Annotated in this window: 45 protein-coding genes and 1 tRNA gene (2 of these 46 cut by a window edge); 27 read left to right on the forward strand and 19 right to left on the reverse strand. The window is 38.4% G+C overall.

The features are described 5' to 3' along the window. Together mtaB and V7O61_RS07240 are read left to right on the forward strand one after the other, a co-directional pair. Window positions 1–1,314, forward strand: the 3' portion of a protein-coding gene (mtaB, locus tag V7O61_RS07235; protein WP_023846491.1) for a methanol--corrinoid protein co-methyltransferase MtaB. It extends 66 nt beyond the left edge of the window; only the last 1,314 of its 1,380 coding nucleotides appear in the window; the start codon falls outside the window, past its left edge; its stop codon occupies window positions 1,312–1,314. Between the two features lie 375 nt (window positions 1,315–1,689). After that, window positions 1,690–2,754 carry a PKD domain-containing protein gene (locus V7O61_RS07240; RefSeq protein ID WP_288067720.1) on the forward strand — a complete coding sequence of 355 codons (1,065 nt, stop codon included), beginning with the start codon at window positions 1,690–1,692 and terminating at the stop codon, window positions 2,752–2,754. A gap of 74 nt (window positions 2,755–2,828) precedes the next feature. Here V7O61_RS07240 and V7O61_RS07245 read toward each other — a convergent pair whose 3' ends face one another. Next, complete coding sequence (locus V7O61_RS07245; RefSeq protein ID WP_288067718.1) at window positions 2,829–3,872, reverse strand: hypothetical protein; 1,044 nt, start codon at window positions 3,870–3,872, stop codon at window positions 2,829–2,831. A gap of 447 nt (window positions 3,873–4,319) precedes the next feature. After that, window positions 4,320–4,643 (reverse strand): Rieske (2Fe-2S) protein, encoded by a 324-nt coding sequence (locus tag V7O61_RS07250; RefSeq protein ID WP_023846494.1) that lies wholly within the window; start codon window positions 4,641–4,643, stop codon window positions 4,320–4,322. A gap of 454 nt (window positions 4,644–5,097) precedes the next feature. Between V7O61_RS07250 and V7O61_RS07255 the strand changes: the two genes are divergently transcribed. The 3 genes from V7O61_RS07255 (at window position 5,098) to eif1A (ending at window position 8,392) form a co-directional block, all read left to right on the forward strand. Beyond that, window positions 5,098–6,213 (forward strand): hypothetical protein, encoded by a 1,116-nt coding sequence (locus V7O61_RS07255; RefSeq protein WP_407282284.1) that lies wholly within the window; start codon window positions 5,098–5,100, stop codon window positions 6,211–6,213. 245 nt (window positions 6,214–6,458) lie between these two features. Further along, window positions 6,459–7,751: a DEAD/DEAH box helicase gene (locus tag V7O61_RS07260; protein ID WP_023846496.1), complete on the forward strand. Its 1,293-nt coding sequence runs from the start codon at window positions 6,459–6,461 to the stop codon at window positions 7,749–7,751. A gap of 305 nt (window positions 7,752–8,056) precedes the next feature. Beyond that, window positions 8,057–8,392 carry a translation initiation factor eIF-1A gene (gene eif1A, locus V7O61_RS07265; RefSeq protein WP_084324031.1) on the forward strand — a complete coding sequence of 112 codons (336 nt, stop codon included), beginning with the start codon at window positions 8,057–8,059 and terminating at the stop codon, window positions 8,390–8,392. A gap of 298 nt (window positions 8,393–8,690) precedes the next feature. Here eif1A and V7O61_RS07270 read toward each other — a convergent pair whose 3' ends face one another. The 8 genes from V7O61_RS07270 to pncB all read right to left on the reverse strand — a co-directional run bounded on the left by V7O61_RS07270 (window position 8,691) and on the right by pncB (window position 16,500). Continuing rightward, window positions 8,691–8,900 (reverse strand): TRAM domain-containing protein, encoded by a 210-nt coding sequence (locus V7O61_RS07270; RefSeq protein ID WP_023846498.1) that lies wholly within the window; start codon window positions 8,898–8,900, stop codon window positions 8,691–8,693. Window positions 8,901–9,269: 369 nt separating this feature from the next. Continuing rightward, window positions 9,270–9,728, reverse strand: a complete 459-nt coding sequence (locus V7O61_RS07275) for a hypothetical protein (RefSeq protein WP_407282283.1) — start codon at window positions 9,726–9,728, stop codon at window positions 9,270–9,272. Continuing rightward, window positions 9,722–10,930, reverse strand: a complete 1,209-nt coding sequence (locus V7O61_RS07280) for an ISL3 family transposase (RefSeq protein WP_023843742.1) — start codon at window positions 10,928–10,930, stop codon at window positions 9,722–9,724. The genes V7O61_RS07275 and V7O61_RS07280 overlap by 7 nt, the downstream gene beginning before the upstream one ends. A gap of 26 nt (window positions 10,931–10,956) precedes the next feature. Next, window positions 10,957–11,424, reverse strand: coding sequence for a hypothetical protein (locus V7O61_RS07285; protein ID WP_407347470.1), 468 nt, complete (start codon window positions 11,422–11,424; stop codon window positions 10,957–10,959). A gap of 141 nt (window positions 11,425–11,565) precedes the next feature. Then, on the reverse strand, window positions 11,566–12,579 hold the full coding sequence (locus V7O61_RS07290) for an ATP-binding cassette domain-containing protein (protein WP_407282282.1): 1,014 nt from the start codon (window positions 12,577–12,579) through the stop codon (window positions 11,566–11,568). 1 nt (window position 12,580) lies between these two features. After that, complete coding sequence (locus tag V7O61_RS07295; RefSeq protein WP_407282281.1) at window positions 12,581–13,276, reverse strand: GTP-binding protein; 696 nt, start codon at window positions 13,274–13,276, stop codon at window positions 12,581–12,583. Continuing rightward, window positions 13,273–14,508 carry an ABC transporter substrate-binding protein gene (locus tag V7O61_RS07300; protein WP_407282280.1) on the reverse strand — a complete coding sequence of 412 codons (1,236 nt, stop codon included), beginning with the start codon at window positions 14,506–14,508 and terminating at the stop codon, window positions 13,273–13,275. The genes V7O61_RS07295 and V7O61_RS07300 overlap by 4 nt, the downstream gene beginning before the upstream one ends. A 783-nt stretch (window positions 14,509–15,291) precedes the next feature. Then, the gene (gene pncB, locus V7O61_RS07305; protein ID WP_407282279.1) at window positions 15,292–16,500 is read right to left on the reverse strand and encodes a nicotinate phosphoribosyltransferase; all 1,209 of its coding nucleotides are present in this window, start codon (window positions 16,498–16,500) and stop codon (window positions 15,292–15,294) included. Between the two features lie 207 nt (window positions 16,501–16,707). On the opposite strand from pncB, the gene V7O61_RS07310 reads away from it, so the two are divergent. Beyond that, window positions 16,708–17,505, forward strand: coding sequence for a winged helix-turn-helix domain-containing protein (locus V7O61_RS07310; RefSeq protein ID WP_407282278.1), 798 nt, complete (start codon window positions 16,708–16,710; stop codon window positions 17,503–17,505). Window positions 17,506–17,527: 22 nt separating this feature from the next. Here the strand turns inward: V7O61_RS07310 and V7O61_RS07315 are convergent, their stop codons facing one another. The 4 genes from V7O61_RS07315 to V7O61_RS07330 all read right to left on the reverse strand — a co-directional run bounded on the left by V7O61_RS07315 (window position 17,528) and on the right by V7O61_RS07330 (window position 26,071). Next, window positions 17,528–21,400: a methyl-accepting chemotaxis protein gene (locus V7O61_RS07315; RefSeq protein ID WP_407282277.1), complete on the reverse strand. Its 3,873-nt coding sequence runs from the start codon at window positions 21,398–21,400 to the stop codon at window positions 17,528–17,530. Window positions 21,401–21,616: 216 nt separating this feature from the next. Further along, a complete protein-coding gene (locus V7O61_RS07320) occupies window positions 21,617–21,958 on the reverse strand; it encodes a hypothetical protein (protein ID WP_288067693.1) in 342 nt (113 codons plus the stop codon). A 112-nt stretch (window positions 21,959–22,070) separates the two neighbouring features. Next, window positions 22,071–24,536 carry a DUF3656 domain-containing protein gene (locus tag V7O61_RS07325; RefSeq protein WP_407282276.1) on the reverse strand — a complete coding sequence of 822 codons (2,466 nt, stop codon included), beginning with the start codon at window positions 24,534–24,536 and terminating at the stop codon, window positions 22,071–22,073. A gap of 5 nt (window positions 24,537–24,541) precedes the next feature. Beyond that, on the reverse strand, window positions 24,542–26,071 hold the full coding sequence (locus tag V7O61_RS07330) for a small ribosomal subunit Rsm22 family protein (protein WP_407282275.1): 1,530 nt from the start codon (window positions 26,069–26,071) through the stop codon (window positions 24,542–24,544). A 289-nt stretch (window positions 26,072–26,360) separates the two neighbouring features. Here V7O61_RS07330 and V7O61_RS07335 point away from each other — a divergent pair, with 289 nt between their 5' ends. The 4 genes from V7O61_RS07335 (at window position 26,361) to V7O61_RS07350 (ending at window position 29,019) form a co-directional block, all read left to right on the forward strand. After that, window positions 26,361–26,678 carry a B12-binding domain-containing protein gene (locus V7O61_RS07335; protein WP_023846513.1) on the forward strand — a complete coding sequence of 106 codons (318 nt, stop codon included), beginning with the start codon at window positions 26,361–26,363 and terminating at the stop codon, window positions 26,676–26,678. 75 nt (window positions 26,679–26,753) lie between these two features. Further along, a complete protein-coding gene (locus V7O61_RS07340) occupies window positions 26,754–27,155 on the forward strand; it encodes a tetratricopeptide repeat protein (protein ID WP_407282274.1) in 402 nt (133 codons plus the stop codon). A 47-nt stretch (window positions 27,156–27,202) separates the two neighbouring features. Continuing rightward, on the forward strand, window positions 27,203–28,297 hold the full coding sequence (locus V7O61_RS07345) for a hypothetical protein (RefSeq protein ID WP_407282273.1): 1,095 nt from the start codon (window positions 27,203–27,205) through the stop codon (window positions 28,295–28,297). Window positions 28,298–28,407: 110 nt separating this feature from the next. Further along, the gene (locus V7O61_RS07350; RefSeq protein ID WP_407282272.1) at window positions 28,408–29,019 is read left to right on the forward strand and encodes a Maf family nucleotide pyrophosphatase; all 612 of its coding nucleotides are present in this window, start codon (window positions 28,408–28,410) and stop codon (window positions 29,017–29,019) included. A 60-nt stretch (window positions 29,020–29,079) separates the two neighbouring features. Here V7O61_RS07350 and V7O61_RS07355 read toward each other — a convergent pair whose 3' ends face one another. Both V7O61_RS07355 and V7O61_RS07360 read right to left on the reverse strand, forming a co-directional pair. After that, window positions 29,080–29,955 carry a hypothetical protein gene (locus tag V7O61_RS07355; protein WP_156916294.1) on the reverse strand — a complete coding sequence of 292 codons (876 nt, stop codon included), beginning with the start codon at window positions 29,953–29,955 and terminating at the stop codon, window positions 29,080–29,082. Window positions 29,956–30,038: 83 nt separating this feature from the next. Then, on the reverse strand, window positions 30,039–30,848 hold the full coding sequence (locus tag V7O61_RS07360) for a hypothetical protein (RefSeq protein ID WP_407282271.1): 810 nt from the start codon (window positions 30,846–30,848) through the stop codon (window positions 30,039–30,041). A 187-nt stretch (window positions 30,849–31,035) separates the two neighbouring features. Between V7O61_RS07360 and mtaA the strand changes: the two genes are divergently transcribed. From mtaA to V7O61_RS07385, 5 genes are all read left to right on the forward strand, one after another. Beyond that, window positions 31,036–32,067, forward strand: a complete 1,032-nt coding sequence (gene mtaA, locus V7O61_RS07365) for a methylcobamide:CoM methyltransferase MtaA (protein ID WP_407282270.1) — start codon at window positions 31,036–31,038, stop codon at window positions 32,065–32,067. A gap of 154 nt (window positions 32,068–32,221) precedes the next feature. Continuing rightward, window positions 32,222–33,133: a RimK family alpha-L-glutamate ligase gene (locus V7O61_RS07370; RefSeq protein WP_023846520.1), complete on the forward strand. Its 912-nt coding sequence runs from the start codon at window positions 32,222–32,224 to the stop codon at window positions 33,131–33,133. Between the two features lie 300 nt (window positions 33,134–33,433). Continuing rightward, window positions 33,434–35,485, forward strand: coding sequence for a methyl-accepting chemotaxis protein (locus V7O61_RS07375; RefSeq protein ID WP_407282269.1), 2,052 nt, complete (start codon window positions 33,434–33,436; stop codon window positions 35,483–35,485). A 340-nt stretch (window positions 35,486–35,825) separates the two neighbouring features. After that, window positions 35,826–37,895: a methyl-accepting chemotaxis protein gene (locus V7O61_RS07380; RefSeq protein WP_023846522.1), complete on the forward strand. Its 2,070-nt coding sequence runs from the start codon at window positions 35,826–35,828 to the stop codon at window positions 37,893–37,895. Between the two features lie 337 nt (window positions 37,896–38,232). Continuing rightward, window positions 38,233–38,775: a DJ-1/PfpI family protein gene (locus V7O61_RS07385; protein WP_288067676.1), complete on the forward strand. Its 543-nt coding sequence runs from the start codon at window positions 38,233–38,235 to the stop codon at window positions 38,773–38,775. Between the two features lie 139 nt (window positions 38,776–38,914). On the opposite strand, the gene V7O61_RS07390 is transcribed toward V7O61_RS07385, so the two are convergent. Then, complete coding sequence (locus V7O61_RS07390; RefSeq protein WP_288067674.1) at window positions 38,915–39,691, reverse strand: MBL fold metallo-hydrolase; 777 nt, start codon at window positions 39,689–39,691, stop codon at window positions 38,915–38,917. Window positions 39,692–39,902: 211 nt separating this feature from the next. Between V7O61_RS07390 and V7O61_RS07395 the strand changes: the two genes are divergently transcribed. After that, a tRNA-Leu gene (locus tag V7O61_RS07395) sits at window positions 39,903–39,984 on the forward strand. Between the two features lie 1,359 nt (window positions 39,985–41,343). Here V7O61_RS07395 and V7O61_RS07400 read toward each other — a convergent pair. After that, the gene (locus V7O61_RS07400; protein WP_288067672.1) at window positions 41,344–42,477 is read right to left on the reverse strand and encodes a HEAT repeat domain-containing protein; all 1,134 of its coding nucleotides are present in this window, start codon (window positions 42,475–42,477) and stop codon (window positions 41,344–41,346) included. A 121-nt stretch (window positions 42,478–42,598) separates the two neighbouring features. Here V7O61_RS07400 and V7O61_RS07405 point away from each other — a divergent pair, with 121 nt between their 5' ends. The 10 genes from V7O61_RS07405 (at window position 42,599) to V7O61_RS07450 (ending at window position 56,094) form a co-directional block, all read left to right on the forward strand. Continuing rightward, a complete protein-coding gene (locus tag V7O61_RS07405; RefSeq protein WP_288067670.1) occupies window positions 42,599–42,886 on the forward strand; it encodes a hypothetical protein in 288 nt (95 codons plus the stop codon). Between the two features lies 1 nt (window position 42,887). Continuing rightward, window positions 42,888–43,565 carry a metallophosphoesterase gene (locus V7O61_RS07410; protein WP_288067668.1) on the forward strand — a complete coding sequence of 226 codons (678 nt, stop codon included), beginning with the start codon at window positions 42,888–42,890 and terminating at the stop codon, window positions 43,563–43,565. An 87-nt stretch (window positions 43,566–43,652) separates the two neighbouring features. Beyond that, window positions 43,653–44,768 carry a DNA repair exonuclease gene (locus V7O61_RS07415; protein WP_288067666.1) on the forward strand — a complete coding sequence of 372 codons (1,116 nt, stop codon included), beginning with the start codon at window positions 43,653–43,655 and terminating at the stop codon, window positions 44,766–44,768. Beyond that, the gene (locus V7O61_RS07420; protein WP_288067664.1) at window positions 44,765–47,203 is read left to right on the forward strand and encodes an ATP-binding protein; all 2,439 of its coding nucleotides are present in this window, start codon (window positions 44,765–44,767) and stop codon (window positions 47,201–47,203) included. Before V7O61_RS07415 ends, V7O61_RS07420 begins: the two co-directional genes overlap by 4 nt. Window positions 47,204–47,218: 15 nt before the next feature. Continuing rightward, on the forward strand, window positions 47,219–47,752 hold the full coding sequence (locus tag V7O61_RS07425; protein WP_288067663.1) for a hypothetical protein: 534 nt from the start codon (window positions 47,219–47,221) through the stop codon (window positions 47,750–47,752). Continuing rightward, a complete protein-coding gene (locus tag V7O61_RS07430; RefSeq protein WP_288067661.1) occupies window positions 47,742–48,782 on the forward strand; it encodes a PIN domain-containing protein in 1,041 nt (346 codons plus the stop codon). The genes V7O61_RS07425 and V7O61_RS07430 overlap by 11 nt, the downstream gene beginning before the upstream one ends. Continuing rightward, entirely contained in the window at window positions 48,746–49,441 is a 696-nt protein-coding gene (locus tag V7O61_RS07435; RefSeq protein WP_288067659.1) for an HAD family hydrolase, read from the forward strand. Before V7O61_RS07430 ends, V7O61_RS07435 begins: the two co-directional genes overlap by 37 nt. An 18-nt stretch (window positions 49,442–49,459) precedes the next feature. Further along, the gene (locus V7O61_RS07440) at window positions 49,460–50,887 is read left to right on the forward strand and encodes an MBL fold metallo-hydrolase (RefSeq protein ID WP_288067658.1); all 1,428 of its coding nucleotides are present in this window, start codon (window positions 49,460–49,462) and stop codon (window positions 50,885–50,887) included. 70 nt (window positions 50,888–50,957) lie between these two features. Beyond that, the gene (locus V7O61_RS07445) at window positions 50,958–52,268 is read left to right on the forward strand and encodes a DNA repair exonuclease (RefSeq protein ID WP_288067656.1); all 1,311 of its coding nucleotides are present in this window, start codon (window positions 50,958–50,960) and stop codon (window positions 52,266–52,268) included. Beyond that, window positions 52,255–56,094, forward strand: a complete 3,840-nt coding sequence (locus V7O61_RS07450; RefSeq protein WP_288067655.1) for an AAA family ATPase — start codon at window positions 52,255–52,257, stop codon at window positions 56,092–56,094. The genes V7O61_RS07445 and V7O61_RS07450 overlap by 14 nt, the downstream gene beginning before the upstream one ends. A gap of 76 nt (window positions 56,095–56,170) precedes the next feature. Here the strand turns inward: V7O61_RS07450 and V7O61_RS07455 are convergent, their stop codons facing one another. Then, window positions 56,171–56,878, reverse strand: coding sequence for a DUF6293 family protein (locus V7O61_RS07455; RefSeq protein WP_288067654.1), 708 nt, complete (start codon window positions 56,876–56,878; stop codon window positions 56,171–56,173). A gap of 131 nt (window positions 56,879–57,009) precedes the next feature. Here V7O61_RS07455 and V7O61_RS07460 point away from each other — a divergent pair, with 131 nt between their 5' ends. Then, window positions 57,010–57,671, forward strand: the start of a protein-coding gene (locus V7O61_RS07460) for a metallophosphoesterase (RefSeq protein WP_288067653.1). The gene runs 1,735 nt beyond the window's last position; 662 of the gene's 2,397 nt are visible here — the first part of the coding sequence; the start codon lies at window positions 57,010–57,012; its stop codon lies off the right edge, out of view.

Here is a 57,671-nt window from a genome sequence, read left to right on the forward strand (position 1 = left end):
AAGAAACCTGTGAAAGCAGGTCTTGACCTCGAGATCGGAGCAGGATACACAACCGCAGAAGTAAACTACGCACCAAGGCCAGAAGCTGGTGAGTCCATGGAGAAACTCGTAAACGAGTACCAGAGGATCACAAAAGATATCATGGCTAGAATGGTTCAGGTAGGTTTCCCATCCGTAGTACTTGAGACAGAGCACGTACAGCAGATGACCAACAACCCATCATGGGGAGCAGCTGTAGCACACGCACAGAAGACCATCATGGAAGAGTACCATGAAGAATATGGAATCAAATGTGCACTGAGACACACCCCTGGTGACATCAGAGAGCACAAAGAGTTCATGGAGCTCAGAGGCGACAAGATGTCAGTCGTTATGGAGTCATTCGAACAGATCGCAGAAAGCGGCGCAGACCTTCTCTCCATCGAATCAATGGGTGGAAAGGAAATCTTCGACTACGCAGTACTCAGGAACGATGTTCCAGGTATGCTCTACGCAATCGGCTGCCTTGGTACCATGGACATGGACTACCTCTGGCAGGAGATCTCAAGCGTAGCACAGAAGAAGGGCGTTGTCTCCGCTGGTGACACAGACTGTGCACAGGCAAACACCGCAATGTTCATTGCAGGTGGACTTCTTGACAAGAACCTTGCACACACCCTTGCAATCCTCGCAAGAGCAATCTCCGCTCCAAGATCACTCGCAGCATACGAAGCTGGCGCAGTAGGTCCAGGAAAGGACTGTGGATACGAGAACATCATCGTAAAGGCAATTTCCGGTATGCCAATGTCCTTTGAAGGTAAGACATCAACCTGTGCACACTCAGATGTAATGGGTAACCTTATCATGCAGTGCTGTGACCTCTGGTCAAACGAGTCCGTTGAATACCACGGTGAATTCGGTGGTACAACAGTACAGTGCTGGTCCGAGTCCCTTAACTACGACTGTGCTCTTATGAACACAGCTCTTAAGTCAGGAAACGAGAAGATCCTCAGAGACCTCCTCATGGCTTCTGACAGATTCAGAGACCCACAGTCCTATGTCCTTGCATACGACAACGCATACGCTGTCGGTGAAGCAATCGTAAAGGACGGAGACGACATCTTCCTCCGTGCAAAGAACGCTGCAGTAGCATGCTGTGACACACTCAACAACGCAGAGGGTCTTGAGATGACAAAGTTCGAGCTCGGTGCACTCGAGAAGGCAACCGCAGAACTCAACGCAATCACCTCAGAATCCGAAACATTCCTCAGCGAGTGCATGGACAGATTCAAGAAGGAAGTTCCAGTATTCAAGCCAGAGAACTACGCTCTCTAAACGTAGTGTTAGAAGTTTTCTTTACGAAAACTTCTTTCTTTCATATTTCAAAAACGAATACATTCACACTCATCATTTCAATTAATAATTCGCAATTATCAATTCAAACTTAACTCCACAATTAAAAATCATAGGCTTTACAGAAAAAGGGTCACTAAGCCATCAATTCTACCTCCAACTCCACAACCTTCAATTTATGGCATGTACCTAACACTTCCCTCTGTAAAGCCTTTGATATCTTCTTAATTCTGTTTTTATTATCCTGATATCCTTCTTCTTAACTTACCGTATGAATATTTTTGTGTGCATAAATTGCGATTTTATGTACATCATACTAATAAGCACAAACAAAGGTTCCTTCATATAGGTGCCTTTATGAATTCTTCAAAACGATTTCATTTACTTACGATATTTACCTTAATGGTTGTGCTTATTTTACCTGTGATGACAGAAGAGGGAAGTTCAGCCGATCTTGTTATCAGTGAAATAAGCGTTAACCCTTCCAGTTACCAGGTGGAACCGGGGAACACATTTTCGATAGATATAGATATTAACCCGGTAACTCCAGTATCTGGCGTACAGTTTGATCTGTCACTTCCATCTTCGGGTTTTTCATTAATTGATGTTAATGAAGGGGATTTATTTTCCAAATCCGGAGCAACTGTGGCATTTGAATTAAAAAACACTCCTTCATCAACAGGTTCAGGAACAGTATATTCAGCAGTTCTTGGAAACCTGTCAGCAAACGAAGCTGGCACAGTTGCGGAAATGACTGTTGTCGCAGGGGAAGAGACTGGTTACTTTGATTTTGGTCTTAGCAATGTAATAATGAGTGATACTTCTTCAAATCCTATTGGATTCATTTCTAATCCTGCAACTGTTCTGGTTGATTCAAAACCTGTATTAACAAATCCCGGACTGGTACAGGTTACTGAGAATAATCTGCTTGATCTGAAATTACAGGCAGCAGATGCAGATAATGACATATTGACATTTTCAGCAAGTTCAGTTCCTGATGGAGCATCTTTTGACAACATTACAGGCAACATACTGTGGACACCTGACCCAGGTCAGGTAGGTGAACATTCTGTAGAAGTAACGGCAAGTGATGGTTATCTGGAAGATACAATTATTTTGATAATTGAAGTTCTTCCTTCTGACTTAGCACCTGTTGCAGATGCAAGTGGTCCATATACTACAAGAGTCGGTAAAAAGATAAAATTAGCAGGTACAAATTCCTATGATCCGGATGGAACTATAATGTCATACACCTGGGATTTAGGGGATGGCAGCACAGCAGTTGGTGAAACAGTCTTCCACACATATTCAAGGACGGGAGTATACACATTAACATTAACAGTAATGGATAATGCAGGAAATACAGATACAGCCGTTACAACAGTAACTGTTGAGAGTTTCTTCAAGTTCTATTTTAAATGAACCTGAAAATAAAAATAGCAAAAATAAAAAATAATTATCAATCAATAAATTAAAAATCGGATTGTCAGGAGTTTTCAGTTCTCCTGCCATCCCAGTTCAGAAAGTGTTTCAACAGCGCTTTCTTTAATTTTTATTGTATACTGACATTTTTCATTGCCTGTAATTTCGGAACTCATTTCTAAAACTTCAATATTATATTCAGTCCCAAAGTAAGCAATCATAAGTTCTTCTTCTGTTGGTTCCGTGAAGAAATTGATATTGCCTTCAGCATACCAGATCTGCCATGGTGTCTCATTACAGTTCATCTCTTCTGATGCCATAGTGACAGTTTTTTCCAGCATTTCCTGGTTAATTTCATCCCAAACACCATCAATTGTTGCTGATATCACATTCCTGTTGTAAAGCATTACCTCAATACTATGTTCTGTGATTACCTGAGTTACTATCTGTTCAGATCTGTTTCCATAGCCTCCATGAGTACTTGTGAATGTATAATTCAAAGTAGATTGAGCAGGATTTTCAGGGCTTACATTGTAATCTACAAATTCAAGATCAGAACCATCATAACTGTAAGTTGGTGCTTCCATTATCCACTCGCTGGCAATTTCTTTCAGTTCATCCTCAGTTGGTGCCAGTACGTATTGTGTCAATCTGATAAGTTCATCATTGATTTCATTCAGATTCTCCGGCATGTATTGCGATGCATAAGGATCCACCTTGACAATCTTTGTTGTATCACTCTGCATAACCTGGATCTCAAGAACGCCTGTATCTGCAACGATGGGAACTCCGTCTTCAGGTTCGTAGAGTTCGTCCAGTTCCATGAAATCATTGTTATTGAAAAGAGCAATCAAATCTTCTCTGGTCTTTTTATCTATTGATTTCACATACCTGGCTGTCAGTTCATCCTGATAATTGTAATAGCTGAAATTGATTGCTGTGGAATTTATGACCATTTTCTGAACTGCCATTTCAGGCAATGTGAATGCACCGTATGAAAGACGCACTATCACAGAATCATCAGATACCGCATTTTTATTAGTGTCATCCTGTGTTTCAGTACAGCCGGCACCTATAAGAAAAAGTGCTAATAATAAAATAGTTAATAGTTTCTTCAAAATAACCCTCCCGTTATTATAATGGCTCTCTTTTTCTATATTATTGTTCTTGTTGTTCGAACTGATTTTGCAACTTTCTTCCAAAAAATATTTAATTTAATTTAATTAAATTTCTCCTTCAATCCTATGGACGAATCTGTAATTTTTAAGATCCGGGATGATTATTATGTTCATCTAAAAAAAGACTGGACAATATAATGATCAATTTAAAGGTAATACAGCTGTAGAGATGATAATTACTTTTCCATAAAAGAAACGGAAATATTCAGAAAGCACCCAGATGAATATTGTTATGAGTTCTTCGTTTTCCAGAATGAAAAAGAGAGCATCAAAGGGTATTTTATTCAAAAAAAGCTAACGCTCTTCAAGAATGACTTCAATTTATGTTGAAATATCCTGCAGGTTCAGCAAGTGAAATTATGGTTACTTGTTGCTTGTTACTTATGTTTATACCAGGATTTCGATTATCCCATTTTCAATTTTGGTTTCATAGGTTTCAACTTTCGGGTCATCCATGTCTATATATTCTCCCGTATCGACATTTTCCCCGGTCCTTATATCAAAACCCCAGTTATGGCATGCACACTTGAGTGTGTACTCCTCAAGGGAACCACTTTTAAGTGGGCATCCTTCATGCGGACATTCATTGTCAATTGCAAATATTTCATTGCTCTTTTTAATAAGAGCAATTTGCCTGTTACCTGCGTTTACAACTTTTATTTTCTCTTCCTTGAGATCTTCTTCTTTAACAGCAGCTACCCATTCTGGCATTATATTACCCCGTTTATGGCTTTGAATTTAACTTATAAACTTTACAAATCGGTCTTTCAACAACAGTTTGTCCTCTGCAGACCTGTTTACTCTCCACTAATTATCTTTGGTTTTTGTTTATAAATAAATATCTGCTATTCAAATTTACAAATAATCATGATTTATTGTAGCAGCCAAAAATTACATAAGTCCTCAGAACAGAATAAAAATAGATACAAATTAAAATTGCAGTTCTTAGTTTAAGCTTTGATATTTAACATAAATACTGGCTACTGCAAAAGGAATGAATATCATCAACATAATCAAGTCATTTAAATTATCAATAAACGAAAAGATTTCTACATATGTTCTGCATTTGTGGTTACAGCGCATATTATTCTATATTCTTCTGTTTCTATTCAGCTCGGGAATTTCTCATTATCTTATCAATGAATTTGGAACTTCAGATTACAATATGGCAAGTGCACGATATATGATTAGTGCCCTGATTCAGAGTGAAGCGGCCATAATGGCAATAATTGTGACTTTAAGTCTTGTTGCTGTGGAACTGGCTTCAGGCTCTTATTCCGTGAGAATGATAGACCTTCTAAAGTCATATAATCCTGATTTCTGGATATTGATGATAACATACATTACATCAATGAGCTACGGCCTTTTCATTTTAAAAACAATTCCGGATGAAAGTAATGCAGCGATAAATATGCACATTTCATTTGTATATTACACAGGCATCTTTTCATTTGCAATATTATTCCCGTATCTTTTCAGGACTCTAAATACACTCAAACCTTCAACTTTGTTGAATATGCAGGCAACAAAACTGACTGCAATCAACATTACATCTGCTATTAGCTCAGATGCTGCGGATCCTCTGGAAAAGGACCCGATACAGCCCATAATTGATATTGTAAGCAGTTCAATGTTAAACCATGATTTTGAGACAACAAGAAATGGGCTGAATATTATTGGACTAAGGTCTAAAGATATTTTCTCCAATAATGATCTTGACCATACCGAGCGCAAAATAATTGCAAATTATATTTTTTCCAGGCTGGCAAGATTTGGAAAATTTACATTGAATCATTATGATGAAGATGCTGCTTTTATAGTCATCATGAATCTCGAGTTCCTGTGGAATGAGCTTGAAAAAAGTGACAGCATGGAAGCAATATTGCAGGCGTCATCTTCACTGGAGCAGATAGGTATCGTTGCTGCAGAAGTTAATCAGAAGGACGTCCTTTCAACCGTAACTAATCATCTTTATAATATTGGCCAAAAAGGGCTTGATGGAAATAGTGATGGTGAATTAGCAAAAATAATTGATTCAATTGGTTCAGTTGGAGTTGCATGCGCCGGAAATAGAATTGAACCGCGGATGATTGAAGATATAATTCTTAGTATCAGTAAACTTGAAAGAAAAGCAGCTGAAAAGGATTACGATTCTTCAGTAGAAACAGCACTTGATGAGCTGGGATCTATTAAAACAGCCATGGAATTTGAAAATAATCCTGCATATCATCAATTGTGTCTGAAAGTTGACAATATTCTTATGTCAATCACACAGGAATAATCCTGCATTTAAATACTACATTTTCTTTATCTGTCCTTTTGTCCTTCAAGATTGGCATTTTTACCGACAGGCTTAATTCCATTGTTGCACTTTAAGGGTGCACTGATCTTTTTTGTTTTGCATTACCAAAACAATTTGGAACGTTTATAGACTCGATTTTAAATCTGGCCAAATTGGAAACCGCTGTGATGAATTAACTCATCCTTTGTTTTGCATAAGGCCGTATCATCACAGGAATTATTAATATGGAATCATCAACTTTCAAAGACCTTCACTTATCAAGAAATCTTGAAAAAGCAATTGAAGAACTGGGTTTTGAGGAACCAACTCCTATTCAGACCCAGGCAATACCTTTTATTATGGAAGGCAGGGATGTCATAGGACAGGCCCAGACAGGTACAGGAAAAACAGCAGCATTTGGAATTCCTGCCCTTGAAATGGTAAACCCTAACAGCAAGAAGACACAGGCACTTGTCCTTTGTCCAACAAGAGAACTTGCAAACCAGGTTGCAGAAGAGCTGGGTAAACTTGCCAAGTATCTTAATGTGAAGATACTTCCGGTTTACGGCGGACAAAATATTGACAGACAGATAAAGGCTCTCAGAAGAGGCGTTCATATCGTTATTGGAACTCCTGGAAGAGTAATGGATCATATTGAGAGAAAGACTCTGAAGCTTAACGGCGTGGATATGATAGTGCTCGACGAAGCAGATGAAATGCTGGATATGGGTTTCAGGGAAGATATTGAAACAATTCTCAGCAGTGTTCCTGATACAAGACAGACTATATTTTTCTCTGCGACAATGCCAAAGCCAATAATGAGGCTGACAAAACAGTATCAACAGAACCCTACTCATGTAAAGACAATACACAAAGTAGTTACTGCGCCAAACATGGAACAGTCCTATTTTGAGGTCAAGCATCACATGAAACCTGATGTTCTTTGCAGAATGATAGACATTTATGATGTAAAGTCATCTCTTGTGTTCTGTAATACTAAAAGGATGGTAGATGACCTTGTTACCACTCTGAAAGCCAGAGGTTATCTCGCAGATGGTTTGCATGGTGATATGAAGCAGAACCAGAGAGAGAAAGTAATGGCAAGCTTCAGGAATGGTGAAATTGAAACACTTGTTGCTACTGATGTGGCTGCACGTGGTATTGATGTGGAGAATATTGAGGTTGTATTCAATTTTGATATGCCACAGGATGAAGAATCATATGTTCACAGGATTGGTAGAACCGGCCGTGCAGGAAGGCAGGGAATTGCACTTACTTTTGTAACTGCAAGGGAGATCTACAAAATCAAGAGCATCCAGAAGTATACTAAGACCAAGATAAAGTGCAAGAAGGTTCCGACAAGAAGCGATGCCGAGGAAATCAAGGCAGGTATGCTTGCAAACAGAGTAAAGGAAACCATAGATGAAGGACATCTTGGCAAATATGTCCACTGGGTGGAAAAAATGCTTGATGAGGATTGCACTACCATGGATATAGCAGCTGGCCTTGTTAAGATCATGCTGGCTGAAAACAGGTAATTATTCCGAAATGCGGTTTATTGTATAATATGGGCGAAGTATGCTGATTAAATAATTGGGATTTTCCCAATTTCATTTATATCCTACGGTTCATATTATATACTATGACCCTGTTTATTGACTACCGATAATCAAGTACCTGTTAAAAACTGTTAATATCCTATTATTTTTCAGTAACAGGTAATGCATGTTTGTTTTATTTGACTGGGATATTCTTGATGTTGTGTTATCCAGACATCATTTGTCATTAATGTCTTGTATTTGAATAAAGCAGAAACAAAAACAGTTCACAATGAGGTATTAATCTGGCTAATTATAGAAGTAAAAAGAGGAAAAGTAACGCAAGTGGAGGAAACACTGACGGTGAAGTTGTCAGAGTAAGAACACCACGTAAAGACAATGGTGAGGTTCTTGCAACTGTTTCAAGTTTACTCGGAGCTAACAGGGTAAGGTTGCAGTGTATGGACGGTGTTGTCCGTATGGGCAGGATACCTGGCTCAAAGAAGAAGAGAATGTGGGTTCGTGAAGGCGATATTGTTATTGCTACTCCATGGGAAATCCAGGACGAGAAAGCCGATGTTATCTGGAAATACACCAGACCACAGGTTAACTGGCTGGAGAAAAAAGGATTCCTTAAATAGATGAATTTTTATTCATCTTTTAATTGATTTTAATCTTTAAGTCATGAGATTTTTGCTTTCCTATTTTAGTGATTATTGTCTTCACTATTATCTTCCATTCTTTTTGTGATAAGTACGAAGCTTATTTATGATTTTTCAAATAGTTGATATAGGTAGTTGTTTTAGGTATTTGAAAAATAATTTCATAATTCAGATGTTTGCAACTCTGTGATACAAGAGTACAAGCAGATTAAAGAAATTAGTAAAAACAGTAGAGAAAACTTAAGTGTTGAATAATTCAATAAAAAAGTTAAGTTGCTTATTCAGCAACTTCTCCGAAAGCGAACTTTCTGAGTACTTTTGTGATCTTGATGCTTACTTCATCGCCTACGGATGTGCCTGGTACGAAGATTACAAAACCGCTTACTCTTGCAATTCCGTCACCCTCTCTTGCGATATCTTCAATTGTTACGTCGTATGTCTCTCCGGCATCTACTGGAGCAGTTGATTCTTCTCTGTTATTGAACATTTTAAATTCACGTCCTTTTTTATAAAGCCTAAAATACCTGAAGTAGCTGAAAACATAATGCAAAATAGAAATCTACAGTAAAAGTAAATGCCATTTAATGTCAATACGTTTAGCGAATAACAGTCTTATTTTAAAGCACTTTATCATGGGTTTATTTGTATAAAAGGGTTGTGCATGGCGGTGTTTTTACTTTTATTTACATTCTCTTTGATAATAGCAAATTCGGACAGAGGTAGGAACAGAAGTTTATTTTTCAGTTGAAATTCGCTGGCTTTCATTTTGTTTATGAATAAAATATGAATGTTAAAAATATGATATTTAGATTGGTATAATTGCACCTCTATCACTTATTTACCAATATATTATCTTTTAAAACTGCTTTTTTGCTGGAGTGCTACTATCAGCAATTAATACAAATTCAGAACTGTTTAAACTGAACAGAAATTGTTTATATTCTGTTTTCCGAACTTTTATTTCGTTTTCTTGAGAATAAGCCAACTTTACAATTATCTGAAAAATTAATTCATCAGTGGCATAATATACGATATTCTTCTCATCGGTTTTAATTCCTTTTAAGGGCAATAATGACAATAGTTCATCATTATAATCCACGATTATCTCACTATCAGGTTCTATAATCTCACATATCCATGTAGAAAAGAAGTTTTGCTTTTTCTTATATAAAGAAAGATCAATTTTTCTTTTAATCCATGTATAAATTACTTGAATTTGATTATTGGGGAGAGGATATAGTAATTCTATATCTATAGAAACATAAGAAGCTGAGAAATTACTTGTATTTTTAATTTTTAAGGCTCTCTTTAACATCGTGTGGGTAAACGAAGTTTACCCGCCATCAAGAATATCATTGTATTCCTACACTTCTCAGTCTTCAATCCATATGATCTCTTAAAAGCAGTTTTAATTTTGTTGTTCAATCCTTCAACAACACCGTTGCTGATACCTTGTTTGATTGATTCCAATATCCCATGAGAATTTCTTTTAATCATCTTGGCCAATGTGATAATTTCCTTGATGTTGCTATGTGTTCCCCAATAATGCCATTTGTCAAGATATTCCCTCGCTACCTCTATATTTTTTATATCCCACAGACGTTGAAGTCCAAGCTTAAATCTGTAAGCTTTTGCTGTTTTAGTATCCAAATCTTTGATTGATCGAATCTTAGCTATTTCCCTATCCGATAGATTTTCAGGATTTTTCAACCACATGAATCTCGTTTTACCCAGATCTTTATTTGTTTGATACTCCTTTCTTCGAACCTTATCAATTGCATCATTCATCATTTTGACAATATGGAACTTATCGTAAACGATCTTAGCATTTGGGAAATATTCCCTTGCTCCACCCCTAAAAGCAGGATACATGTCCATTGAAATATACTTGATATTATCAGGGTCTATTTTTCTGGAAAGAACTTCCCTGAAGTTCTTGAAAACACTTCTTTTCTTTCCATTTTCAATATGAATTACTCTTGATTGATTTAGATCATAGAACAAGGTCACATAGCTGTGACCTTTTTTGACAGATATTTCATCTACTCCAATAGTATCTAACTCAGAGAGATCCATCTTTGCTCTGGCTTCTTCAACATAATGAGCTAGAATTATCCATACAGAATTTTCATGAATATTGATCAATTCAGCAATTGAAGAAACACTCATTTCTTTGGACATTGCAACGATTAGTGCTTCGAAAAATAATGTAAATCCAGTATTTTGTCTTGTCCATGGAACTTCTACAAGTTTTACATCATCTCCATCACACTTTGTTCGGGGAACTCGTGCATGAATGTATGTTTCATGATGGAAGAAATCAAGGTGTCTCCATACTTTTTCTTTGGTATCATGGAGATCACACAGTTTGTTGCAAACTGGGCAAGGGAACTTCGTTCCCTTGGTAAAATCTAGATAAATATCCATTCTTTTCTTAGAAACATTAAGATCAATGTCTTTCACATACCATGGAGGGGTTATTCCCAGAGCCATTTGAATCAAGAGTTTATCGTCCATCCAATATGGATTGGATGAACAGAATATTAAATTACCCACTCAATCTTGAGGAGATCCATTTTTAAGTAATTTGGCTTATCACTAGAATTTATCCTAAGATAAGGAGATTTTTGAAATACAAAAATTTCGCTATTACCTCGAATCATCTTATATGTTAAATAAACGTACAAAAAAGTTGTTAGAACCAACATTCTATTGTCATTAATCTCAAATTGAATATCTATTATTTGATATCCCCAAACCCAATCAACAAATAAAAAAATAAATATTACAAATAAACAGACTTCTAATATGTTTATTATTTTAGTTCTTGAAGATTTATCGTTGTTATTAGAATATGCAAAAAGAACTGTCAAAATATAGAGCATAAGAGCTACTGTTGGTACTTGATTATTGTTTATTAGTATTACTAAAAAAAAGAATAATGTTGAAATAATATACATTAAAAATGATTCTAATGCGTTTTCATTTTTTTTCAAAAAATAGTAATCCATATAAAAATGATTTGTTTTAAAGTTAATAAAGATATCTCACCCACCTAAGAGTTTTTAGAAGTTATGTGCTTAAGCTAATACTATGGAACATAAATACTTATCAAATTTCTTATATGATTATGGGGAATTGGCCAATTCAACCTAAATCAACAAATCACTCAAATCAATCTCTTCCCCTGTCCTCAACTGATCTCGCATAAGTGTGATCTTCCGGTCAATTTTCTCAAGACTGGCAAGGTGCTTTTTTTCATCGTCTGTGGTTTTCAGGAGTTTTGAGATTCCACCGTTTTTGATGACAATACGCTGGTCTGCCGACAGGGCCAGAAGTGGGTCGTGAGTGCTGATAAGGACTATTTTGTTATTGCTTACCAGAAGTTCAAGGGATTTTACCTTATCAACTCCGGCATTTTCTATTTCGTCTATCAGGACAACTGATGCAGGACTCAGAAGTGCTGTGTCTGCTATCATTAATGCTCTGGATTGTCCTCCTGATAGTTGTGTAACCGGCGTTTCACGGCTGAAACTCTCACCTGCAAGGACGTTTGCAGTATCGTATATCTTCCGGACAATGTGGTGAATCTCATCAACCATACGGCTTTCAGCGTGTAGTGTGAGGAAATCCTCAACACTTAGATCCATAACAAAGTTCATGTTCTGGGAGAGTTGAGCTATAAAGCGGCCTTCAGTTGAGAAACGTTCTTCATCGGTTGGAGAGCGTCCGTCCACCAGTATGCTTCGTCCAGTGGGTGTGTCTTTCTGTGCAAGGGATTCAATATCAGCAAGTAAACGGGATTTGCCTGAACCCGTAGGGCCGACAATTGCTGTCACTTTTCCTTTTTTCAGCTCAACTGAAAAAGCCTCTTTTTCATCATTTTTATTTCTTCCAGGGAGTACAGTCAGTGAATTGATGGAAAATCCGCTATCCTGTTGGAGAGCTTTGACCTGCTCGATAAACATGAAGAAACCGTCAATAAAGTCATGATAACTGGTTCCTTTTTCTGTAAAATAATCCTCTCCAGGCGTTGAACCTAACTCTTCCAGTTTAAGGTTTGCAATCTCAGCAGGGTTGATTTCATATGAAGAGAAATAATCCTCTATCCAGGGCATCATTTCCATGATCTCATCTATTGTCATGTTAAGAAGAGTAGTCCGCATTTTAGTCATCTCCTCTGAAATTGACCAGTTTTGAAACACCTATCTGCCTGTCATCACCTATTTTTCTCTCACCAAGACAATATGAACACAAAGCACCAGGCATGGTAAACCTGAGCGTTGCTCCCTGTAGTGTATCAACTGAACTGGTTTTTTCAACCTGCTTTGCAAGGTAGAAACTACCCTGTCCCGTGACACCATTGATGTGGATAATCATTGCCCCTGGATTTACCTGTCTAACTCTATAGGCAAAGACCTCACGCTCTGCCTGTGATACAATATCACCTTTGGTGATGACAACTATGTCTGCAAGTTTTAGCATTGGTCCAATCTTTTTAGGTGTATTGACACCGCTGAGATTGTCAATTACACAGATTGCCATAACATCCTTTATGTGAGGAGAACAACGGTTGCAAAGACCTGCACTTTCTGTAATCAGGAAGTCAAACTTCCTGTCTTCAGCCCATTTCAGAGCTTCTTCAATATTGCTCACAAAAAAGTGATCAGGACATAGCCCTCCAGAAAGACCGGTTCTGACAGGGATGCTGTAAGACGAATAGAGCTCTTCGTCCTGTGAAGACAGGCAATCGAATTTTACAACACAAACTGTGAAACCTTTATTCCTGAGATCTTCAATTGTCCTGACAATTATGCTGGTTTTTCCTGAAGATGGAGGACCTGCTACAGTAACAAGTCTCAAATCACACCTCCGGTTGTCATGAACTGTTTGTTGAATACCTCCGCAATCTCTTTTTTGAGTGCACCGATATCATTGTTCAGCAGGAAATCCCATCCAAGCCAGTAGAGTGAACCTACATCGTCCATTTTATTTTTGACTTCCGGGTTTGTAGTCGGGAAGAAAGCCCTGGCAGAAATCTCACCGAATTTTTTTCCACACAGGAAATCAGTAATTTCCTTTACCCTTTCAGTTGCTTCCTTTTTGACCAGCATCTGCACCGGACTTACTATCGCACCTTCTTTTGGTACGGTGATTGAGACCCTGGACTTGTCCTTTATTTTCATGGCAAAGAAATGAGGCATGATATACATTGGAGGAACATCATCCTTCTTGCTGTCTATCATCTTCACCATCTGGGATGGGTGCAGTCCCAGATAAATTGATGATGCCAGTTTTTTAATTCCTTCTGTACCATACATCTGGTAGAACGGAAGCAATACACCGTTACAGAAGAATCCATTCTGGCCACGCATGGCAACCTTGTTCCTGAATTCCTCTTTCAAGATATCTTCCCATGATTCTGGTTTTGGGTTATCTCCCATGAGTTCATCTATTGTAACAAGAACAAGCAGATTTCCCGAAACCATAGTAAATTGTCCACGAGGGTCAGCAAAATCAATTGCTTCAAAATCACTGTTCATTGGAGATGGACCAAGGTCTGTAAAATATTCATGACTCAGGAAGTTTTCCTGGAATGGTTTATGGTAGAAACTGTTAATGTCAGAACTGATGATTATGTCCGGTAATTCTTCAACCGAGGTGACCGAGTCCATATACGCATAATAGGAAAGTTCATGATTAACATTTCCTTCTACTAGTGAATGGAGTACATTGCCTGTTTGTTTGCTGTACTCGGCTGAGAATTCATTAAGAGCACGGTTAAAGGGCATTTTCATGCCACATGGCAAAAGTGCAAGCATTGTGAGCTCTTTCTGTCTCTGCGGAGCATCTGCAAGAGTAAAATCCCCTTTTGCTTCATTGTCTGCCACAGCCTGATTAAGTAATTCAATAAATGAATCCTTGTTTACTGATACCATTGAAAGAGCAGTTTTTAGTTTCAGTAATGGTCCGAGTTGCTCGAGAACATCCTTTGTCTCGAATTTTCCCAGACCATGCTGCTTGAATATTTTCAGTAAAAAGGGATATTCGCTTAATATCTGGTATACGCTCATTGTTTCATTAATTTTTTCCATATTATTTCCCCTTGATACTATTTCGTGTTTTGTAGTTCTTAATTCTTACAGCCTGAGTTTGTGGTCTGTTTTGATTATCAGGTACTCTAATAGTTATACAAACATATAAGTATTATCATATAAGAAACACATTTCCGGTTAAACGATCACTTTTTGATAGTTAGTCGCTATTCTGTGATTATCAGATAAAATATCTCAAAGATTACTGCTCTATATCATCATTATGATATATCAATTCATGGATATATTTATTAAGTATTAATATGTACCAGAATTAGTCAACAAACACATAAAAACGGAAAAACGATGATAGTGAAAGATAAAGTTATCCCGGTTTCTTAAATCTCCCCTCAGACCATGTCCATAATCGGACGCTATAAACTTGTATCTTTCATTTAACACCAGAAGTGGAGTATGAGCGGATGGGGGTTGTGTTTGTTGATGGGGTTATTGTCTCACAGCTTTTTTGCTTATTTTCAATTTTTCAGGTATCGGATATGATATCAACTACATATACAGCATTTATATTCCATAAACTATCCTCAAAGTGTGTGTACACTACAAAAATAATATCTTATTAAGTATCATTATTTCAGAATGTTTATATAGTACGGAAACTAATATTAAAATGGTGAGTGCTTTATGAAAACCAGTACATATGTCGAAATTAAGAAAGGTTTTTTGATATTAATGGTATATGTTTTTCTAATGGTATCACTGGGAATTATGTCACAGGTTACTGGATTTATTTAACCCTGGCATATTTTATTAATCGGTCTTTTTCTAGTCATCAAGTCCTTTGCGGCCAAATATGTAATTGGCAACACGCAGTGCGTCTTTATCTCCTGTCTCTTTGCCTTCATCATCGCTCAGTTTTACAACCGGTATATCATTGATACTGTGTAATTTGATGACCATATTCAGAGGAGGACTTGAACGGAAAAAATCATAGTTGTTTGTAAGACTTGTACCTATTCCGAAACTGCAGTTTATGCGTCCCTCGCATTTCTTCTTAATCTCAATGGCAACTGAAGCCGAAAGTGAATCACTGAAGACCACAACTTTTGTCAGGGGATCAATTCCCATTTTCCTGTAGTGTTCAATCACCCTGTCTGCAAAGACAAGTGGGTCACCACTATCATGTCTTACACCATCGTAAAGTTTGGACAATTTCAGGTTGAAATTCCTGAAAAAAGGTTCCGAACCAAAAGTGTCCGAAAGAGCAATACCAAGATTTCCCTTGTAAACATTTACCCAGTTCTCCAGTGCAAAAAGATTGGCATTTCGCATTCCCATAAGGGCTGAAGTACCCATTATCCATTCATGGCCTATTGTACCGATAGGTCTGACACCATATTTCTTCGCAAGAAAAACGTTACTTGTTCCTGAGAATGCCCTGCATTGATGCAATACCCCAACAGCTATATCATGTATTTTGAAGCTGCGTCTCCTGCGTGTTCCAAACTCTGAAAAACTACATTTGTTCTCCTCAAGCTCCCTGCCGATATTCTCCATGAGTTTGGCGTAATCCTGCAATTGTTCGTCATAAGTCCTGCCTGTTTCAGGATCTGTGTTTTTCCATTCGTTTTCAACCATATCAAAATAAAGTTCGGAAATTGTTGACATAAGAACAATTTCCCAGAGAATGCTGCTGTGCCAGGGCCCTTTTACCACAAGGTCAAGATTATTGTCTTCAGTCAGGGACACAGAAACTTCAGAAGGATCAAAACGGTAGTTTCTGAGATATTCAACATAACTGGGTTTAAAGAAAGGACATTCTGCTTTCAGCCAAGTATATTCATTATCTGTCAGGCGGAATAAAGGAATCTCTTCCTTGATAAGTCTTTTAAGCTCTTCCACAAATTCCGGTGTGAAGCGCTGTCCTCCCCGGTTGGTGAATCTGTATTCTGCGGTTGCCTGCGGGAACAGCTCAAGGACTGCCATCTGCATGGTCAATTTGTATAGGTCATTATCCAGTACTGAGCAAATCAAGTTGATTCATCCCCATAAGTCAGTAATAAATACTTGCTGTAAAGCTTCTTACATGCCTACACTCTTCATCTATATATCATGTTTGATTGTGTTCACTATTTTTTCTGCGAATCCAATCATGCTGAATCTTTCTGGAAATCAGGTTAGTATAGATTAATATAGTTTAATAACATGTTTATATACCAGGCTGAAAACGGAAGGATATTTTTGAGTAGTAATGCAAGCAGTGATGATAAAGCCGCGGCTAATATTGCGGAAAACGTCTATCTGGAAGAGTTCAGGAGTCTTAGATCAGAGATAAAATCCCTGAAAAAAGATGTCAACAGGGCACTTGAAATATCAGGTCACAGATATTCGGATGCTCTTTTCATGGAAATGAAAGGCGGACTTTCCAGGCCGGTCATCCAGTACATGATGGCTGATGCGAACGAAAATCTTTCAATCGGACTTGATTCCAGCTGTAAGAATGGGGAATCATGTAAATCTGCTTTTTCAGGTCTTCTTCAGGAAATGGCCTTGCTTTTGCTTGAGGATAGGGTAAATGAGGTCTCTCTGGCAGAGTTCAGAGAAAGATTTGAAAACCTTAAAGAAATGGCAGTTTTTGAGAACTGTGACAACTGTCTGGAAATTACAACACGGATATTTGAAAAACAGGTGGACCTCATAAGATCCTTTAGCATATCTCCGGTTGAGGAACAATCTTCTGTGGTTTCCATGGACATTGAAAATATCTCTGATGAGATAGTAAGCCAGATCTGTGAACCGCTTGCCAACAGGCAAAGACTCTGCATTCTTCGACTGCTGAACTCATCTGCCCGGAGCTTTTCCGATATATCAAAATCCACAGGCCTCAGAGGCGGAAACCTCCTGTTCCACATACAGAAACTTCTTGATACTGGGATGATAGTCCAGCGAAGTGAACGCGGAGATTATATGATCACAAGAAAAGGTCATATGACCTTAAAAGGAATGGCTGAGCTTTTTGAGAAGCTCAGCAAAATATGACACCTGATTTTCTGACTTGAAATCAAACAAGCATGGTATTAACACTTTCATTGCCTTCTGCCTGTTTTTCCCTGGAAGATTTTTTAGTGGTTTTGCTGACCTTGAATTTGGAAACCAGAACCTGCATATCAGCAGAAATACTTGATAATACCTGTGCGGAAGCAGAAAGCTCCTGCATTGATGCTGTCTGTTGCTGTATGGCTGCAGCTGTCTGCTGAGTTCCAGCTGCCGATTCTTCAGAGATTGTAGCAACCTCTTCAATTGACGTTACAACCTGGTCAATAGATGAAGCCTGCTGCTCTGCCAGTGCTGCCATCATCTGGACCATGGTCATAATTTCTTCTCCGGAACTAACAACCTTGCCTATTGACTCGACTGCTTCCTCAAGAGATTCATATCCTACAGCAACTTCAGTGTTCACCTGTTCCATTGAGGTTACTGCACCATTGGTTCCATCCTGCATCTCATGAATAAGGGTTGCAATTTGTTTTGCAGCGTTACCGGAATCTTCTGCAAGTTTCCTTACTTCATCTGCAACAACAGCAAATCCACGTCCGTGCTCTCCAGCCCTTGCAGCTTCAATGGCAGCATTAAGTGCCAGCAGGTTTGTCTGGTCTGCAATATTGGTAATGAGATTAACAATCTCATCTATACGACTTGATTTTTCAGCCAGGGCATTTATCTGGTTTGCAGAATCACCAGAGGCATCTCTTATGCTATTCATTTTGAGTTTAAGGTTATTGGCGATATTTCCAAGATTCTGTATAAGCTGGTTTGAGGTAACAGACGTTTTTGCAGTTTTATTAGAATTCTCGGCAACTTCCTGAACTGCATTTGTCATTTCATCCATGGATTTTGTAACCTGTTCAGTCTTCATGGATTGTACCTGTGCACCCCTTGCCATTCCTTCTACAGTTGATGATATTTCTGTAGCTGCAGAAGTAAGTTCTCCTGATGATGCTGATATCTGCTCTGCTGTAGCAGCAACATTTTGTGCTGACTTCAGCATGTTACCCACGATATCATTAAGAGCCAGTCTGCAGTTCTCAACTCCTTCTGAGAGTTTCCTGAATTCTCCGACAGCTTCCACTTCCACTTCTCTTGTAAGGTCATTGGATGCAATAGCCTCCAGAACTTCATTTGAATCTTCTATAATAGCCTGCAATTGATCGCCGAACATATTCAGTGTATCGGAAAGTTTCTTAAAGTCACCACGGGCTTCTATGGCAGTTCTGCTGTCAAGTTTACCATCGGCGTAATCATGGATTATTCTGGAAGTTTCTTCAATCGGAGTCACAATTGCGTCCAGGCAATTATTTACACCCTCAACAATCTTCCTGAAATCTCCTCCATGTTTTGACGCGTCAGCTCTTGTTTCAAGTCTGCCTTCAACACCTGCATCCGCAAGCATAATTGCATCTTCAACGAGCATGTTCACAGCATCGATACAGAGATTGATGTTATTCTTAATCTCGTTGAAATCTCCCTGATACTCATCTGTTATCTTATCAGGAATGTTACCTTTTGAAATTCTGTCAATGTATTCTGCTGCAACATTGAGTGGTCCGATAACTGCATCCAGTGTTGAATTCACACCTTCAATTATAGTCCTGTAATTTCCTTCAAACATTGTCGGGTCTGCACGCTCATCCAGTCTTCCTCCGATGGCAGCATTAACAAGATCTTCAACTCCTTTTGTTATTTCCATTTCTTTACTGATGTCAAGAACATATTCCAGGGCTCCTACCACTTCACCATCTTCATTGCGTAATGCAGTACCGGTATACCTGATTGGAATTGTGCCAGCCGGAAGATTTGCTTTCGTATCTCCTGTACATATCTCCCCGGTTTTCATGGCACGGTTAACTCTGCATTCTTCCGTGTTACAATGTGGAGTGTTAAAAAGATCAAAACATTTCTGGCCACGACATTCCCCGGTTGTTAATCCAACCGCAGCAGCAGCAGTATTATTCATGAACTGTACATTGAAATCATTGTCAACTATCATAACAGGTGTTGGTATTTTTTCGAGGTAATCAATCTTAACCTTAGCATCTTCAATAGCATTTCTGACTTCAGTTTTGTCAACTACAATTTCAAGTGCACCAACAACTTCCCCTCTCTGATTTCTTATTGGAACGCCGTTATACTCAATGCATAACTCCTGTTCCCCGGGATGTGCAAATGTCTCGCTGCTTTCACTCTGATTTGATTCCATAGCTCTGGCACAGGCACATTTTTCAGTCAGACAATCTCCTGTCTTGAAGTGGTCATAGCACTTTTCACCAACCAGCTCCTTTTTAGAAATTCCAAGTACTTCAGCTCCTGCATTATTTATGTAAGAAATATTGAAGTCCCTGTCAATCAGCATTACCGGAGCTGGTATCTGGTTTATGTGACCAACTAATGTGTCAATAACCCGGTTGATGTTATCAACCAGTTCAGCATATTTCCCATCAAAAGCCTCAGCATTACCTCTTGTGTCTATCTTTCCTATAATAGCAGCGTTTATAAGGGAACCTGTTTCTTCAAGAAGCATACTAAGGGAAGCAATACACAGGTTCAGGTTGTTTTTTATTTCGTTGAAATCACCTTTGTAATCATCGGTAATGATTTCAGGTATATCTCCTTTTGCTATTCTGTCAACATATTCAGCAGTAACATTCAGTGGTCCAATAACAGCATCCAGGCAGTTGTTTACACCCTCGACTACTCTTCTGAAGTCTCCTGCATGCCTATCTGCATCTGCTCTTGTATCCAGTTGTCCTTCAATTCCTGCATTTGCCAGTATCATTGCATCTGCAACAAGTAAATTGACAGCATCGATACACTGGTTCAGGTTATTCTTTATTTCGTTGAAGTCACCCTTGTACTCATCTGTGATTTTATCAGGAATATCTCCTTTTGCTATTCTGTCAACATATTCAGCAGTAACATTTAATGGTCCTATTACAGCGTCCAGACAGTTATTTACACCTTCAACAACTCTTCTGAAGTCTCCTGCATGCCTGTCTGCATCTGCTCTTGTATCCAGTTGTCCTTCAACGCCTGCATTTGCCAGCATCATTGCATCATCCACAAGTAAATTTACTGCATCGATACACTGGTTCAGGTTGTTCTTTATTTCGTTAAAGTCACCTTTGTACTCATCTGTGATTTTGTCAGGAATATCTCCTTTTGCTATTCTGTCCACATATTCCGCTGTAACATTCAGTGGTCCTATCACAGCGTCCAGGCAGTTGTTTACACCTTCAACAACTCTCCTGAAATCTCCCGAATGCCGGCTTGCGTCAACCCTTGTGTCAAGCTGACCTGCTATTCCTGCATTAGCCAGTATAAGGGAGTCTTCAACAAGGAAATTCACGGAATCTATACACTTGTTGATGTTGTTTTTTATCTCGTTAAAATCTCCCCGGTATTCATCAGTAATTTTATCAGGAATATCTCCTTTTGAAATGCGGTCAATATATTCTGCTGAAACATTAAGCGGACCTATCACAGCATCAAGGAGCTCGTTAACACTGCCAAGTATTTCTTTTGAAGAACCTTCAAAATCATCAGTTCTTCCCCTTGCATCAAGCTTTCCATCAACAGCGTTTTCCACCAGACTGGAAATCTCATCCAGAAGAGCAGAACTATCACAGATTCTTGCGGCTTCTTCGAGTTCTTCAACTTTTGTGTTAATGTCTGAAAAACTGTCAAGTAAAAAATTTATCTGTTCAGCAGCGTCCTGGTTTTCAGAACGTGACTGTGTTTGTATTCTGGCATTTAAATTGCCGTTCATGAATTGAACAAGAACTTCTGTTATTTCGGATTGAAATCCTGTATCTTTTTTAAACATCCCTATCCTTTCCTCAACTGTTAAATTGTTACCCATGAAAATATCCATATACATCTAGCTGGTAGATATTTATAGAATTTTTATATAATTAAGATTTAAAATTGTACTACACCTTATATATATTTATTTATTCATTGTACTTTATTTATTCATATTGTTGATTTTGTGCACAAAAGTGTATAAAATGAATAACAAATAAGAAAAACTGCATACAATTAAAATGAAGAATAGATGGGATAGTAAAAAGAAAAGTAATTATGCTGAGTTTAATCAGCACTCGTTCCACATTGCATAAACAGACATAACTTCCTGAGCTCTTTCTTTTCCCAGCTTTTCAGTTATCATCTCGATAAATATTGTCATATAATGAGGTTGTACGCATCCAAGACTCTCTTCTCCTGTTTTTATTAGTGAGAGGAGGTACTCAAGATCATCTTTGTTCAGGGCTGATATCCTATTCCTGAAATCCTCTTCATTTTTTGCATAATGGTTTGAAAGAGGGGGTAGTATTGATTTATAGGGTGCTTTTGAGCCTGCACATTCAAGCCCTTCGCACTCAGGAGCTACTTTCTTCAATACTGCTATATCTCTGGGGGAAAGTTCTCTTGCCATGGTAATTACCTGTCGTTTTTAATCAGTACTGTTTGTACTTTTAAGATAGAACCTGTATTACAAGTTACATGAACTATATTGCACTCATGGTTTTTATGTTAAACTATGTATTTTAAAGAACACCTTTGAAATAATGACCTTCATCATATTCTTCTTCTCTTGTGTTTTTCAGTTTGATAGGCTTCCCATCAAGTGCTTTCCTGAAATTGCGTGTTATGTCCTTGACGTCATCCCTGTCATAAAGTGAGAGGTCAAGCCTTAAAACATCAGCTCCTGTGCCTGATAGTTCCTCTAGTTTATCCAGCATATTCAGGACAGTGGAATTATAGATAAGTGTACGTTCATTCTTTCTCATGACAGGGAATGAACCCTTGGTGTTGTCTATCAACAATACCTCAGTATCCTCATTAATTGTTCCATCCTGAATAAGAGGTTTAAGCAAGTCGTTTTTTGTAACTAGTAAAAGTTCACGTCCGTAAGCCAGAACTTCTACCTGAACATCTGGATTTGTATTCCTGCAAACTGCTTTAGTTTCTTCAAGATTAAGCTCGGTTGAAAGCGTAACACGATAAGCTCCTGAACTTCCAAATGCATTGGCTGTCCAGGCATTAAATGGATTAAACTCTTTTTGTGCTGCAAATCCTGCACCAAGTTCCTTTGCAAGCTGTACTGTTCCATAGTTGGAACACGCAAGTTTAAATCCGGCATCAATAACCTGCTGCATGTGTTTTTTGAGTTCCGGCATATCCTCTTCAAATGAAATGGCAGGTGTTACCAGAACAAGTTCAATGTCCTTTTCTTTCAGTCCCGTTGTCCTGAGGATATTCTCCTCGTTCATCATTTCGCTGAAAAGGGAAATAGGGGCATATATGATATCTGCTCCTGACTTTGATGCAACTATTACAGAGTCAATATCTGAAACCTCAACACTCAGGAGTGCTTGAGTCTTCTTTTTACCTTTCTTCTTCCTGTCAAATCCTGTGGAAACGTCAGGACAAGGACGATTGCGTCCCTGCATATCAAAACGTGACTCAAACAGTTTATCTACTGCGTCTCTTCTTGTTCCGGAAAGTGCTCCAAGAGGAATGAATATGTTTTCATCTATATCCAGAATTATATCTTCTGCATGGAAAGTGGTATCGCCCAGCTTTCCAAGTGCAGTTATTATCTGTTCCCTGCTTGTGGGAGCTTTTTTAGCTTCCTCTACAACATAATCCCCGATAGCTTCAGTTTCAAGACTTCGGCTTTTGACTTTGATCTTCAGTTTCTCCCCTTTACGTGCATGAATAGTTATTGTCAGGGGTGTTGTCATAAGCTCCATATCCTGCAGCCTTTCAAGCATCTGTGGATCCATGGAAACATATACTTCATCCGATTTCCTGACAGACTTACTCGTCCTGGGACTTATCAGCAGGGTTGCAGTTTCTCCTTTATGTGCAATATCAACCGGTTTATCATCAACCAAAATTCCATCAATACGGCATCCTATTATCCTTATTTTAGTGTTGATGCTGATACCATCATTGACCTTGATATCCTGTTCAGGTACAAGTGTCAGTCTTCCCTCTTCTTCGGATTTGACAATGTTTGCAACTTTTCCAAGATAGGCACCGTAGTTTGCACTATATTTGCGCTGGGTTACATCTTCCTCACCAAGCACAAATCCCCTTGTAAAACCCCGGTAGAATAACTTTGCAAGTTCGGTTTCCATTTCCTCAAGTTCTTCGTCTGTGAAGTTCTCTTCGGTTTTGCAAACCTTCTCTGCAACAGCCTTATAGGTTCCTGCGCTGGCAGTCACGTATTCAGGTTTCTTCATCCTGCCTTCGATTTTAAGACTTTTAACACCAGTCTTTATTATATCTTCAAGACCCGGGAATGTACAGAGCTCGGCACAGCTTATTGGATAATCACCTACAATATTGCTGTCAATTAGCTTTCCATCAGCAGACATCCTGAATTGCCGTCTGCATGGCTGGAAACATGCTCCGCGATTTGCACTCCTGTCAGTAATTGCAGTGCTGAACAGACATCTTCCTGAAAATGAATAACAAAGGGCACCGTGGACAAAAAGTTCAATTTCAATATTTGTTCTGTCAATTATGCTTTTGACCTGCCCGGTTGTCAGTTCCCTTGAAAGGATAACTCGTGAGGCTCCTGCATTGCCAATAAAATCAACACCCTGTGGATTGTGAATTGTCATCTGGGTGCTTGCGTGCAATGGCAGGTCTGGGAAGTGTTCCTTCAGCAGGAAAAAAAGACCAAGATCCTCTAAAATTATGGCATCAATCTTGTAAGAATATGCCTTATGCACAACATTGATAGCTTCCTGCATCTCATGTTGTTTAAGCGGGATATTAAGGGCCAGGAAAACTTTTACTCCATAGGAATGTGCAAGTTCGATATTCTCTCTGAGTTCCTCTATTTTGAAGTTCTTTGCACCCTGACGTGCATTGAATTCTCCCACTCCAAGATAAACGGCATCTGCTCCTCCTTTGATAGCAGCTCTTAAAGCTTCAGGGTCACCGGCTGGTGCCAGTACCTCAGGAGGCGTGCAGACTGAAATGTTATTAGTATGCATGCAAATCAGTCAGATAAGTTGTAATCTTCAGTTTCGTTCTCATCAACATATTGTGATTCTATAGTAGTACCTTTTCCTACAAGCAGGTTATATGAATCATTTGCTTCATTGTATTTGACAAGTACATTGAATATTTTCACAATACTGCCATATGGTACTTTTGTGAGAATGTCGTTATCTTCAGAAAGGTTATGGGACGGGATAACAGCATAGACAGCTTTTTTCGAACTGCCATCACACACACGGAAAAGTTTGTATTTCTCATCCCCAAGGTCTGCTGACATTACAGAACAAACTACATTGATACGTTTTTTGCTGTGCTTTTCAATTTGTGACAGGCGGGCAAACTTTGATTTTGAAGATAAATTGATGAAGTGTTTTGCAAGTTTGTCCTTTCTGAGTATTGCATAGGAATATTTGATGTCAGTATTGATATAGCGATAAGGTTCATCACACTGAGCCAGCTTTTCCATAAGTCTTGTGGGTTTAATATCCTTTTTCTGCTCAAAACTCCAGCAATTTTCAAGAGTGCATTCTCCTGACCATAAAAATGTGCAGGGGCTGTATATCCTGACACCCATTTTCTTCAGCATAATAGTAAGCCTGCGAAGTTCGGTTGAATTTGTTTTGTCCGCAGGTTCAATGATTATGATATTGCCATCCTGTGAAAGTTTTTCAGCCATGCTCTTAACAAGACCTGCTTTCTCTTCCAGGCTTAAATCTTTCATTTCATTAAGAACATTGGAAAATACAATAAGGTCAACATTGTCCGGAAGTTTTTCGACATCAAGTTTTGATACATCTGTCCTGATGGGCTCTTTTACCGTGACATTTGATTTAACGGCTGCATATTGTGGCACCAGGAAATTATAAGCTTCTATATTCTCATCGAACAGTTCAACAGAGTGGATCTCAGCTTTGTGGTCATCCAGACGGTTGTACATATCGATAAGTGCTAAAGGAATTGTGCCTGGCCCGCTTCCAACGTCAATTATCTTCATACGGGTCTTTAAGAGTCCGTCCTTTGCCATTTCATATAGCAGGTACTGGAATTGTGTGAAATAAACCGGAAACTGGTATGCCAGATAGCCAAGTACACTGTAGCCTTTTTCATAGCTTATATTTCTGGAACTGCTTTCGTTCCAGTAGCTGGCTTTCTGCATGCGTATGGCTTTTCTTATTTTCTCCATTGTCTGTATATCGTCCCAGTTCTTGCCAGTCTTCTTCTCTATATACTGTTCGATAAGACGCTCAAGTTTTCGGGAAACTGCAGCAGATTTAAAGAACTGCTCGTTCTTTTTAATTTCATCCTCACTAAGTATCATCTGCTTAACGGGAGATGCGCGTACAATACGAAAATCATCATCTTCAGGAATGATATCAACACCCAGATCGAAAAGAACCGGTATAAGTGTCTGGTGTATTTGCTTAAGAGAAGCCTCTTCTTTCAGATAATCCCTTAATTCGGATAGCATGAATTCCTGTTTCATACGTGAAACATATTTAAATGTGGATAAAATCTCCCTGTCTGACATTATGGAATCATAGCCAGTTACCCATGATAAATATGGTGATGGAAAAGGTGACAAAAATGACTGATGCAAAACCAAGCTGAAATTATGAATTTGAATATATGTTAGCTTGCATGCTATTATCCATTAGGCTTAACCGTGATATTTATATATGATATAGTTGTAGTCAGATTTAGTTGTCTTAAAACAAGTAAATTGGATATAATCCAAAGATCATGGCAACAGATGTCAATTAAATGCACAACAATTTCCTTTGGACGAGGGATTAAATCATTTAAAAAGGACTGTTTATATGGAATCAGAAAAACCATTGTTCCAGAAAATATTGCAAAAAGCACGGGAATCCATTCTTAATTTCGACACCATTGAAGCCGAATCAGCTGTGAGGGAAGCTGTTGATGCCGGCATGGATCCTGTTGATCTTATAGAACTTGGATTTATTGAGGGAATGAAAGAAATTGGAGATCAATATGAGAAGGGAGATGTTCCTCTTTTACATATATTCGCTGCCTCCAGAATTATGGAAAAAGGTGTTTCTCTTCTCAAATGCTGTGCAAATGAAAACAAACTCGAACTAAAAATGTTCGGAAGCATTGCCATGAACACATAAGGCAGAATCCGATCCTGCCTTATGTTCCTTTTTTGAATGTAACATTTATTACTGATAAGTTTCCATCTTTTTATTATGGGAAGTTCTTCTATAGATGAAAACGTCCTGATGCGACAATCAGATATACTGATAGCAGATGGAAATTATGAGGATGCCATATCCTGCCTGGATGTCATTCTTGAAGAAAAACCGGATGATGAAGAAGCCCTTTCCATGAAAGGACTGGCTTTATGCCTGAAGGGTGAAACTAACAGGGGAATTGATATTCTGGAAGAAGCTCTTTCAATAGATCCGTTTTCAAAAAAAGTCCTTATTATTTTTGCAGATGCATGTCTTCATTCATCAATGCCGGAAAAGTCTCTGGAGATTTTAGATAGGGCCATAAGCTATTATCCGGATGATGACGGTTTCATTATGCTTAAAGCCACAATACTGGGTGCTTTGAAAAAAAATCAAATAAATTCATATTTTAACTGAAACCGGAAATCAGTAGTTATATATGTAAACACTTTCTATTTATTTACATGAGCTGGTATGTAGTAGATGTAATTGACAGGGCCGTGGAAAGGACGAGAAGTTTCCTTTTTGAGCCTTTCGACATTACAAAATGGTTAAAGCTTGCAATAATAGTTTTCTTTATTGGAGGCTCCGGAGGGTTTAATGGAGGGGGAAACGGTGGTTCATATGACACATCCGCAGGTGAACCTGATGTCTCCTGGATTCCCGACAGTCTGACTGATTTTTTAAGTAACTTATCCCATCACATTTCATCATTTTCTGACACGACAATGCTGATGACACTTGTTCTGATTTTGCTGCTGATTTTCTTAATAGCAATTATCCTTGGATATATAGGCAGCACAATGGAATTCGTGCTGGTGGAATCTCTTGTAAGCAATGAAGTCAGGATACGTGAATATTTCAAAAAATTTATGGGTAAAGGACTTTCACTTTATGTCCTGCGTCTGATAATTGTGTTTGCGGTTATTTTAATGATAGTCATTGTTACTGCACCTTTCATATTCCTTATAGCAGAAGGTGATTCAGGTGCATCCGGTGCATTGGGAATAATAGGTTTTATCTTTGCGATTATTGCTGCAGTTATTTTATTCATTATTGTTTTAGGAATAATTGGTTCGTTCATAAATATGGCAATCCCGGTTTCCATGTATCAGGATTCAGGTCTGCTTTCTGCAATTGGAAGAGTATTCAGCCAATTCAAAGCAGACTGGAAGCAAATGGTCATTTACTGGATAGGACGCGGCATTTTAGGTTTTGCCGTTGCCATTATGGCAGGAATCATTGGTCTGATAATACTCGTAATTCTAGTGTTGCTATTAGGAGCAATAGATCTGGCATTGTACTATATTCTCAATATGGTATTATCCGGTACTGTATTGTGGTCACTGTTAATAGCGGTTGTAATCGTGGAGCTATTACTTTTGAGTTTCACATCAGCTATAATCAGGATGCCATTTGCTGTATTCATGAAATATCACATGTTAAGTTTCCTGGAATTATGGTATCAACTTAAAATGCCAATCTTTGACGAACTCCACAGTACTTCAGGCAACGGCCCAGATCAGTGGATTGAAGAAGCTGAGATTATTGATGAATAAGTTTTGATGGTAACGTTGTTACCGTCTTTTTTCCACTTTTATATTTTTACATTTTCTCCTTTTTTCTTTTTACCGGATAACTGATATTATGTGCCAGCCATTCTGATATCATGAAAAAAGTGATACTTGCTTCAGCATCCCCAAGAAGAAGTGAACTGCTTTCCACTCTTATTGGTCCGAATTTTGAAATTATAGTTAGTTCCTATGACGAGAAAGAAGTTGAAGATCTGGCTCCTGCTGAACTGGTAATGTATCACTCAAGGGAAAAAGCAATCGATGTTGCAGGAAAACTGAATGAAGGTATCATTATTTCTGCCGACACTGTTGTTGTATATGATGGAACTATTCTGGGCAAACCAGATGACACAGACGATGCCAGAAGAATGCTTAAGGCATTAAGTGGCCAACAGATACAGGTAATTTCCGGAATCACTGTGATGGATGTTGCCAGTGGTTCAGCAGTCACAGAACATGAGAGTACGGATATATGGATGCGGCAGATTTCGGATTCTTTAATAAGCAAATACATCAGTACCGGGGAAACTGAAGGAAAGGCAGGTGCCTTTGCCATTCAGGGAAAAGGCGCAATACTTGTTCAAAGAATTGAAGGCGACTTTTTCAATGTAGTCGGACTTCCGCTTTACAGGTTATCCAAGATGCTTGATAAATTTGGAATCAATGTTCTGGATTACTCTTTTGGAAACGGAAACAGAACAAAATAGCAGAATAGTGCAAGTTATTGAATTATCAAATAAAAAAGAAAAGAAAGCCGATCTCCTGGATCAGCAGTCTTTTTTCCAGCGTCTCAGAATTCCCATTGCGCAAAGCACTGCGACAATAAACATTGGTGTTTCAAATCCGGGACTTTCAGCTTCATCTTCTGTAGCTGTTTCTTCCACTGCCTCTTCTTCTGGCATTTCTTCGATAGGTGAAGATGATGCTACAAGAGTGTATGTCGTGGGTGTTTCGAGTTTAAGGTCATGCAGTTTTATTGATGAAGTGGTTGCTGCACTGGAGGTAACTTCACCGTCCACAATAACATCCACATCGAAGCTGTAAGATTCATCTGCAGGAACTGTCATTCTTACAGTGGCTCTTGTCCTCTGGTTATTTTCAAGATTGGAGGCAATTGCACTGCCTGAATATCTTGTGTAATCATCAACAATTGCTGTGACAACCACAGTTATCTTATTCGCCTCATCTCCCTGATTGTAAAGGCCGGGGGATGCTTCAAATATAATATCTTCACCATAGTTAGTTGCCTGAATAGTTTCGATCATAAGGTCAGTAAGTATTACATTTGGAACTTCGTCACTTACGTCACTAACCAGGCGGACATAGGTTGAAGAATCATCCACAAGGCTGCCATCCTCGAAAAGCTCAATAACAACAAGTTGCTCTCCACTTTTTGGAACATTTAAGGAAACTGTCTTGTATGACTGCTCCTGTGCCTTCAGATAGCCAACACTTTCCTCATGTTCTGCAGTAATAAGATTTGTCGAAGGGTCCTTTGATTTCACTTTAAGGCTAAGTGAACCAGTGTCAGTTGTTAATGGGTTCTGTATGTAAGCTGTAACTTTAAGTTCGAACTCTTCGTCAGCCGGTGTCGACATTACATCCACATTGGTGATTACCGGATGTGGTGTTTCTTCGATCATGTTTTGGTTAATGCACCCGCTGGAGACGCAAAAAGCAAAAATGAAAAAGAAAAGCAGAAGGTTCATAACTTTCATGTTATCGCCTACAGCTTGACTGTCAGTATAAGTGTCTGCTCATCTACAACATTATCGCCGTACATAAGTTTGACATAGACATCTGTTTCTCCGTTTGGAGCATCATCCTTTACAGGTATCTGAATACCCTTGGTGTATGATGTTCCGCTTCTGGCCATTGCTTCGTTAATTTCCATTGAAGTATCGTTAGCAATGAGTTCGTTGTCCACGTCAAATTCAACTGTCAGAAGACCCACTGGTATTGTACTCTGTCCATGGTTCTTTACAGAGAATGATATGGTTGCATTTGTTCCTTTCTTAAGTTCCCATGTTTCGGATGATGCTGTACGCAGTGAACTCATGTTCTCAACAAATCCAAGGAACTGGAGTTGTACATCAGGTGTTATTATTACATCAACTGGTACTGACTTTGTCTTTGTAATCTGCTTACCTTCCTCATCCATTCCGGAAAGGTAACTGACTGTCACGGCAGAGTCATTAACATCTGTGTTAAATGCAGGTGCCGTTATTTTCGCATTCAGGACTGATGACTGAGCAGTAGTTTCTTTACCTGCTATGTTCAGTGATCCTGTTCCTGTAACTGTGAATGGTATGAAACCTGAAACAGTTACTGATTCAATTGACTGTGTATCATTGTTCGTTACTGTAAGTGTTATGTCCTGTTCCTGGAATTCTTTAATAACTACAGGGTTGGTGCTGACAAATACATTGTCAGGACTGACTGGGTCAGCTGACTGCACCGTGTCTGTACATCCGGAAACCAGCACCATTGCCAGTATGGACATTGCTATAATTATCTTTCGGACTAGTTCTGTCATATATAACTACCTCACTTTTGAAAGTACTCAAAAGTTTAAATATTCTTTGTTATTTTTTTCTAATGATATAATAATTTTAAATTAAAAATAAATTGATTTAAGGGTAATTAATCCAAAATGTACACCGGAATTGCTTTCTATGCATTGGTTCTTATAGATATAATTAAACAATATTCTGAGGTCTGACATGTCTGGTTTAACTGCAAAAGAAAGGTTTATCCGTTCCCTTGAAGGAAAAGAGGTTGATAAAGTTCCTGTCTGTTCAGTCACACAAACAGGAGTTGTAGAGCTTATGGAGATTACAGGTTCAAAGTGGCCGCAGGCCCACTATGATCCTGAAATGATGGCAACACTTGCAATAGCAGGTAATACAATTGCCGGACTTGAGGCTGTAAGATTTCCTTTTTGCAATACGGTGATCCCTGAAACCCTGGGCTGTATTTTTAATGAAGGGTCTATAGATACGCAACCTTACCAGCTGGATTTCCCATGCAAAACAAAAGAAGATGCAGCAAACTTCTCAATTCCTGCTGACCTGGCTAAAAGCAGAAGAATTGAAATAATGCTGAAGACTGCAGAGATAATCAAAGACAGGATTTCAGATGATATTCCTCTTGTAGCAGGAATGATAGGACCAGCTTCTATTGCTTTTTACCTTTCAGGTGCAAAGAATTACCTTCACTGGTGTATTACTGATCAGGAACTTTTGAAACGGCTCATGAAGCTTGGGACAGAGATCTGCATTGAATATTCCAATTTACTCTTTGAAAGAGGTGTGGATGCAGTAGTAATCATAGATTCTGAAGCCGGACCAGATCTATTGCCACCACCTCTGTTTACTGAACTTGTTCTTCCAGAGTACCATTTACTAACATCCGAAATGAAAGGTCACAAAATTTTGCATATCTGCGGTGATGCCACAGATATTCTGGATCCAATGGCTAATTCAGGATTTGAAGGTTTGAGTATTGAGGAAAGGACTGATCTTTCCTATGCAAAGAGCATTGTTGGAGACAGGGCCTGTTTAATAGGTAATCTGTCACCTGCTGCTACCCTTTTATCAAAATCAACAGACCAGATAAAAAAGGAAGCAAAACAATGCATTGAGGACGGAGCAGGAATACTTGCACCTGGTTGTGGTATAGCTCCACGGACACCGGTTGAAAATATTAAGGCTTTTGTGGCTTCCAGGGACGAATATTACAAAGAACAAGGTTGAAACGAAACCAGAATCCTTTAATTATATTTTTTGTTTTCTTTTTGTTTTCAATAGTCATATTCTCATTTTGATTTTGTTCACTTCATCTATGATTACATACAATTTTTATTTTATAATCGCATAATATGTGCAGCCTTCAAAGAGGTTTTATCGATTGAAAGGATGGATACTGTACAAAACTGCTCAGAATTCCCTGAGCCCGGATGCTTATGAAATTCATCGTCTTATAGAGACAGCAGGGAAAAAAGGTATTGATATTGAGGTTGTGTCCCCGGACCTATTTGACCTGCTGGTTACACGTGAAGACAGAAAAAGCATATTGCTTAATGGTGAAGTTGTACCATTGCCTGATTTCCTTCTACCACGTATGGGTGCAGGAACTTCTTATTTTGGAATGGCAGTTATACGTCACCTGGAAAAACTTGGGGTATATATCGTAAACTCTGCGCAGTCAATTGATACTGTAAAGGATAAACTCTATTCACAGCAGATACTTGCAGGTCATAATATTCCTGTGCCACGTACAATGCTTGGAAAATACCCTATCGATGATACACTTGTAGAAAAATACCTGAAGTTCCCTCTTGTTGTGAAGACACTTTCCGGTTCAATGGGAAAAGGAATTTTTTTGTGTGAAAATAAATTACAGTTTAATGATCTGATGGGGCTTATACACGTGACAAGTCCTAAACTGAACATAATCCTTCAGGAATTCATCAAAAGCAGTCATGGAAAGGACCTCAGGGTCTTTGTTGTAGGCGGAAGACCGATTGCATGTATTGAAAGGAAATCAAGTGACAATAATTTCAAGGCTAATTATTCACGTGGCGGACAGGTTTCCAGATTTAGCATGACACCTGAGGTTAAATGGCTTGCAACAGAAACCGCAAGATTGTTCGGACTTGATATTGCAGGTATTGATCTTCTTTTTGATGGAAAACATTTCAGGGTCTGTGAGGCAAATTCATCCCCGGGATTTAAAGGTATTGAAAGTTGCTGTGATATTGATATTGCTGATGAGATATACAATTTCATAAAGATACGTCTTGGTCGCTTTGAAGATTAGTGTCTTAAAGGGAAGTTAAACATTTATACAGTATAATATTACCATATTTTTCTTTTTCAAGATGTATATCGACATTACAAGTTTCATTCTTTCTAGTAAATAAAGAACTGCTTGTTGAAAGTGGGTACTTGAAAGAAAGACGGCAGTTTTATTCCGGGTCCAATTTTACAACACTACTTTTATATAGCTAATATTTATATAATACTGTGTGCAAATGAGTAACATGTGTATTGTATTGAAGGACTTAATTAAGCAATTGCTTAGAGGAAATTAATAATAGAGTTAAAGGGATGCGATCGATTGAATTTTAAAAACATTACAATTAACAAGAAGATCATTGCTTTTGCTTTGATCCTTACTATACTGCCAATGACAGCAGTTGGAATATTTGCTTACGACCAAACAGCCAATGCTATTCGTGAACAATTGCATGAAAGACTTGATGAACAGGTATCCATGGAAGAGCAATATGTAGAAGCGATTTTTAATATTGCCCAGGAAAACCTGGTGGCAAGTGCAGGAGTTGCCGAAGAAGCATTTTATTCACAAGGGAATCCATCCATATCAGATGGAAATATGATTCTTGGTGAAGATTACGTTGTTAACGGTAATACTGAAATTGTGGACAATGTAAAAAAGCAAACCGGAAGTGAAGTATCGATATTCGAAGTGCAGGACGGATATGCAACGAGAATCTCAACTACAACTACTAATTCAGATGGCAGTCGCGCACTTGGTTCAAGAATATCAGATGAAGTATATACTTCGGTTGTAACCAATGGCAAAACATACACAGGTCGTGCCAGTGTACTGGGCGAGTATTTTTTGGCTTATTACACCCCGGTCAAAGATGCAAGTGGAAATACAATTGGTATCCTTTCAATAGGTATTCCTGAAGAGGTTTATCGTCTAAGGATAAAAGAGCAGATGTCCAGTATTGTTTTTGGTGAAACCGGATACATGTATGTAATGGATTCCAATGGTGATGTGATAATTCACCCAAGCATAGAAGGTGACAACCTCCTTGAAAACGACTTTGCAAAAGAGATGGTTGCTAACAAAGAAGGAAGAGTCAACTATATCTGGAACGGACGTGAGAAAACAGTAAGCTATTCTTATTATCCTGACAAGGACTGGATAATTGCTTCAGGAACTTATATTGATGAATTTGAAGCACCTGTAAGAGCTATCCGAAATGGTCTTATTGCGGCAATCGTTGTCTTTGCACTTTTGGGTTCAGCAGCTGCACTTCTTATGGGCAGATCCATTTCAAGAGGAATTCAGAAAATTGTTACAGACTTCAAGCAGATATCAGATGATGCGCTGGAAGGCAAAATTAACAGACGTGCAGAGCCTGATGTAGATATTGATTTCATAGCGATTCCGGCAGGTCTGAATGAAATACTCAATTCGCTTACCAATGTTATTAATGTAGTCAGGGATAGTGCAGATAGTGTTGCTTCTACCGCAGAAGAAATGTCTGCTTCTATTGAGGAAATGACTGCTGCTTCAGCAGAAATATCAGATACTGTTGGTGAGATTGCAAAGGGTTCACAGGAGCAGTCCTCCAGGGCCGATGATGTGGCAAAGACCATGAATGACATGACCATCAGTGTCCAGGATATTGCTAACAGCGCACAGAATGCAGCTGAAGCAGCAAATGCTGCCAGGGACTTTATCTTCAATGTAGGCATGCAGTCCAAGGAAATGCTTACCCAGATGGACGCTATTAAGGGTGCCACCAACACTTCATCAAGTGTAATTAAAGAACTTGAATCAAAGTCCAACCAGATTGGTGAGATTGTGGATATTATCACAAGCATTGCTGATCAGACCAACCTGCTTGCTCTTAATGCTGCTATTGAAGCTGCAAGGGCAGGAGAACACGGACGAGGATTTGCTGTTGTTGCAGATGAGGTAAGAAAGCTTGCTGAAAACTCAGGAACTGCAGCATCACAAATCGCAGAATTGCTTACTGAGATTAAAAACGGAACACATGAAGCAGTATCATCCATGGACGCAGGTTCTCAGACTGTAGAAAATGGTGTAGCTGCACTTTCAGGCACAGTTGAAGCTGTGCAGAAAATTGTCGAAGAGAGTAACAGGATAGCTGTAATGGCTGAGAATATTGCTGCTGCTGCAGAAGAACAGTCCGCTTCCATTGAGGAAGTAACTGCCACTGTGGATGAAGTTGCATCCATTTCCCAGGAAGCAGCTGCAGGTACCCAGCAGACTTCAGCAGCAATGGAACAGCAGAGTGCAACAGTACAGGAGATATCCAAGAGCTCACAGTTGCTTGCTGAGATGGCTTCTGATATGCAGGAAATTGTTGGAAAATATGTTACTGAATAATAAGACTGCATACAGGTCCACATGGGCCTGAACAATACACATGAGGGTTGCACCCCTCTACTCTTTTTTTCTTTTTCTCCACCAGATCTGTTTTATTACTTTAGTTTCTCAGATTTTTTGTCAGATTTAATGCATAATTACTTTTGTATATACATGAATCTCAATAGTATCTTTTCTATATCTTTGATTATCGAGCTTAAATTTTGAAGAAGTAATTTATGAGAACCAGTATATTTATATAATTATGCAGACAATATAAGTCAGATGATGTGCAATATATACACAATTGCATTTAAGAAATACACTTCATTACCATGTGTAAATTTACGGATGTGGTTCTTTGAATTTAACTAAATCTTTAAATCTTAAAAACGTAACAATAAGCAAGAAAATTATAATATTTGCGTTGATTCTCACAATAGTGCCGGTTACTGCGGTTGGTATATTCGCTTACGATCAGACTTCAAGTGCTATTCATGACTTATTATACGAAAGACTTGATGAACAGGTCATGATGGAAGAGCAGTACATAGATGCTGTCTTTTCAGTAGCCTTAGAAAGCCTGGTTTCAAATGCAGGCGTTGCAGAAGAAGCATTTTATTCACGTGGAAATCCATCGATATCAGATGGAAATATGGTTCTTGGCGAGGATTACGTTGTTAATGGAAATAATGAAATCGTTGACAACGTGAAAAAACAAACCGGTAGTGAAGTATCAATATTTGAGGTACAGAACGGATATGCAACCAGGATATCTACAACCACTACAAATTCTGATGGTAGCCGGGCACTTGGTTCAAGAATATCAGATGAAGTTTATAATACTGTTGTGAACAGTGGAAAAACATACACCGGACGTGCCAATGTTCTCGGAGAGTATTTTTTGGCATATTACAAACCAATTAAGGATACAAATGGAAAGACAATAGGTGTTCTTTCAATAGGTATTCCTGAAGAGGATTATCGCCTTCAGATTAAAGAACAGATGTCTGGAATTGTAATTGGTGAAACCGGTTATATGTATGTAATCGATTCCGAAGGTAATGAGATTATTCATCCGACTATTGAGGGAGAGAGTGTTGCACAATATGACTTTATCCAGGAAATGATTGCAAACAAGGAAGGTAGAATCACTTACACCTGGGAAGGCCGTGAAAAGGTAATGAGCTATGGATATTATCCGGATAAAGACTGGATCATAGCTACAGGAACCTATGTTGACGAGTTTGAAGCTCCTGTAAGAGCTATCAGAAACGGTCTGGTTGGAGCCGTAATTGTTTTCACCATACTTGGCGCTGCAGCTGCAATACTTATCAGCAGATCTATTTCAGGTGGAATCCAGAAGATAGTAGCAGATTTCAAGCAGATATCAGATGATGCTCTTGAAGGTAAGATTAACACAAGGGCTGAAACAGATGTAGACATTGACTTTACAGCAATTCCTTCAGGTCTTAACGAAATATTGAGTTCACTTTCGTCTGTCATTGCTGTTGTCAGCAAGAGTGCAAATGGTGTTGCTTCAACTGCTGAGGAAATGTCTGCTTCCATTGAGGAAATGACAGCAGCTTCAAGTGAGATCTCAGATACCGTTGGTGAAATTGCAAGAGGTTCCCAGGAACAGTCTTCAAGGACAGAAGATATTGCAAGAACCATGAATGACATGACAATTGGTGTTCAGGACATTGCAAACAATGCTCAGAATGCAGCAGAAGCAGCAAATTCCGCAAGGGATTTCATTGCCAATGTAGGTCAGCAGTCAAGAGACCTTCTTACCCAGATGGATGCGATACAGAACGCTACTAACAGTTCATCAAGTGTAATTAAAGAACTTGAATCAAAGTCCAACCAGATTGGAGAGATTGTTGACATCATTACAAATATTGCAGATCAGACTAACCTGCTTGCTCTTAATGCTGCAATTGAAGCTGCAAGGGCTGGAGAACACGGACGTGGATTTGCTGTCGTTGCAGATGAGGTAAGAAAACTTGCTGAGAATTCAGGAACAGCAGCTTCACAGATTGCAGATCTGCTTACTGAAATCAAGGACGGTACACATGAAGCAGTAGCTTCTATGGATGATGGTACCAGAACGGTTGCTGAAGGTGTGACTGCACTTACAGGTACAGTTGAAGCAGTTCAGAGAATTGTTGAGGAAAGCGACAGGATTGCCCAGATGGCAGAAAGCATTGCTGCTGCAGCACAGGAGCAGTCTGCTTCTATTGAAGAGGTTACTGCAACGGTTGATGAGGTTGCATCAATTTCCCAGGGTTCCGCTTCAGGTACTGAACAGACCTCAGCAGCAGTGGAACAGCAGAATGCCACCATGCTGGAGATTACCAGGAGTTCTCAGGAACTTGCCCAGATGGCAACTGATATGCAGGAAATTGTTTCAAAATATGTTACAGAATAAAGTATTGGAATGAGTTTCCAGGGGTGTTTTCCACTCCTGACTTTTTATTTTTCATAGTTATTTTTTATTTTTATTGGTGCTTTTTTTCTTTTCAGTCTTTCACTTATTCACTTTTTTCTTTTCTTATTTAACAGTCTGTTGCCAATGATTTTATATTCTAGTTCCGTCTTTTCGTTACCTGTGCGTCAAATGCGTCAATTATAAGTATTTGAAATGTAAAAATATCTAATTGTCAGTATATAAATATAGGATCATTTTGGAAGATCCTCTTGGGTCTGACATTACTAAGCCGGAAAGATGAAAATAGACATGGAGAAGTTGATAATAAAGTGATAATATGCCAGGATCAGATCTAGATAGTAAAAAAGTTTTAATGGTCGTTGCACAGGAAGGTTTCAGGGATGAGGAGTTCTTTGAGCCCAGGGAAGTTTTTGAGGATGCAGGTGTAACTATTACCATTGCAAGTAAAACCACCAATGAGGCTTCCGGTGTTCTTGGAAGGTCTGTAAAACCTGATGTTGCAATTGATAAAGTTATTATTGCAGAGTATGATGCAATTGTTATATCCGGCGGTCCGGGTTCAAGAAAGTACCTGTGGTCTGATAAGAATCTCAGGGAACTTGTCGCAGAGGCATTTGAGCAGGAAAAAGTTGTTGCCGCTATTTGTATTTCTCCTGTGGTTCTTGCAAGGGCAGGTGTCCTTGAGAGTAAGAGGGCTACTGTGTTTAAGGATCCTGAGTCTATAAAAGAGCTTGAGAAGGGTGGAGCTATCTATGAGGATGAGAGTGTGATCGTTGTGGATAATGTTGTCACCGGAAGGGATCCGGCAAGCGCTGAAGAGTTTGGCGAGGCAATTATTGAAGTTCTGGAGAACCTTTAAGAATTGAATTCATTATTGAAAAGTATGAGCCGGATTCCCGGCTTAACTTTTAAACCTGATTTATCTGTGGATCAATCCTGCTTTTGCTGTAATCCTGTTTTGTTATTATCCAGTTTTTACGATTAAATCCTGTTAAAATTCAATCGTCCTGAATTTCAACTACCATGAGGTCTTTTGCGATTATGACCTCGCCTTTGTAGTACTTTCTAATATGGTCGGTTGCTTCCCTGTAACGTCCCTGCATTTGAGGATAGAGGTGTGTGAGATAGAGTTTTTTTGCTGTTAAGGGATATTCGTCCATCATGAGTGTTAGCAAGTCAGGTGTGGTGTGGTTTGTCATGGGGAATCCCAGCGGGAAGGAGCATTCATGTATGAGTACATCTGCATCCTCTGCCAGTTCCATGACTTCCTGGCAGGGCTCGGTGTCGCCTGTGTAAACCACGGTTTTGTGGCTGCTTTCTATGCGATAGGCAAGGGAATTATCGGTGTGTGCGGTCTTAGCAGACCTGATATTGCAGTTACAATTGCCTTCTGTACCTTGTGGTATAAATTCCTCTTCTGGCGATAGTTCTGTTATTTCTACTGTGAACCTGTCCCTGAGATAGTCATAAACGTCCAGTGTCTTCTCAAACCATTCCTTTGTGCCCTGAGGCCCGTATATACGCATGTCTGTCTTCCCTAAAAGCCAGTTGGCCTTGATGAGTGCCAGTATATCTCCTACGTGGTCCAGGTGCAGATGTGTGATTATTATGGCATCTATGTCCTTATGTTCGTACCCGCTCTCATGGATTCTTCCAAGAACCCCGCAGCCGCAATCAAAAAGCAGGAGATTTTTCCCTGTGTTAAGCAATACACCGGATTGTACCCTTCCGTCCTGAGGTATCCCGGTACCTGTGCCAAGAAACGTGATTTTCATATCAGCTATAATAAGACTTAAGTAACTTAATTGTTATTATCTGGTGTTCAAGACCACACGACCGGCATACACTACTATTCTAACTGCGAGGGTTGCCCAGCTGGTCAAAGGCGCCGGACTTAAGATTCGATTCGAATCATGGCGTCGGACTTCATAGGGCAAAAACGCAGTGAGAAGAAGCAGTCAGAAAAAATAAATAAAGAATCAACATACGAGGGTAGTCAAGTGGCCAACGACGCATGACTTAAGATCATGTTCTTAGTGATTCATGGGTTCGACTCCCATCCCTCGTACTCTTTTTTATTGCGCGTCTGAGAGATTCTCTATTTTCAGTTAACATAATAAATTAATTATTTTCCACTTGCGCCATAGGGTTGGGGCAACATCACACCTACAATATTTTGATGCTATAAATCAATTGAATAGTTCAGGTAAAACATATCGATTGATTGTTCAGGATATCTGGATTTAATGAAAAGTTCTGTATGTTTAATGAAATTAAACTTCAGACATAAAATGAATCCACACCTGCAAACCTCTGCCTTAATTTGACTTTGTTATAGTTCCTTGAATTTGATGGTAAAAATGACATATGGCAGCCTCTTTGCTGCATAAAAAGCTATCAAAGAGCATGATACTAATGAGGTTATAGTGTCGTATTGCTAATAAGCAAGGGTGACTTCGTGTTCGCGCTAGAAATCACCCTTGCAGAAATTGTGGCTGCTGTAATAGCATCCCTTGTAAGTTGTATGGGCTTGGATATTAAAATACTTTGTATTGCAACCATTTCAGGCATAATCTAGCAATTCTGGCTCTGTAGATACCTATTGAACCGTAACTGATAGTCAAAATCCTGCAATAATAAGCAGTATGGATTGAATTAGACTAAATATTAAGTTACCTACTCCTGCCATGTGCAAGTCCATGTCTAAATCTCCAGAAACAAAAGATGTAACTTTTTTGCCAGAATAATCACATAACTATTAACTATAACCTTATGAAAAGTTGGTATTGTTTTTGAGACTTTAAGCATTATATTATTTTTATAGTCTAATAGAAATAAATATATATGGATGCCAACGTATACTATTGTGAGGAGTGAAGAATTTAGTATATGGGAATCCCCCAATACGTTAAGTTTTACACAATATGGTTTGTTTTAATTGTGTCGTATATCAGAGATATGCTACGCATAAGTCATTGATTCTATCCTTACAGTAGTGAGGAGGTCAATTATAATTAATCAATGATCAAAAGACACTTGTCGGACTATCAATAAATAGCGATTAGCTAAGCACTCGACCAACCCGATTTATATGTAAACTTTTGTAAGATTCATATTCAAGGCGACCAGCTGCCGTGTAGTTATTTCAATATATCCTATTTCATGGGGGGACTGCTCTGTTCTGGATTAGCCTGTGTACCATTTTTCTAATCGGAATGGTACCCTTGAGTGCATACATCTTAGCTTTAACTGAAAAGCATGGGTGTATGTACTCTATTCTTTAAAAATATCAAATTCTGACCTGATTTTAAATAATTAAAACTCTGGATTTTAATCAAATTCTTGAATTCCATATTAATAATATTCAGATGATTAAACTCAAACAAACATTCTATTACAGACATGTCCGAAAGAGTCTGGTAGCATCTTATACATCAATATGAAGTGTGTTTTTATTTTCATCTACTCTCTTTAAAGCCAGCCATGCAATTCCTCTAACATCACAATCCTCTTTTTCATTTTCAGCAACTCTCTTGAGTGCTTTAACGGCTCTTTTATCTCCTTTCAATCCGAGACTTTTGGCAGCACAATATCTGACCTCAATGTCTTCATCCTCCAATGCTTGAACAAGAGGTTTTAGTGCAATATTCCCCATCTTTGCAACTGTTTCAGCAGCAGGTTGTTTTATGTCAATATTGTCACTTCTGAAAGCCTCAATGAGCAGTTCAACTGTCCTTATGCTCTTGAAATTCAAAATTGCAGCCTTTATGAAAAAGTCTGCGGACCAGTACCACCCTCCTCCACGCGAATCCAACACCTCTATCATAGGTGCAACTGCCCTATCATCACCTATCTCTTTAAGGGCAGTAGCAGCATCTGCTCTTACCTTGTATGCAGGATCCTTTAACAACTTAATAAGAGGGTCAACTGCTTTTTTGTTTTTTAGTTTGCCAAGTGCTTTTGCTGATTCCCGTCTAACAAAAGCTTCTGTATCGTTCAATGATTCGATCAATGCATCCGTAGCTTTTTCATCACCTATTTTTCCAAGTGCTTCTGCCGCATTTCCTCTCGGTCCACAGTCGCTATCTGAAGCAAGTAGTGTTATAAGGGGCTCTATTGCTCTTTTATCACTCATAAGTCCAAATGTTCTTGCTGCATTGGACCTCTCCACAGGGTTCTTGCTCCCCAGCATCTGCAAGAGTGGTTCGATAGCCGGCTCTCCGATAGCATTCAGTGCTTCCAAAAGCTTCCACTGAATATTAGCATCACTTTCGCTGTCAAGAGATTCAATAATCAACTGAACTGCAGGCTCCTCCATAGAGCTCAGTGTTTTGATGACCTCAGAATGTATGTACATAAAGTTAACATCATCTTCCAGAACATCTATCATGGCCAGAATGCCTGGTTCTCCAAGGGAAGCAAGTTCATTTAATGTACTTTTCCGGACAGATGTTATTTCACTACCAAGTTTTTTTGTTAACTTACTGATCTTCTGAGAATTATCTATTTTACCACTTCCGTCACATTTAGAATAATTTCCTTTTGCTACTGCTATTGACATCCCCAGTATAATTGTAAGTAGCAATAATACTTAAATATTATGTTTAACTAATTATTATGTACTAAAGTATGGAACTCAAACACTTTGGATAGGCTATTGATCATAAAATGAGAGTGGTTCAGTGACCATAAACATAAGTAACGCAAGAAGGTTTTTGAAAGATATCTATTTAAAAATTATCAAAAAAGATGATCATTTGATCCCTGCATCAGATAATGAGGATATCCTTCCAGGCATTACAGCGATGAGAGATTACATCATAGAAGGTTACTACAATACAGATTTCATACATTCAGCTGTCAGCAGAGATATTATCATAAAACTAGAACACAATCTGTACACGGATGAAGAGATTGAGTTCTTGTATATTGCGATAACGGAAAGATTTGATAGATTTTTGGGGTACTGAAATGAAGACTTTTGTAATAGGTGACATTCATGGACGCTACAATGCCCTTATGGAAGTCATTGATAAGTCCGGTTTTGATCCTGAAGAGGATAAGCTGATCTGTCTTGGGGATGTTTGCGACGGGGGAATGCAAACTTATCATGTCATAGAATATCTCAGGAAATTGCCGAATTTAGTCTATGTCTGGGGAAATCATGATGGAGAATGGTTCCGTGATTTTTTGAAAACAGGTGTAGAATTGCCGGTGTGGACGCATCAGGGTGGCTTAGATACATTGTATTCCTATCGCCTTCATAATGATGAGATTATTCCTGAATCTCATAAAGAGTTCATTGATAGCGGTGTTCCCTATTATATTGAAACGATTGACGGGAAGAGATCCCTATTTGTTCATGGTGGTTTTGATCCACATAAACCGATTGAAGAACAGAGTTTGCATGAACTTGTCTGGGAGAGGCAATTGATAACATTTGCTAAATACCGCAGGATACGTGGGTATTATGAGGTCTTTGTTGGACACACTACAACTGAAGCATTTGGTTCATTCGAGCCAATAAGATTCCATAATCTGTGGATGCTGGATACTGGTGCAGGATGGAGGGGCAGATTGACTATAATGGATGTCAGGACTAAAGAATTCTGGCAATCAAAAAATCAAGTGCCTCAAAGTGATTGGTAATATTAATTATACTAAATGTAGATATGTATTACATAAATTAATATAATAATAAACTCATTTATCTAGAATATAACCGGAGGTATTTGGGTGAGCTTAAAAATATTTCATACTTCAGACGTGCATTTAGGAATGAAGTTTTCAAGGTATCCTGAGGTACAAGAGGATCTTGCAAATATGCGCTTTTTTACACTGGAGAGGCTTGTAGAGAGAGCAAACGAAGAAAAGTGTGACATGTTTGTAATTGCTGGGGATCTTTTTGATAAGGTCTCAGTATCCAAAAAAGACATTCTGCGTACAGCACAGATCCTTAATAATTTTCAAGGGAACATACTTGCATTGCTCCCTGGAAACCATGATTACATAACTGGTGAAGAGGGAGACCTGTGGTCAATATTTGAAGGGCATGCAGGCGATAATGTGAAAGTTCTAAAGTCAAAAAAAGTGGAATCTCTTCAACATTATGACCTTGATGTCAATATCTATCCTGCTCCATGCAATTCCAAACATTCCAGTGAAAATTGTATTGGATGGATAAAAGATGAACAAAAAGACCCGGATATACTGTATCATATAGGAATTGCACATGGAAGCCTTGATGGTTTTTCTCCCGATTTTGACGGTAGATATTTCCCAATGACACATGCTCAGCTTGATGAATGTGAAATGGATCTCTGGTTAATGGGTCACACACACATTCAATATCCTGCTAAACCCGGGCCAAGAGACCGTATCTTCTATCCTGCAACTCCTGAACCTGATGGATTTGATTGTCGACATGAAGGAAAAGCCTGGATACTTGAAATTGATGAGGACAAGAAGATTAAGGCAGATTCCATATCTACAGGTAACTTTTTCTTCATGGATTGTGATGTGGCATTAGAACATGATTCAAAGGTTGATCTGGTTTTAAGCAACTTAGTTCCTACAGCTACTTCTAATGTTTTACTCAAACTTAAGTTAAAAGGTCGTCTATCCGAAGAGGAATATGAGACGTTAAAAGATATCAGAAGTATGGTTCCAGATCTCTTCTACTTCAAACCTGATTATAGTGAGGTTACTCAGGTTATTGATCCAAAGCTTATTGAAAAAGAGTTTACGGAGGGTTCGTTTCCTCATTCACTCCTTAGTAAGCTTACAGTGGATGAGAGCGACCAGGAAGCTTTACAAGTAGCTTATGAGTTGATGAAGGAGTTGAAGTCATGATCATTAAAAAAGTTCGCTTGAGCCCATTTGGCGGATTATCTGACAGGGAAATAGTACTGGAAGAAGGGCTTAATGTTATAGTCGGTCCTAATGAGGCGGGAAAATCAACTATCTATAGTGGTATACAAAAAGTTCTTTTCACACCTTCAAAACTCAATAAGAGAAGTTTCGAAAATGAGATGAAGAACCATATCCCGGTTGGAGGGGATACCTCAAATGTCGAGCTTCAGTTGCTTTACAATGAAGAGCTTCATACTTTGAAGAAAAGCTGGGGCGGGTCAAAGTTCTCACAATTAGTTCTGCCGGATGGAAGCCTGATATCAAATGAGGATAATGTAAACGAAAAACTAGGGACTTTTATGGCTGCCGGGCCTGGTACCTATAAGTCGGTATTAATGACGTATCAGTCTGGACTTGCAAAGACCCTCGATGAGTTGAAATCAGACTCTGAAACTCTAAATTCACTTGGGGATGTGATAAGAAAAGCAGTGTTTGAAACAGAAGGAGTTTCAGTTGAAAAGTTCAATAAAAAAACTGATGAACTTTACAAAGATTACTTTGAACACTGGGATCGTATTCAAAATTATCCAGAGAACAATAGGGGTATTGAAAACCCTTATGTAAAGGGTGTGGGGAAGGTTTTGCGTGCTTTTTACGATAAGGAATCTCTCAAGTCAAAGTATCAAAATGCAATTGCATATGAAGAGGAACTTGATAGATTAAACAGGGATCTGCAAGATTGTGATTCGGAACTTTTTTTGAAGGACAAGTACCTGAAAGAAAATAAAAAGATAGTTGAGGATGCACGAAAAAGAAGTATAAAAATCTCAGATTTTGTGTTATCAGAGAATAAGATTGCTACTTTTTCGGAGGATAACAATGAATGGATTACATCAGAAAATGAGATTAAAGAACTCAATGGAAAGATACCACTTGCGGAAGCAAAACTTGCAGAATTGAAAGAGGAAAAAAAGATAGCTGAAATAAAGGCTGAAAATGAAGAATTGGTCCAGAAGTTTACATCTCTTGAAAAACTAAAGGGAGAAATGGACGATGCTGAAGAAGCTTTAAAATCCGTAAAAAAACTTGATAACACCGAACTTAAAAACATAAGGGATGTCTTCAATGATGTAGACAAACTGAAAGCAAGTGTTGAAGCCGGGGAGCTTAGGGCAAACTTTGAGGCAATGGCTGACCTCAAATTAAACATACTAAAAGACCTTGATGATGAATACACAAAAGAACTAATTTTAGGCGAGAGTTTAGTTATTGAAGCAGGTGGCAAAATAAAAATTAAGCACTCCGACTGGAAACTTGAGATTAGTTCTGGGGCAGAAGAGATAGATAAGGTCGTTCAAAACTTTGAAGTTGCAAAAAAGAAGAAGATAGAGCTTCTAACCAATCACGATTTGAAATCTTTAGATGAAGCTGAAGAAATTAATAAGCAGTACAATGAAGCTGTGGGTGCCTTTGAGAACGCTACCAAGAATTTTGAAAAAGAACTCGGCGACGATTCTTACGAAGCGATCCTCGAGAAAATTGAGCATATTGGTGTAGACCCAACTCTGGAAACATCAACCAGACCTCTTGCTACTATTGTAGAAGAAGTAACAAGGCTTGATATTGATGTTGGCAACTATAAAAATCAGCTACAATTACATACTGAAAAGGTTAATGAGCTTGTTTCCAAGCACAAGTCAAAGAGCGATCTATTCCTCGAACTTGGAAAAATAAGCCTTCACAAGGATGAGCTTGAAAAAGAGATCAACAGCTTATCAGCTCTTCCTGAGGGTATGGATAGTGATGAAGATTTTATCTCAGAGTATGAATCTGTGGAAGATGAATTCAATCAATATACTGAAAATAGATACAAAATACTCCAGCATCGTCTTGAGATTGAAAAAGATGCTTCTGATGAATCTGCTGAGGAGCTTGAAGACCGGAAAAAAGAAGCAGAAGCTGCATTTAACAAAGTACTCCGAAAAGCCGAAGCTATAGCTAGAATCAAAGAAGTTGCTCAGGATATTCTTGAAGATATGGACTCTGATACTTATGGTGATCTGAAAAAGGATCTCGAGGAATATATTTCATTCATGACCGATGGCAGACATAGTTCTGTGCAAATGGATGAGGGAAAAAGTGTTCCATGTGGATTTGTAAGAGATGATGGAGCAGTCCTTGATTATGATTTGCTCTCTGCAGGAACAAAGGATGTACTATCTCTGGCTCTCAGGCTGTCAATGGCTAAATATTTCCTTCAGGAAGCAAATGGTTTTCTGATAATGGATGATCCGTTTGTAGACATGGATCCAGAAAGACAGCAAAGAACAGGGGAACTACTCCGCAAGTTTGCGGAGGATAAGCAGGTGATTATATTTACCTGTCATCCGGCACATGCAGATTCATTGGGTGGGAAGCAAATAGTTCTATCATAAGAAAAAGTGATATCTATGACAGATAATGGGCAAAAGAAGGTCTACATAACTATGCTAGGACGCTCGATATGGGCGGTCCTGAACTCATATCATGCGGTACTTCGTGAGAAAGGTTTCTTTCCTGATGAGATTGTCCTTTTTGCAGAAGGCCAAATCAGTGAACTAGCCCAAGATATAGACACTACGGTTAGCGGTCTGGAAATATTATCAGAAAAGTTCAACATTTCTCCGGATATCAGATATGAAGTTGTTTCTGAATATGAATGTGAAGTTAACTCTGATAACGATTTTATGAAAATGGTTCAGTGCATTGTTGAATTAATAAAGGCTAGAAAAAATGCCGGCGATGTTGTAGCTGTTGACATAACTCCTGGAAAGAAAACGCTTGTTGCAGGTACTCTTTTACCAATCAATCTTTCATTGGTTGATCATGTGTTCTATCTTTCAGTCAAAGAAATAATTCCCAGACCATACACAATGATCCCTTATCAGATACAACAATTGAATGATTTCAAAGAACAGGCTGAGGTTGTTATAAATGAAGCCTAAAGTCACAGAAAATAGCGTAGTTATACAGAAGGACGAGCTCCAGATATTGCTAAACCTCTTTGGTAAAGAATCGATTTACCTTGAGTACCCGTTATTTAATCTTAAACTTCTAAAGGCAAAAACCTCAGGTGACTGTTATAAACTGAATCTATTGTGTGAAAATGAAAATTTTTATGATCTGTATGAAAATTGTAGTTGCTCAGATGAGTTTCCCAGTTATGGAGATATAAGCGATTGCATGCTTTGGAGTGGAATCATTCAATATGATAATATGGATGAATTCAAAGATCAGATGTTGGTTTATGAGAAGGTCAATAAAAACAAGGTTGTATATTTTGCATTTGATACGAATATGTTTTATCAAGGTTTTCCTTCGCAAGCCAGTTTCCTAAATAAATATCGTTATCTTGTTGCTAGCACGGTTTATGAAGAAATTGAAAGTGCTATAAATTTCAAATACAGGCCAAATCAAATTAATGAAATGAAAAAGTGTGCTACTTATAACACTAATCTTCTGGGGAAATTAGGCAATCAGAAAATGAAAAAATCTAGAAAAGCTGCTTACGTTGCAATGAAAGAGTATACTAATATAAGAAGGCATTCTCTTACAGAAGTTAAATCAGACTTACCATCAACAAAAGATTCCGAAGAAAACGACAGAATAATTATCAATGCAATTCACAAGTTTGATGCAGAAGACAGTGATGCTTATGTTGTATTCCTTACTGCAGATACACTTGTTTCTAATTTATGTGAGGGAAAAGGTCTTGATTTTTTCCTTTTCAAATATCCTTCTCATCTGGATACAAAAGAATGCAGTTCTGACCAGCTTGTAAAACTTGTTTATTGGCTTGCTATTATGAATGGATTCATTAAATGCAATTCTGTTATTGTCTATGGGGAATTTGGACATAAAGGGAGAGACGATGATGCTCTAAAATTGGTGTTTCAGGACAGAAAACTTCTTGAGACATTTATGAGGGAACTTGAAATATGCAGAGAATTGATGGATCTGAAAATAGAAAAATAAAGGGTATAATGTTCGATATGGACAATACACTCTTTGATCTTGTAGAGGCTAAGATAGCATCTTGTGATGCCATAGTAGCTAATATAGGAGCTGGAAACGCTGAAGAGCTCCTTATGTACTTTTTGAGAAACATGCATAATTTTGAGAGTCCGGAGAATATTCGTGATTATCTTGTAGATTTAAATGTTTATTCTGATGAGGTTTATGAAAACTGCTCAATGATTTATGATGATACTAAGATCGGGTCGATTAAACTCTATCCTCATGTGAAAGAAACACTTGAAATGCTCAGGAAGATGAAATTCAGATTGTTCATTGTCACAGATGCCAGTCACAGAAATGCTACAAAAAGGCTTGGGAAATTAGAACTTATGGAGATGTTTGATCATGTTATTACTGCAGATGTTACTAAGACTTCAAAACCTGATATAAATGTTTTTTATCATGCTCTCTCCAGTGTAGGACTCAAAGCCGAAGAGGTACTTTTTGTGGGAGATAGTCTGCGAAGGGATATAGAACCTGCAAATCAAGTTGGAATGGTGACGGCATATGCTTCTTATGGTGATCGAAATATCAATGAAAGTTGTCAGACCAAAGCAGATTATGTTCTGAATAGTATCAAGGACATTTTTAGTGTCAAAGGTATAGGACAACAATGATCAGGTTATAATGGTGGAATGATGGTATCGATCAATGTATTGGGTGGAGATGGAGAAATTGGCGGTAACAAGATACTGGTTGAGCATAAGGGAACCAGGGTATTCCTTGATTTTGGAATGAGCTTTAAACAGAACGGCCTGTTCTTCTCGGAATTTCTGAATCCCAGAAAATGTTCAGGTCTTGGTGACTTCTTTGAATTTGGATTACTTCCGGAGATGGAAGGCATCTACAGAGAGGATTATCTTGCACATATGGGCAGGGAAGAAGAGGAAAGATCGATTGACGCAGTTCTTCTGTCACATGCTCATGCAGACCATGCACAGTACATTCATTTTCTGAGATGGGATATTCCAATATACTGTACGGATGCCAGCAAAATAATACTTGAATGCCTGCAGGAAACAGGAAGCAATACATTTTCAGATCTTGTTGATGCATGTGAGACATTCAAATTTTATGGGAATAAGAATGGCGGACTTTCCAGAGTTGACCGGAAAAAAGAGGAATATATTCACGAAAGAGATTTTCATGTGATGGAAGAAGGTGAAAGGATTTCCGTCGGAAGTCTTGAAGTGGAAATGATTCCTGTAGACCATTCTTTGCCTGGTGCTTGTGGATTCATCATTTATACTGATGAAGGAAATATTGTTTACACTGGTGACATCAGGTTTCATGGTTCGAACGGACACCTCAGCAGGAGATTTGTTGAGAAAGCTCGTGAAGCCAGACCTAAATGGTTACTGTGCGAAGGGACACGAATCAACAGCAATGAACGAAATAGTGAAGCAGATGTCAAAGATAAGATCACTGAACTTATCTCCCAATCAGAAGGAATGGTCTTTGTTGAACATCCTATCAGAGATATTGACCGTACCACCAGTATCTTCAATGCAGCAAGGGAGAACGCAAGGCATTTTGTTGTTCCAATGAAGCTTGCATATCTCATAGAGAATCTGGGCTCTCATTGTCCATTCTGTCTGGATGAAGTGAAGATTCTTGTTCCAAGAAAAAACTGGGGTCTGGTTAATAGAAATGGTATGGCACCGGAGCAAGTTGAGAAGGATTATGCGGTATGGGAGCGTGAATACATCCAGCGATCTAATTCTATTACCTGTGATGAGCTGAAAGATTCACCTATAGATTATGTTGTTTCGATGAGCATGTGGGAGATAGGACAGCTTGCAGATATCAAACCTACAAATGCGCTCTGGATAAAATCATCATGTGATCCTTTCTGCGATGAAATGGAACTTGATGAGGACAGAAAGCAGAATTGGATCCGGCATTTTAACATTAGGCATGAAAATACACATGCTTCCGGTCATGCCTGTGGTGAGGAAATTAGATGGATGCTGAAAGAAATAGGAGCTGAAGAGGTTATACCTGTCCATACTGAAGACATTGATGTTTTTAAGTCTGTTTTGAGAACAAATACTTACAAATAATTATAAACAATTAAATATAAATATTTATTTTTACATATTAATAACCAAAAATTAAAAAGGTCTTTTTTATATGGCAAACGAAAAAAAATCAAAAACAAATAATGATAATGGCTTTGTCTTTGTACATGCTGCTGATCTTCATTTAGACAGTCCTTTTGTTGGACTTTCTGAAATAAATCCTCAATTAAGTGAGGTAATGATGAAAGCTACCTTTGAAGCCTACGACAATATCATAGCTCTTTGCATTAAAAAAAATGCTGATTTTCTTCTGATTGCCGGTGATATATACGATGGTGCCGATAAAAGTCTGTATGCTCAATTGAAATTCCTTGAAGGTCTCAAAAAACTTTCTGATGCAGGAATTGCAGCATATATAACCCATGGTAATCATGATCCTCTAAATGGGTGGTCTGCAAGTCTGGAATGGCCTGAAAGTGTCAAGGTTTTCAGTGGTGACAATGTAGAAACAATTCCAGTGGAAAAGAATGGAAGTGTGATAGCAAATATTAGTGGGATAAGCTATCAGACAAAACATGTCAAAGAAAATCTTGTTAAGCACTTTAATAAGAAGGATCCTGGATCGCCATTTACAATAGGTTTGCTTCATTGTACAGTCGGTTCGGCGGAAGGTCATGATCCTTATTCACCATGTACTATCCAGGATCTCAAAGAAACAAATTATGATTATTGGGCCCTTGGCCACATACATGCTCATCAGATTATGGAAACTGATCCATACATAGTCTATTCTGGTAATCCACAGGGTAGAGATTCCGGTGAAGCTGGAGAGCGGGGTTGTATGCTAGTTGAAGTTGGTAAAAAAGGGAATGTACATGTGGATTTTGTTCCGGTTGATTCTGTTCGTTGGTATATAGAAGAATTGTCTGTTGATGAAATGGAATCTGAATCTGATCTTATAGAACTGCTAGAGGAAAAGATGGATGAACTTTCTGAAATTGCAGATGGGAGACATGTTATTTGCAGATTAATACTACAAGGTCGAAGTCCTTTGAAACGATTCCTTATGAAAGATGGTTCTTTGGATGATCTTACACAACATCTGCGAGATAACTATGATAATGGTCTTGGTTCTGTTTGGTTAGAAAAATTGAAGGATGAAACATCTTTTCCATTCGAACGTGAGAGTCTTTTAGCGAGAGAAGACTTTATTTCTGATCTTTTGAGCATAACAGATGATATTTGTTCAGATGGTAATGGTATTACGGAACTTGATGAACCTTTACATTCTCTTTTTGGGAAAGGAAAAATAAGACACGCTCTAATGTCTCTTGATGAAGATGAGATAATTAGAATTGCTAGAGATGCAGAAGCTTTGCTTCTAGACAAATTGATTCCGGAGGATGAACATGAGAATAACTGATCTGTATATAGATGGGTTCGGTAAATTCAACGATTTTCCTATCAATGATTTTAGCGAAGGACTTACTGTATTACATGGTAAAAATGAAGCAGGCAAGTCTACTTTGCTCTCATTCATCAGGAGAATGTTTTTTGATTTTCCACGTAAAAATAGCAACTGTAATCATTATTTGCCTTTTAATGGCGGTTCGCATGGTGGTAGACTGTCAATTGTTGGAGATGATGAGAACAGTTATGCAATTGAAAGACATAATAAAAAAGCTGGGTTGAGAGTTCATTTTTCAGATGGTACTATTAAAGGTGAGAGTGAGCTTCAAGCAATACTTGGTAATGCAGACAAAGATGTTTTTGAAAATGTTTATGCTTTTGGTCTGGATGAACTTCAGGATTTTAACAAGCTTAATGGTGATTCTGTCAGTGGAAAATTATATAGTGCAGGTACAGGCATTGGGGCTGTATCTATTCCCGGAATTAGTAGTTTTTTAGATAGTAAAAAAGGTGAATTGTACAAACCAACTGGGAAAAAACCGGCAATGAATGTTCTATTCAATGAAATAAAAAATCTGGAGCAGCAAATCGCTGAGATTGAAGATGGCCAATTCACGTATGATCTGCTGCATGGGGATATAAGGGACAAGGAAAAAGATATAGCGGATTTAAAAAATCAAAGATCATTTCTCCTGCAAAAACAGGAACATGTCAAGTCTCTTTTATCTATATGGGATGACTGGGTCGACCTTCAGATTCATAGCAGCAAACTTCAAGAACTTCCTGTAATTGATAGTTTTCCTGAGAACGGGCTTAACCGATATGACAATATCAAAGAGAAGATTCTGGATATTGATGAGAATATTGAAGAACTGAAAAGTGATATTGAAGTAAATAAAACTGAGCAGAACAACATTGTGCTGGATGAACCTCTTCTTGCACAAGAGAATTCTATATCTGAGCTTGTTAAAGGAATTGAAAAATACAGAGCAGAAAAAGTTGAGCTTCCTAACCTGAGACTTTCATTGAAGTCTGAAATGAAAAAATTTGATTCAATGCTTCAGGAACTTGGGCCTGATTGGAATGAAGAAAAATTGAATGGATTCGATAGATCAATACCTGCAATTGATACTGTACGCAAGCGTCATGGAGAACTACAGGAAGTTGATGGAGAAATCAAAAAGTTACGTCAAAATATCGAAATTGTTGAATCTTCTATTTCCAAAAAAGACAAAAATCAAGAACATGTTTCTGGAATTTTATTGGAACAACGACCTTCTATCCTGAAACTAGCAGATAGAGTTGTTGGATATAGGGATAATCTTGAAAAAATAAAATCTGATAACATTAAATTGGATAGTAGGAATGGAGAGCTCACTCAGGTATTGAGTGAAATTGGAAACGATTGGGATGAATCTATACTGGAGAATTTTGATCTATCCAATAGTATGAGAGACCATGTTGCTCTCATGGTATCTAATTTGAATGATACTGAATCTAATATTCATGATTTTGAAACTCAGCTTGGGTGGATGAAAAGCGAAGTTGAAAGAATCGATCAGAATATTAGTGACATCGATTCTAAAATGAATGTAATTGATGTTCAGATTCCTGAAAATAAAAATCACGAAATGCTTGCTGCTTTAAAAAGTTTGAAGGGAAGATATCCTTCTCTTAAAGAAAAGGAAATGGAGCTTAAGTCTTTGGAGAGGGATGAGAATTTTGCTTCGTTAATAAAACAAACACCTGCTACAGGTAATCAACGTATGCCGATATGGCCTGCAGGAGCTTTTGCGGTTGTAGGTGTTGCAGCTTTTGGTGTAGGTTATGTTTATGATAATCTGCAAGGAGGCGTAATTGCATGTATTGGTATGTTCATTATAGCAATAATCTATGCAATATCTGTGAGAAACACTGATAAAGATACTCACCTTCCTGCAAATAACACGAATGCTGGCTTTTCTGGCAACAATAAAGGACAAATAGAGGAAGAAATCCGATCAGTCAGAGAAAAAATGTTGAAAGATGCTAATCTTTGTGGCTTTGAAGATATACCTGAAATGCCGGTGCTTGAAGACAAATATGACGAACTTAAAGAATATGCTTTGGGTCTAAAGACATTTTCAGATCTCAGTTTGCAGAAGCAGAATCTAGAAAAGGATTTGGGAGTAGCAAATGAAAATCATACCCAGCTCGAAGCAAAGTTGGATGAGATGAGATCTGCTTATCAAAAAGCTCAAACCGAATGGGCGGACTGGCTTGTTTCATGCAGTCTGGATTCTGATATTAAGCCTGAGAATATCCATGATAAGTTAGCTCATATTAAAGAGGGTAAAGATAAGCAAACTGCGGTAAAAGAGCTTGAATCTCAGATTCTGTTATATGAAAAATCCATAAAGGAATTTGAAGACGATGCCAGGAATTTGCTTGAAACTTGTGACTATGATATATCAGAGTCTTCTCTTGACACGGCCATTATTGAGTTACGTGGTGACGTTGACACTGAATATGTTAAGACAGGAAAGGTCGAGCAGTTAACTCAGGATCGTGAAGATCTTCAAAGAGACTATGAAACCTTTAGTGATAATCTCAAAGAAAGGGAAGAAGAAAGAACCAAGGTTTTGGAAAAATGGCACGAGTGGTTGTCAAAGTATGATCTGTCTCCAGAAATGACTACAGAAAGCATTATTGACATGTTCACAACAATAAAAAGTTGCTATGAGATTCAGAATAAAATAAAAGAGCTGGATGAAAAGATCGAGTTATATAGCAGTTCTATAGAGTCATATGAGGATGGAATAAAATCAATTTTTGATGCTTGTGGAAAGGATAATTCCGGGCTTGATTTTGATACCGAACTTGAGATTCTCTACGATGATATGGAAAAAGAGGTCAGCAAAAAGAACAAACTTGAATCCCTCACATCTGATATGAATAGACTTCTTTCAAGTCTCAAAGAGGCTGAGAACAAACTATCAGGTCTTACTGAAAACATGAATGTTCTTCTTAAAGAAGGAAATTCTGATGATGGAAGTGATTTTGTCAAAAATGCGAACATCTGGGATGAAATCGTTCATGCAAAACAAGGACATGAGGTTGCGGAGTCACATATAAGAAAACTTTCTGGAAATGATGATGAACATTTGAAGGTCATGGATGAGCTAAAGAATTCAAAACTTGAGCTGCTGAAAGCACAAGTAGTTGAGATGACTGAAAAGATCAATGAGATCGAGGATGGACTTGATGTTCTGAACGATGAGAAAGGAAGCATCAAAAATCAAATAGCTGCACTTGAGGGATATAACGAAGGTTCTGAATTACGTTTGGAACATGGAGCACTCATAGAAGAGCTTAATGAGAAATCAAGAGAATGGTCAACATATTCTGTTGCACAGCATATTCTCTCTAAGGCAATGGAGAAGTATGAAAAAGAAAGACAGCCAGCTGTTATTACTGAAGCACAGACTTTCTTCTCCAACATCACAGGGGGAAAATATGAACGAATATATTCGCCTCTGGGGTCTTCGGATATTTATGTTGAAGATGTGACTGGAAAGCGTAAAAACATAAATGAACTGAGCAGAGGTACAGCTGAACAGCTTTATCTTGCATTAAGATTTGGATTTATCAAGGAGCTAGGTAAGCATTCAGAATCCTTGCCCATCATATTTGATGACATCCTGGTAAATTTTGATCCGGTAAGAAGTAGAAATGCAATCAGTTCTATCAATGAGCTTAGTATGTCAAATCAGGTGCTCTATTTTACCTGCCATCCCGGAACTGTGGAAATGTTCAGGAGTATAGTGCCAGACGTAAGTGTCATTGAACTTGATGGATGATTGGGCTGCAATCACTATCATATTATATAACATATCAGTTCGTAGCAGTGTGATGTTTGAAATAACATCACTTTTTCTATTTTATCATCCTTTTAATCTCCCTACCCTTCATATAAATCATACCCAACTTACTTTTATTAATAACAAGGTTCTTACTGACCTTTTCAGTCTCAATGAACCCTGCATTGCTTAGCTTCTTAATATGATGGCTGAGACGTGATCTCTCATTACCAAAATCAGTTGTTCCTTTTTCAAGTTCAGGTTTTAATCTGGAGATAAGGTCATCAACAGATTCGACACCATTTTCCAGTTTTTCAAGTATGCTTAACTGTTCTTTGGCAAGGTCTTTGATAGGGAAAAGAGGGATGTCAAGAATGCCTTTAAGGTGATATGTCTCTTTATCTGTGTATTCTGGAATATCACTATAGATTGTAACATTGCTTACAAGTGAAACAATGTATGCTGATATTCCAATGTTTCTCAGGCCGCCTGAAATGTTGATCTTTACAGTGCTTCCTGCTTTGACCTCAGCTTCAATGATATCCAACATCTCAAGTGAAGATTCCAGTATGTTCTCCCTTTCTACGACTCTGTTCTCAACTTCAAATCCTTTGAAAGCCTTCTTAATGCTTTTTACTGCGGATTGTACCATTTCCTGTTCTTCATCACCTTTGTGTGTCAGGATGATGATCTTGTGAACTGGGAATTGTTTGATGCTTTCAATCAGTTTGTCAGGTGAGAATCCAACCGGCACCAGATGCGTGAACATCTTTGCTTTTTCCATGATTGAACATTATGTTTAATTCAATATATAAGTTTTTATTAATATGTACATACATACTTAAACAATATATTTAAGTATAATATGAACATTCAATTGATTGTCAGTAAATCATACATTTCGGTGGGATCTTAGTGGAAAAAACATTATTTTGTGAGCTTAACAATAACGTATCGTCTTTGTTTGAATCTGAACCAGCTGTTGTTCATGTGGATTTTTCCTCGGTCATTATTGTAGGCGACCTTCATGGCAATATTGAAGCATTGGATTTCATATTAAAGAAAGGTGAGGAACTTAATTGCAAAAAATACATATTTCTCGGAGATTACGTTGACAGAGGTGCTCATTCAGTTGAACTGCTCTCTTATTTGTTCAAGTTAAAAATCAATCAGCCGGATGATTTCATCCTGCTTCGTGGCAATCATGAGACTGCAGAAACAAATGCTTACTATGGACTTTATGCTGACCTGGACAAAGACGATGAGTTATTTACTCTTGTGAACAGGACATTTGAAAAGATGCCTATTGCTGCAGTTTTAAATGGAGATGTTTTTTGTGTCCATGGAGGAATAGGGGAGCCAGTAACTCTTGATCAAATTAAAAAAGAACATTACCATCCTTACCTGTGGAACGACCCACAAGAAGAAAATGGGTTAAAAGAATCTCCTCATAGGTCTTGTGCACAGGTTTTTGGTCCGGACATTTGTGAGGAGTTCTTGAAATTGAACAAACTTGACATGATAATAAAGGCTCACTCGGAGTTAAAGGACGGTTATAAGTGGTGGTTTGATGGAAA

Source organism: Methanolobus sp. WCC1, assembly GCF_045690315.1.
Lineage (GTDB): Archaea > Halobacteriota > Methanosarcinia > Methanosarcinales > Methanosarcinaceae > Methanolobus > Methanolobus tindarius.

What these genes read in the sequence shown, in the direction of transcription:
- V7O61_RS07325 (WP_407282276.1), bottom strand. Translation starts at nt 24,536, where the DNA reads ATGCATACTAATAACATTTCAGTCTGCACGCCTCCTGAGGTACTGGCA.
- V7O61_RS07340 (WP_407282274.1), top strand. Translation starts at nt 26,754, where the DNA reads ATGGGAAGTTCTTCTATAGATGAAAACGTCCTGATGCGACAATCAGAT.
- V7O61_RS07440 (WP_288067658.1), top strand. Translation starts at nt 49,460, where the DNA reads ATGATGGTATCGATCAATGTATTGGGTGGAGATGGAGAAATTGGCGGT.
- V7O61_RS07250 (WP_023846494.1), bottom strand. Translation starts at nt 4,643, where the DNA reads ATGCCAGAATGGGTAGCTGCTGTTAAAGAAGAAGATCTCAAGGAAGAG.
- V7O61_RS07320 (WP_288067693.1), bottom strand. Translation starts at nt 21,958, where the DNA reads ATGGCAAGAGAACTTTCCCCCAGAGATATAGCAGTATTGAAGAAAGTA.
- V7O61_RS07420 (WP_288067664.1), top strand. Translation starts at nt 44,765, where the DNA reads ATGATCATTAAAAAAGTTCGCTTGAGCCCATTTGGCGGATTATCTGAC.
- V7O61_RS07300 (WP_407282280.1), bottom strand. Translation starts at nt 14,508, where the DNA reads ATGGAAAAAATTAATGAAACAATGAGCGTATACCAGATATTAAGCGAA.
- V7O61_RS07425 (WP_288067663.1), top strand. Translation starts at nt 47,219, where the DNA reads ATGACAGATAATGGGCAAAAGAAGGTCTACATAACTATGCTAGGACGC.
- V7O61_RS07290 (WP_407282282.1), bottom strand. Translation starts at nt 12,579, where the DNA reads ATGCGGACTACTCTTCTTAACATGACAATAGATGAGATCATGGAAATG.
- V7O61_RS07345 (WP_407282273.1), top strand. Translation starts at nt 27,203, where the DNA reads ATGAGCTGGTATGTAGTAGATGTAATTGACAGGGCCGTGGAAAGGACG.
- V7O61_RS07330 (WP_407282275.1), bottom strand. Translation starts at nt 26,071, where the DNA reads ATGTCAGACAGGGAGATTTTATCCACATTTAAATATGTTTCACGTATG.
- V7O61_RS07455 (WP_288067654.1), bottom strand. Translation starts at nt 56,878, where the DNA reads ATGGAAAAAGCAAAGATGTTCACGCATCTGGTGCCGGTTGGATTCTCA.
- V7O61_RS07390 (WP_288067674.1), bottom strand. Translation starts at nt 39,691, where the DNA reads ATGAAAATCACGTTTCTTGGCACAGGTACCGGGATACCTCAGGACGGA.
- V7O61_RS07410 (WP_288067668.1), top strand. Translation starts at nt 42,888, where the DNA reads ATGAAGACTTTTGTAATAGGTGACATTCATGGACGCTACAATGCCCTT.
- V7O61_RS07400 (WP_288067672.1), bottom strand. Translation starts at nt 42,477, where the DNA reads ATGTCAATAGCAGTAGCAAAAGGAAATTATTCTAAATGTGACGGAAGT.
- V7O61_RS07355 (WP_156916294.1), bottom strand. Translation starts at nt 29,955, where the DNA reads ATGATCGAAGAAACACCACATCCGGTAATCACCAATGTGGATGTAATG.
- V7O61_RS07360 (WP_407282271.1), bottom strand. Translation starts at nt 30,848, where the DNA reads ATGACAGAACTAGTCCGAAAGATAATTATAGCAATGTCCATACTGGCA.
- V7O61_RS07240 (WP_288067720.1), top strand. Translation starts at nt 1,690, where the DNA reads ATGAATTCTTCAAAACGATTTCATTTACTTACGATATTTACCTTAATG.
- V7O61_RS07450 (WP_288067655.1), top strand. Translation starts at nt 52,255, where the DNA reads ATGAGAATAACTGATCTGTATATAGATGGGTTCGGTAAATTCAACGAT.
- V7O61_RS07430 (WP_288067661.1), top strand. Translation starts at nt 47,742, where the DNA reads ATGAAGCCTAAAGTCACAGAAAATAGCGTAGTTATACAGAAGGACGAG.
- V7O61_RS07315 (WP_407282277.1), bottom strand. Translation starts at nt 21,400, where the DNA reads ATGTATATGGATATTTTCATGGGTAACAATTTAACAGTTGAGGAAAGG.
- V7O61_RS07255 (WP_407282284.1), top strand. Translation starts at nt 5,098, where the DNA reads ATGGCAAGTGCACGATATATGATTAGTGCCCTGATTCAGAGTGAAGCG.
- V7O61_RS07350 (WP_407282272.1), top strand. Translation starts at nt 28,408, where the DNA reads ATGAAAAAAGTGATACTTGCTTCAGCATCCCCAAGAAGAAGTGAACTG.
- V7O61_RS07275 (WP_407282283.1), bottom strand. Translation starts at nt 9,728, where the DNA reads ATGTTAAAGAGAGCCTTAAAAATTAAAAATACAAGTAATTTCTCAGCT.
- V7O61_RS07435 (WP_288067659.1), top strand. Translation starts at nt 48,746, where the DNA reads ATGCAGAGAATTGATGGATCTGAAAATAGAAAAATAAAGGGTATAATG.
- V7O61_RS07385 (WP_288067676.1), top strand. Translation starts at nt 38,233, where the DNA reads ATGCCAGGATCAGATCTAGATAGTAAAAAAGTTTTAATGGTCGTTGCA.
- V7O61_RS07260 (WP_023846496.1), top strand. Translation starts at nt 6,459, where the DNA reads ATGGAATCATCAACTTTCAAAGACCTTCACTTATCAAGAAATCTTGAA.
- V7O61_RS07335 (WP_023846513.1), top strand. Translation starts at nt 26,361, where the DNA reads ATGGAATCAGAAAAACCATTGTTCCAGAAAATATTGCAAAAAGCACGG.
- V7O61_RS07285 (WP_407347470.1), bottom strand. Translation starts at nt 11,424, where the DNA reads ATGGATTACTATTTTTTGAAAAAAAATGAAAACGCATTAGAATCATTT.
- V7O61_RS07280 (WP_023843742.1), bottom strand. Translation starts at nt 10,930, where the DNA reads ATGGACGATAAACTCTTGATTCAAATGGCTCTGGGAATAACCCCTCCA.
- V7O61_RS07270 (WP_023846498.1), bottom strand. Translation starts at nt 8,900, where the DNA reads ATGTTCAATAACAGAGAAGAATCAACTGCTCCAGTAGATGCCGGAGAG.
- mtaA (WP_407282270.1), top strand. Translation starts at nt 31,036, where the DNA reads ATGTCTGGTTTAACTGCAAAAGAAAGGTTTATCCGTTCCCTTGAAGGA.
- V7O61_RS07445 (WP_288067656.1), top strand. Translation starts at nt 50,958, where the DNA reads ATGGCAAACGAAAAAAAATCAAAAACAAATAATGATAATGGCTTTGTC.